The 57,671-nt window shown below is 57.7% G+C and carries 49 protein-coding genes and 1 tRNA gene (2 of these 50 only partly in view); 11 read left to right on the forward strand and 39 right to left on the reverse strand.

The genetic code is table 11. The features are described from left to right. The 5 genes from N1030_RS14425 to N1030_RS14445 form a co-directional block, all read right to left on the reverse strand. A protein-coding gene (locus tag N1030_RS14425) for a DMT family protein (protein WP_265826193.1) crosses the window boundary here: on the reverse strand, positions 1-21 show its 5' portion. The gene continues 324 nt to the left of window position 1, outside the view; the window shows 21 of its 345 coding nt (coding positions 1-21); it begins with the start codon at positions 19-21; its stop codon lies off the left edge, out of view. Positions 22-167: 146 nt separating this feature from the next. After that, on the reverse strand, positions 168-2,330 hold the full coding sequence (locus N1030_RS14430; protein WP_265826194.1) for an ATP-dependent helicase: 2,163 nt from the start codon (positions 2,328-2,330) through the stop codon (positions 168-170). A gap of 200 nt (positions 2,331-2,530) precedes the next feature. Then, positions 2,531-3,376, reverse strand: coding sequence for a putative beta-lysine N-acetyltransferase (gene ablB / locus N1030_RS14435; RefSeq protein WP_265826195.1), 846 nt, complete (start codon positions 3,374-3,376; stop codon positions 2,531-2,533). Continuing rightward, positions 3,366-4,679, reverse strand: coding sequence for a lysine 2,3-aminomutase (gene kamA, locus N1030_RS14440; RefSeq protein ID WP_265826196.1), 1,314 nt, complete (start codon positions 4,677-4,679; stop codon positions 3,366-3,368). The genes ablB and kamA overlap by 11 nt, the downstream gene beginning before the upstream one ends. A 361-nt stretch (positions 4,680-5,040) precedes the next feature. Then, positions 5,041-6,402 (reverse strand): alkaline phosphatase family protein, encoded by a 1,362-nt coding sequence (locus tag N1030_RS14445; RefSeq protein ID WP_265826198.1) that lies wholly within the window; start codon positions 6,400-6,402, stop codon positions 5,041-5,043. A gap of 275 nt (positions 6,403-6,677) precedes the next feature. Here N1030_RS14445 and N1030_RS14450 point away from each other — a divergent pair, with 275 nt between their 5' ends. Together N1030_RS14450 and N1030_RS14455 are read left to right on the forward strand one after the other, a co-directional pair. Then, complete coding sequence (locus N1030_RS14450; protein ID WP_265826200.1) at positions 6,678-7,109, forward strand: hypothetical protein; 432 nt, start codon at positions 6,678-6,680, stop codon at positions 7,107-7,109. 178 nt (positions 7,110-7,287) lie between these two features. After that, positions 7,288-7,374: transfer RNA gene (locus tag N1030_RS14455), tRNA-Leu, on the forward strand. A 220-nt stretch (positions 7,375-7,594) separates the two neighbouring features. On the opposite strand, the gene pseI is transcribed toward N1030_RS14455, so the two are convergent. The 12 genes from pseI to N1030_RS14515 form a co-directional block, all read right to left on the reverse strand. Further along, positions 7,595-8,626 (reverse strand): pseudaminic acid synthase, encoded by a 1,032-nt coding sequence (pseI, locus tag N1030_RS14460; RefSeq protein WP_265826201.1) that lies wholly within the window; start codon positions 8,624-8,626, stop codon positions 7,595-7,597. Beyond that, entirely contained in the window at positions 8,623-9,090 is a 468-nt protein-coding gene (locus N1030_RS14465) for a formyl transferase (protein WP_265826202.1), read from the reverse strand. Before N1030_RS14465 ends, pseI begins: the two co-directional genes overlap by 4 nt. A gap of 221 nt (positions 9,091-9,311) precedes the next feature. Continuing rightward, complete coding sequence (locus tag N1030_RS14470; protein WP_265826203.1) at positions 9,312-10,025, reverse strand: PIG-L deacetylase family protein; 714 nt, start codon at positions 10,023-10,025, stop codon at positions 9,312-9,314. 93 nt (positions 10,026-10,118) lie between these two features. After that, the gene (locus N1030_RS14475) at positions 10,119-10,703 is read right to left on the reverse strand and encodes a formyltransferase family protein (protein WP_265826204.1); all 585 of its coding nucleotides are present in this window, start codon (positions 10,701-10,703) and stop codon (positions 10,119-10,121) included. Continuing rightward, positions 10,700-11,704 (reverse strand): UDP-2,4-diacetamido-2,4,6-trideoxy-beta-L-altropyranose hydrolase, encoded by a 1,005-nt coding sequence (gene pseG, locus N1030_RS14480; RefSeq protein ID WP_265826205.1) that lies wholly within the window; start codon positions 11,702-11,704, stop codon positions 10,700-10,702. The genes N1030_RS14475 and pseG overlap by 4 nt, the downstream gene beginning before the upstream one ends. Beyond that, entirely contained in the window at positions 11,704-12,411 is a 708-nt protein-coding gene (pseF, locus tag N1030_RS14485; RefSeq protein ID WP_338033311.1) for a pseudaminic acid cytidylyltransferase, read from the reverse strand. The genes pseG and pseF overlap by 1 nt, the downstream gene beginning before the upstream one ends. A 3-nt stretch (positions 12,412-12,414) precedes the next feature. Continuing rightward, positions 12,415-13,527 (reverse strand): UDP-4-amino-4,6-dideoxy-N-acetyl-beta-L-altrosamine transaminase, encoded by a 1,113-nt coding sequence (pseC, locus tag N1030_RS14490; RefSeq protein ID WP_265826206.1) that lies wholly within the window; start codon positions 13,525-13,527, stop codon positions 12,415-12,417. 1 nt (position 13,528) lies between these two features. After that, positions 13,529-14,512 (reverse strand): UDP-N-acetylglucosamine 4,6-dehydratase (inverting), encoded by a 984-nt coding sequence (gene pseB, locus N1030_RS14495; protein WP_265826208.1) that lies wholly within the window; start codon positions 14,510-14,512, stop codon positions 13,529-13,531. 495 nt (positions 14,513-15,007) lie between these two features. Continuing rightward, complete coding sequence (locus tag N1030_RS14500) at positions 15,008-16,642, reverse strand: response regulator (RefSeq protein WP_265826209.1); 1,635 nt, start codon at positions 16,640-16,642, stop codon at positions 15,008-15,010. A 39-nt stretch (positions 16,643-16,681) separates the two neighbouring features. Further along, positions 16,682-17,146 (reverse strand): chemotaxis protein CheX, encoded by a 465-nt coding sequence (locus tag N1030_RS14505; RefSeq protein WP_265826210.1) that lies wholly within the window; start codon positions 17,144-17,146, stop codon positions 16,682-16,684. 157 nt (positions 17,147-17,303) lie between these two features. Then, the gene (locus N1030_RS14510; protein ID WP_265826211.1) at positions 17,304-17,636 is read right to left on the reverse strand and encodes a tetratricopeptide repeat protein; all 333 of its coding nucleotides are present in this window, start codon (positions 17,634-17,636) and stop codon (positions 17,304-17,306) included. Positions 17,637-17,649: 13 nt separating this feature from the next. Further along, a complete protein-coding gene (locus N1030_RS14515) occupies positions 17,650-17,934 on the reverse strand; it encodes a DUF2325 domain-containing protein (protein WP_265826212.1) in 285 nt (94 codons plus the stop codon). Between the two features lie 226 nt (positions 17,935-18,160). Between N1030_RS14515 and N1030_RS14520 the strand changes: the two genes are divergently transcribed. Beyond that, positions 18,161-18,763, forward strand: coding sequence for a DUF1007 family protein (locus N1030_RS14520; RefSeq protein WP_265826213.1), 603 nt, complete (start codon positions 18,161-18,163; stop codon positions 18,761-18,763). A 2-nt stretch (positions 18,764-18,765) separates the two neighbouring features. Continuing rightward, positions 18,766-19,896 carry a nickel/cobalt transporter gene (locus N1030_RS14525; RefSeq protein WP_265826214.1) on the forward strand — a complete coding sequence of 377 codons (1,131 nt, stop codon included), beginning with the start codon at positions 18,766-18,768 and terminating at the stop codon, positions 19,894-19,896. A gap of 52 nt (positions 19,897-19,948) precedes the next feature. Here N1030_RS14525 and N1030_RS14530 read toward each other — a convergent pair whose 3' ends face one another. Next, positions 19,949-20,143: a ferredoxin gene (locus tag N1030_RS14530; protein WP_265826215.1), complete on the reverse strand. Its 195-nt coding sequence runs from the start codon at positions 20,141-20,143 to the stop codon at positions 19,949-19,951. A 124-nt stretch (positions 20,144-20,267) separates the two neighbouring features. Here N1030_RS14530 and N1030_RS14535 point away from each other — a divergent pair, with 124 nt between their 5' ends. Further along, the gene (locus N1030_RS14535; protein ID WP_265826216.1) at positions 20,268-20,906 is read left to right on the forward strand and encodes a tetratricopeptide repeat protein; all 639 of its coding nucleotides are present in this window, start codon (positions 20,268-20,270) and stop codon (positions 20,904-20,906) included. A 58-nt stretch (positions 20,907-20,964) separates the two neighbouring features. On the opposite strand, the gene N1030_RS14540 is transcribed toward N1030_RS14535, so the two are convergent. Further along, complete coding sequence (locus N1030_RS14540) at positions 20,965-21,234, reverse strand: hypothetical protein (RefSeq protein WP_265826217.1); 270 nt, start codon at positions 21,232-21,234, stop codon at positions 20,965-20,967. Positions 21,235-21,597: 363 nt separating this feature from the next. Between N1030_RS14540 and N1030_RS14545 the strand changes: the two genes are divergently transcribed. After that, positions 21,598-22,116, forward strand: a complete 519-nt coding sequence (locus N1030_RS14545; protein WP_265826218.1) for a TRAP transporter small permease subunit — start codon at positions 21,598-21,600, stop codon at positions 22,114-22,116. A 2-nt stretch (positions 22,117-22,118) separates the two neighbouring features. Then, entirely contained in the window at positions 22,119-23,474 is a 1,356-nt protein-coding gene (locus N1030_RS14550; protein ID WP_265826219.1) for a TRAP transporter large permease, read from the forward strand. Positions 23,475-23,552: 78 nt separating this feature from the next. On the opposite strand, the gene N1030_RS14555 is transcribed toward N1030_RS14550, so the two are convergent. The 12 genes from N1030_RS14555 to N1030_RS14610 all read right to left on the reverse strand — a co-directional run bounded on the left by N1030_RS14555 (position 23,553) and on the right by N1030_RS14610 (position 46,795). Beyond that, positions 23,553-25,364, reverse strand: a complete 1,812-nt coding sequence (locus N1030_RS14555; protein WP_265826220.1) for a methyl-accepting chemotaxis protein — start codon at positions 25,362-25,364, stop codon at positions 23,553-23,555. A gap of 418 nt (positions 25,365-25,782) precedes the next feature. Further along, positions 25,783-27,597: a methyl-accepting chemotaxis protein gene (locus N1030_RS14560; protein WP_265826222.1), complete on the reverse strand. Its 1,815-nt coding sequence runs from the start codon at positions 27,595-27,597 to the stop codon at positions 25,783-25,785. Positions 27,598-27,755: 158 nt separating this feature from the next. Further along, a complete protein-coding gene (locus N1030_RS14565; protein WP_265826223.1) occupies positions 27,756-28,811 on the reverse strand; it encodes a phosphotransacetylase family protein in 1,056 nt (351 codons plus the stop codon). Between the two features lie 132 nt (positions 28,812-28,943). Further along, the gene (locus tag N1030_RS14570; RefSeq protein ID WP_265826225.1) at positions 28,944-30,149 is read right to left on the reverse strand and encodes an acetate kinase; all 1,206 of its coding nucleotides are present in this window, start codon (positions 30,147-30,149) and stop codon (positions 28,944-28,946) included. A 23-nt stretch (positions 30,150-30,172) separates the two neighbouring features. Next, positions 30,173-32,287: a phosphate acetyltransferase gene (gene pta / locus N1030_RS14575; protein ID WP_265826226.1), complete on the reverse strand. Its 2,115-nt coding sequence runs from the start codon at positions 32,285-32,287 to the stop codon at positions 30,173-30,175. A gap of 126 nt (positions 32,288-32,413) precedes the next feature. Continuing rightward, positions 32,414-33,703 carry a (Fe-S)-binding protein gene (locus tag N1030_RS14580; protein WP_265826227.1) on the reverse strand — a complete coding sequence of 430 codons (1,290 nt, stop codon included), beginning with the start codon at positions 33,701-33,703 and terminating at the stop codon, positions 32,414-32,416. A 3-nt stretch (positions 33,704-33,706) separates the two neighbouring features. Beyond that, a complete protein-coding gene (locus tag N1030_RS14585) occupies positions 33,707-35,095 on the reverse strand; it encodes an FAD-binding oxidoreductase (RefSeq protein ID WP_265826229.1) in 1,389 nt (462 codons plus the stop codon). Positions 35,096-35,296: 201 nt separating this feature from the next. Then, positions 35,297-36,985, reverse strand: a complete 1,689-nt coding sequence (locus tag N1030_RS14590; RefSeq protein ID WP_265826230.1) for an L-lactate permease — start codon at positions 36,983-36,985, stop codon at positions 35,297-35,299. 125 nt (positions 36,986-37,110) lie between these two features. Beyond that, positions 37,111-40,761, reverse strand: a complete 3,651-nt coding sequence (gene nifJ, locus N1030_RS14595; RefSeq protein WP_265826231.1) for a pyruvate:ferredoxin (flavodoxin) oxidoreductase — start codon at positions 40,759-40,761, stop codon at positions 37,111-37,113. A gap of 495 nt (positions 40,762-41,256) precedes the next feature. After that, on the reverse strand, positions 41,257-42,771 hold the full coding sequence (locus N1030_RS14600) for a sigma-54-dependent transcriptional regulator (protein ID WP_265826232.1): 1,515 nt from the start codon (positions 42,769-42,771) through the stop codon (positions 41,257-41,259). Between the two features lie 143 nt (positions 42,772-42,914). Then, complete coding sequence (locus N1030_RS14605; protein WP_265826233.1) at positions 42,915-46,352, reverse strand: PAS domain S-box protein; 3,438 nt, start codon at positions 46,350-46,352, stop codon at positions 42,915-42,917. A 125-nt stretch (positions 46,353-46,477) separates the two neighbouring features. Beyond that, positions 46,478-46,795 (reverse strand): hypothetical protein, encoded by a 318-nt coding sequence (locus N1030_RS14610; RefSeq protein WP_265826234.1) that lies wholly within the window; start codon positions 46,793-46,795, stop codon positions 46,478-46,480. A 234-nt stretch (positions 46,796-47,029) separates the two neighbouring features. Between N1030_RS14610 and N1030_RS14615 the strand changes: the two genes are divergently transcribed. The 3 genes from N1030_RS14615 (at position 47,030) to N1030_RS14625 (ending at position 49,208) form a co-directional block, all read left to right on the forward strand. After that, complete coding sequence (locus tag N1030_RS14615) at positions 47,030-47,503, forward strand: hypothetical protein (RefSeq protein WP_265826235.1); 474 nt, start codon at positions 47,030-47,032, stop codon at positions 47,501-47,503. 9 nt (positions 47,504-47,512) lie between these two features. Beyond that, positions 47,513-48,583, forward strand: a complete 1,071-nt coding sequence (locus N1030_RS14620; RefSeq protein ID WP_265826236.1) for an HDOD domain-containing protein — start codon at positions 47,513-47,515, stop codon at positions 48,581-48,583. Positions 48,584-48,857: 274 nt separating this feature from the next. Next, positions 48,858-49,208 carry a YbjQ family protein gene (locus N1030_RS14625; RefSeq protein WP_265826237.1) on the forward strand — a complete coding sequence of 117 codons (351 nt, stop codon included), beginning with the start codon at positions 48,858-48,860 and terminating at the stop codon, positions 49,206-49,208. Between the two features lie 373 nt (positions 49,209-49,581). Here N1030_RS14625 and N1030_RS14630 read toward each other — a convergent pair whose 3' ends face one another. From N1030_RS14630 to N1030_RS14665, 8 genes are all read right to left on the reverse strand, one after another. Next, on the reverse strand, positions 49,582-50,595 hold the full coding sequence (locus tag N1030_RS14630) for an FAD:protein FMN transferase (RefSeq protein ID WP_265826238.1): 1,014 nt from the start codon (positions 50,593-50,595) through the stop codon (positions 49,582-49,584). A gap of 13 nt (positions 50,596-50,608) precedes the next feature. Then, complete coding sequence (gene rnfB / locus N1030_RS14635) at positions 50,609-51,490, reverse strand: RnfABCDGE type electron transport complex subunit B (RefSeq protein WP_265826239.1); 882 nt, start codon at positions 51,488-51,490, stop codon at positions 50,609-50,611. Between the two features lie 73 nt (positions 51,491-51,563). Beyond that, positions 51,564-52,136 (reverse strand): electron transport complex protein RnfA, encoded by a 573-nt coding sequence (locus N1030_RS14640; RefSeq protein ID WP_265829077.1) that lies wholly within the window; start codon positions 52,134-52,136, stop codon positions 51,564-51,566. A 16-nt stretch (positions 52,137-52,152) separates the two neighbouring features. After that, positions 52,153-52,827, reverse strand: a complete 675-nt coding sequence (gene rsxE, locus N1030_RS14645) for an electron transport complex subunit RsxE (protein ID WP_265826240.1) — start codon at positions 52,825-52,827, stop codon at positions 52,153-52,155. A gap of 29 nt (positions 52,828-52,856) precedes the next feature. Next, complete coding sequence (gene rnfG / locus N1030_RS14650; RefSeq protein ID WP_265826241.1) at positions 52,857-53,435, reverse strand: RnfABCDGE type electron transport complex subunit G; 579 nt, start codon at positions 53,433-53,435, stop codon at positions 52,857-52,859. A 3-nt stretch (positions 53,436-53,438) separates the two neighbouring features. Next, entirely contained in the window at positions 53,439-54,398 is a 960-nt protein-coding gene (locus N1030_RS14655; protein WP_265826242.1) for an RnfABCDGE type electron transport complex subunit D, read from the reverse strand. Beyond that, positions 54,398-55,579, reverse strand: coding sequence for a 4Fe-4S dicluster domain-containing protein (locus tag N1030_RS14660; protein WP_265826243.1), 1,182 nt, complete (start codon positions 55,577-55,579; stop codon positions 54,398-54,400). The genes N1030_RS14655 and N1030_RS14660 overlap by 1 nt, the downstream gene beginning before the upstream one ends. Positions 55,580-55,588: 9 nt before the next feature. Further along, the gene (locus N1030_RS14665; protein WP_265826244.1) at positions 55,589-56,356 is read right to left on the reverse strand and encodes a cytochrome c3 family protein; all 768 of its coding nucleotides are present in this window, start codon (positions 56,354-56,356) and stop codon (positions 55,589-55,591) included. 376 nt (positions 56,357-56,732) lie between these two features. On the opposite strand from N1030_RS14665, the gene N1030_RS14670 reads away from it, so the two are divergent. Continuing rightward, positions 56,733-57,671, forward strand: partial view of an EAL domain-containing protein gene (locus N1030_RS14670; protein ID WP_265826245.1) — the beginning only. It continues 2,076 nt past the right edge of the window; only the first 939 of its 3,015 coding nucleotides appear in the window; its start codon is at positions 56,733-56,735; the stop codon falls past the right edge of the window.

The following is a 57,671-nucleotide window of genomic DNA, read 5'->3' on the forward strand; positions in this document are numbered from 1 at the left end:
GCGGAATGCAACGGAGACCATGACGGACCTCGTGGTGGGAAGGAATATGCGCCCGTCGTCCTGCCTTGGAAAAAGGCGTTCGGACAACGGGCGCATTCAAGCAATAGGGCGGTTTTTCGGTTCCTGCAAGAGGGGGGATTGCCTTGGGCTGCGAAGCCAGAAGCTCCCTAGTCCTCCATCTGCAGATAGGCTTCCATGATCACCTTCAGGCCGAAGCCGGGGAAGTTGACCCGGTATTTGTCCGGCGGCACGTGCTGCACCAGCTTGCCGCGTCCGAATATCTTGTGCGTGCAGTAGCCCAGCTTGCGCTGGCTGGTGCGCGATGCGGCTGGTGCGTCCGGGGCGGTGCGCTGGAATGCGTTCGGAGAATCGGGGGCGGGGGGCACGCTGTCGCCAAGGCGCATGGTGCGCTGCTGGTGGTATTCGCGCTGCATCAGGGCACCGGTGTAGTTCTCCTTCCACTCCTCGTACAGGTAGATAGGCAGGTCGCGCACAAAGGGGCTGGGCATGGCTGGCTCGTTGCCACCGCCTCCACGGCTGTAGATGGAAGAGGGCACAAAGAGCCCGAGGTATTCCCGTGCGCGGGTGCAGGCCACGTACATGAGGCGGCGCTCCTCTTCCAGATCGTCGGCTTTCTGCAGGGCTTGCTTGGAGGGGAAGCGTTCTTCCACCAGATCGATGACCAGCACGGCGTCCCACTCAAGCCCCTTGGCAGAATGCACCGTTGAGAGCGTGATGTGGTTCTCGGCTGCTGCGGCATCCGGATTGGGGTCTTCCAGCGAAAGGTCGGAGACGAAGAGGTCCAGCTCGCGGTAGGTGGCCGCAATCTGCACCAGTTGCTCAAGGCCGTGTTCGCGGCGGGGGTAGTCGTCGGGATAGAGCTGCATCAGTCTGGGTTTGTAGACCTCCAGCACCTCTTCCAGCACTTCCACGGGCTCAAGGCGCTGTCTGCGCAGGCTGTCTATCAGCTCAAGGTCCTTGGCAAAGTCGGGATACTTCTTCAGCAGCCTGTCCAGCGCGGAAGGATCGGCAAGGCGCGAAGCCTCGTAAATCTTCAGGGCCGTCTTGGGGCCCACGCCTTTCACGTTGGCGGCAAGGCGCTGGAATGCGGGCAGGTCCAGCGGGTTGATGAGCAGGCGCACGTAGCTCATCACGTCCTTCACGTGTGCGGCGTCGGAATACTTCACGCCGCCGTACTTTCTGAAGGGAATGCCCGCCTTGGAAAGCTGCATTTCAATATGGTAGGACTGGTAGCCCGCGCGGAAGAGCACGGCGATGTCCTTGGGCTCGTAGGTCCGGCGCAGTTCCGCGATCTTGTTCACCACCTGATTGGCCTGCGTGAGGTCCGACAGGGGCTTCACGAGCTGCGGCAGCGAGCCGCCCGTGCGGCTGGTGAACAGGTTCTTTTGGAAGGCTACGGGCGCTTCGGCCAGAATGGCGTTGGTCAGATCCAGCACGGGCTGTACGGAGCGGTAGTTCTCTTCCAGCTTCACGATGCGCGTGCCGGGGAACATGGCAGGAAATTCCAGAATATTCTGCACGTTGGCGCCGCGGAAGGCGTAGATGGACTGGGCGTCGTCGCCCACGGCCATGACGTTGCGGTGTCCGCCCGCCAGCAGCTGTACCAGTCGCGCCTGCACGAGGTTGGTGTCCTGATACTCGTCCACCATGATGTATTTGAAGCGGTGGCGGTAATAGTCCAGCAGGTCGTCGCGGCTGCGCAGCAGGTTTTCCATCTCGAAGAGCAGGTCGTCGTAGTCCAGCAGGCCGTGTTCGCGCTTGTAGTTGTTGTAGCCGCCAGCGATCTCCACGATGTCGTCGCGGTAGGCGGCAAGGTGGAAGGCCTCGCGCTGCAGAATGTCGCCGATCTCGCGTTCCTTGTTGCGCGCCTTGGAGAGCATGCCCATGACCGTGGCTGTCTTGGGGAACGACTTGTCGCCCTTGCCCAGCCCCAGCGTATCCTTGCAGTACTTGAGTGCCTCGGTGGCGTCTGCCGAATCCATGATGGAAAGGCCGCCTTCGTAGCCCTGCGGGGGGTGCTGGCGCAGCACGGAATAGGCGAAACCGTGGAAGGTGCCGCCGGATACCGCACCAATGCCGCGGCCGAGCAGCTCGCCCGCGCGGTGCAGCATTTCCTGCGAGGCCTTGCGGGTAAAGGTGAGCAGCAGAATATCGTGGGCGGCAATGCCCTGTTCGACCATGTTGGCCAGCCGGTACACTACCGTGCGCGTCTTGCCGGAGCCCGCGCCCGCAATGCAGAGCAGGGGGCCGTCCAGCGTCATGGCCGCTTCGTATTGGGCAGGATTCAGTTCTTTCTTGTAATCGATCATGGTGGCTCTATGTAATGCATGCCCCGGGCGGCCAAGGGGCATGATGCCCTTTGGAGTCCCCACCCGTGCGTTGGTTCAAGTCATGCCGCGTGCGGCTTGTCTGCACTACTACGGATCGGCTGTGACGGCAAATGCAGGGGCGGGGACGATAAAAAAGGGCGCATCCTCGCGGACACGCCCCATTGCGGCATGTGGAGCGCCTATTCAGCCAGCGATTTGCACCAGACGTTCATACTTTCCAACCCGCCGGAGATATTTGTGTTGTTGGGCAAGGTTCCGCCAAAGACATAGCCCGCGCGGGCAAAGACACTGTTCATGGCCGGACTGACGGCCCGCGCAATGGTGTAGGCCGAAACAAAGCCCTTTTCCCTCACCGCGTTTTCCATGGCTGTGAGCAGCCGAAGGGCAGCTCCGCGCTTGCGGTATTCCGGCAGTGTGGCAAAGTCCGTCATTTCGGCGCAGCCCCAGTCGGTGTCCAGCTCTGCGGAAGAGGCCGCCACCAGCCGTCCCCGGCGGAAGATTCCGAAGAACAGCACATGACTGCGCATGGTGTCGCGAAGATAGGCAGGGTCATCGACCGGAAAGGGGTAGGAGTCGAAGACCGTGTCATAGAGCGCGGCCAGTTCCTCTGCGTGCTCTGCATCAAGGGCAACGACAGAGGCGGTATCCACCTCGTCGGGGTCTATAACCGTTTTGGCATCCGCAATTTCCAGCACGTTGCGTATTGTTGCGGCATCACACTGTTCTGCGCGGGAAGGATTGAGATATTTGCCAAGAAAGACACCGGAGCGTTCGCCGCGGTACAAGCCCGGGGCGTTGGCTTCGGGGGCGAAGCCGCGATCCAGAAAGACCTTTGCCGCAAAGGCCGGAACCTTGGCAAAGAGCTTGGAATATCCATTCTCCCTGCCGAGGCTTTCCATTTCGTCCACGATATCCGGCAGGTCTGCCGTATCCAGCTTCATGAGATAGACGCGGTCGTTGAGCGGCCCGTGCTGGATGCATGTGTTACCGTTGTTTCCCACTTTGGTCACAATATCAGGCTGCATCATCCCTCCGCTCCATACGGTCGGTGTTCTCGGGGGTGAGGCAGGTGGTATCATCCCAGTCTGAAAGCAGTTTTTCTATGCCTATGGCCCGTTCTTCCGCGTCCTCTTCCTTCAGCTTGAGGTTGCAGGTGCCGCAATTGCGGTCGCAGTAGCTTGGCTCATAGGATGCGGGCTCGTTGTAGGTGGTGATGACACCCTCATAGTTCCGGAGAACAACCTTGTTGGTCCCCCACGAGACAATGTAGTTGGGCGAAACTGGAATCTTGCCGCCGCCACCGGGGGCGTCGACCACATAGGTAGGTACGGCGTAGCCGCTGGTATGCCCGCGCAGGCTTTCGATAATCTCAATGCCTTTGCTGATGGGGGTGCGGAAGTGGGTGAGGCCCTCTGAGAGGTCGCACTGGTAAAGGTAATAGGGGCGCACCCTGTTCTGCACCAGCTTCTGATTGAGTTTTTTGATCAGACGAGGGCAGTCGTTTACGCCAGCGAGCAGAACGCTCTGATTGCCGAGGGGAATCCCCGCATCGGCTAGTCGCCGCAAGGCCTGTCGCGAGGACTGGGTCAGCTCTCTCGGGTGGTTGAAATGCGTGTTGATCCATAGCGGGTGATGCTTTTTGAGTATCTCCACCAGCGAATCCGTGATGCGGTACGGCAGTACCACCGGCATTCTGGTGCCGATGCGGACAACTTCCACATGCTCGATTTCCCGCACCTTGGAGAGAATCCAGTCCAGCCGTTCGTCGGAGAGCATGAGGGGATCGCCGCCGGAGAGCAGAACGTCGCGTATCTGGGGGGTGTTTCTTATGTATTCCAGTCCTTCCTCAAGCACGTCCTTGGTGGGAATGGAGTCCTTGTCACCCACTTTGCGTTTGCGGGTGCAATGGCGGCAGTACATGGAGCAGAGGTTGCTGATGTGAAAGAGCACCCTGTCGGGATAACGGTGCGTGATGCCGGGGGCGGGGCTGTCAGCGTCTTCATGCAGCGGGTCCACCATGTCGGAGCGTTCGATGTTCAATTCCTCGGCAGAGGGAAAAGCCTGCATGAATGTGGGATCGTTGCGGAAGTCTTCTGCCTCGATCAACGAAAGATAGTATGGCGTAACAGCCATGGGAAATTTTTTGAGGGTCAGCTCATACAGGCGTTTCTCGGTGGAGGAAAAGGAGATGCCGAGCACTTTTTCCACATCTTCCACAGACCGGACAGTGTTGCGGATGTGCCACTTCCAGTCGGTCCAGTCGCTACGGGATGCCCCGTCCTGCAGAGATTGGGCAACATCGCGCTGGTGTTCGGTGAATATTTTCAAAACAACTCCTTGGTTAAAGGTCCGGCCGGATGCAACGGGAGACTCCCCCCATGCCGGCAGTTCCCCTCTGCCCCTCTGTCTCGTGGCCGCAAAAGCAGGGCTGACGCTGTCAGGCCTGAAAAATGATGGGAGTAAGGGGGCGCACGAGGTCGGGGGTATCGGTCTGGCTACAGTGGTCCTAGTGGTCTTGCAGCGCAGTTCCCGAAGGGGGCGAGATGCTTAGGATCTCGATCTTGCTGATTATGCGAGATAATGGGCAGCTGGAAAAGGGGAAGAATCAGGGGTGAATCGGGTATGTGACTCCCCGAATTCGCAGGCGGTTGGGATGGGCGAGGTGAAGCTACGAAGGCGTTCGGGATGGCTAGCCTATGAGAAGGTTTCCGATAGCTGTTGGTTCCGCAAGGCCGAACCAGCGCAGAATCTCTTTGCCGACATCCCGCACCCGAACGACGGGGCCATGGGCTTCTGCGGCGCTGTCGAAGAAAAAGACGTCGTGCACCGTATGCGTACCTGTTCTGCCGAAGGTGCCGAAGGCTTTGCGCCGGTTGAACTTGGCCTTGAGGTCGAAGCCGGGGTGCGTTTCGCAGACAAGGTCCGGCGCATAGGGGCGCATGGGGCCGTTGTACAGTGCATCAGCTGTGTGGATTTCCTTGAAAACGGGTTGCCCCTGATAGCGGATGTCCATGAGTGCGGTGCGGATGCGCTGCGTCAGGCCGGCGGCCTCTGCCGCATCCACACTGCCGCGCGCAAAGCGGTCGCGCCGGTGCAGGTAGATGCGTCCGGGGTCCAGCGCAAAGGCCTTGGTCGCGGGCGTTATGCCCGTGGCGTCCAGATCGTCGCAGGCTTCGGGGGGCAGGGCGGTGTGCAGTAGGCCCATGTCGCGCAGCAGGGCGTTCACATCCACTTCCGTGATCAGGCGGGTGAAACCGTGGTCCGCCAAGGCCAGCAGACGCTTGGGTTCCGGCAGTGCCTCGTAGCGGTCCAGCAGTTCGCCGATCAGCACATCCCATTCGGCCAGAAGCTCCATGCAGGGGCCATGCAGCGGGTGCAGGGCATCCTCCACGGCATCGAAGAGGAAATGGAAGAGCCGGTCTGTCTCCGTGAGCACGAATATGAAGCAGTTCCACGCAAGGTCCGGCCAGAGCATGTTCAGAGCGTTGCGGCGGGATTTGACGGTGCGTCGCAGTTCCGAAAGCAGGTGCAGCGGTTCCTGCGCGGCGTGGGCGGTGTCCGCTTCCAGCAGATAGCCCTTGTCGCGGAGCATGCCAGCCAGCATGGGCGGGAATACGGCACGCGACAGTTCTTCCGCCACGAAGCCGGAAATCAGCATGCCCTTGATGGGGCGCGCTGGATAGGTGTTCGGCAGATTGATGCTGCGCGAGGAGAATCCGGCCTGTCCCAGCTTGTCGAAGAGCGTGGGAACCTGCACGTGCGCGAAATTGGTCAGTCCCATCTCGTAGGTATGGGCGTGGATGCGGGTGAAGCCGAACACCCCGTGCTCCTCCGGTCCGGCGGCGGTCATGAAGCTGGTCCAGTTGACGGGCGAAAGCTCCGGCAGTTCCGCTGTAATGGCGCGGGCGTGCGTGACGAGTCTGCCGAGGTTGGGGCAGGTGCCTCCGGCCACCAGCCGATGCGCGAGGCTGAGCGGAAGGCCGTCCAGCCCCAGCACGACAAGTCGGGGGTGTGCCTGCAGGGAATCGGTCGCGGAACTGAATGCTGTCATGCCTGCGGGTGTAGCAAAAGGTTGATGGATGCGCCAGTTGCACTGGAGGCCCTTCTTTGGGGGCGCGCCATTGCGGACTTTGTGGCGGCAGGTCAATCCATTGAGATTGCAGATGAATTGACGCAGGGCTCCGGCGGGGTGTATATATGGGAGGACAGCCTTTCATTCCTTGCGAACAGGCAGCGGGAGGCGGTGTTCCGGCCTTGTGTCGCGGGGGCGACGACTGGCCGGAGACTTCGGCAGAAATCTTCGGGGGACGCCAAGGAGTATGATTGATGGCCAAGCATGACTGCGAAGTGTTCGGACACATGCTGTACAGCTCCGAGCTCAGTTACAATGAGCTCTATGCCATTGAAGCCGATCTGATTGATGAGTTGCAGGCCGCGCTTGAGCGCATCAACGCCGAGCATATTGACCTTGTGGGGCTGGGAGACGCGCTGCGGATGCAGTGCGTTCTGACCGACTACGACGAGATCGTGTTTCACGAACTCTGCGATGCCGTGGCTGCCTTCCTGCCCAAAAAGGTGCAGGGCCGCCTGCTCTTTGTACATAAGGATCTCTCCATCGTGCATCTCTACTGCTTCATGGATGGCGGCTGGAAGGAGGCTGCGGTGGATATTTCGATGAAGGCCTGCCGCATCGGCGAAGAGATTGAGCCTGCCATCATGCGCACCGACCTGAACGGCGAATTGCCCGACGGCGGTTAGCAGCGCGGCGAGGCAATCTGTTCGCCCTGTCTCCTGAACAGGGGCGACATGTGGGTTCTTTCCCGCTCCTCAGCTGCGATGCCCGAAAAATCACGCTTCCGAGTCGAAATAGGCCCTAAACAGGCCCGAAAAGGTTGACGCACTGACGCTCTCCATACTACGAAGCGTCACTTCCCACGCCCGGGTGGTGGAATTGGTAGACACAAGAGACTTAAAATCTCTCGGCCTTCGGGCTGTACGGGTTCAAGTCCCGTCCTGGGTACCAAGGAATAACATAGGCTTACGATCAAATTGATCGTAAGCCTTTAACTTTGACTCGGTGCAACGTCGCCAATATTTTTGTTTGAAAATGGAGGTCTGGTTAATTGCGCGATGGACTACTGACTTCGTAATCGCGACAAAGGTCAGTTTCTTTCGCAGTCTATGATTTGACTAATTCCTCTTTCAAGGCCACCGTCAGGCACGCTCCCCCCCCAAAGAAGACGCTACACCAACCCCCAACTCATGGGAGTTCCGGCTTTTATTGCGGATGTTGCAGCCTTGCCCAGTATCTGATCCAGATATCGCGGGGGCATGCCGTAGCCCGGCCTGATGGATCGTACGTTGTCAGGGGTAAAAACCTCGCCTGCCTTCATGTCTTTGACCACAAATAGCGAGCGACGAAATACGGTGCTTTCTTGCTGCTTTTCTGTCAGCTCGTAAGAGACTCGGCCGATCGCCTGCTCCACCGTCCGCACATCGTGCACCAGTTGCTTGAGTTCGTACGGTTCCATGCTGAAGGCTGCGTCCGGGCCGCCATCTGCACGGGCGAGCGTGAAGTGTTTTTCAATGACGGTTGCGCCAAGAGCCACTGCAGCTACCGCCACCGCGCTGCCCAGTGTATGATCCGAAAGGCCGACGGGGCATCCGAAGGCCTCGGCCATATGCGGAATGGTGAGCAGGTTCGCTTCATTTGCAGGGGCGGGATAGGCAGAGGTGCATTTGAGCAGGGTCAGGTCTGTCGTGCCGTTCTCCCGCAACGTCCGGACGGCTTCGTCTATTTCGGCGAGCGAAGCCATGCCCGTGGATAGAATGACCGGCTTGCCCGTGCCGGCAACCTTTTTGAGCAACGGGATGTCCACCGCCTCAAACGAGGCTATCTTGTGTCTGGACACGCCGTATTTTTCCAGAAAATCAACAGCCGTTGCATCGAACGGCGTAGAAAAGCAGTCCATGCCCAAATCTTTTGCGCAGGCCATGAGGCGTGGCGTCCATTCCCACGGGGTATGCGCCTCTTGATAGAGATCGTGCAGCGTGCGGCCGTCCCACAGGGTGCCCTTTATGCGAAAGTATTCATTGTCGCAGGGGATGGTCATGGTGTCTGCGGTATACGTCTGCAGCTTCACTGCGTCAGCGCCAGCCTCGGCAGCGGCGCGGATGATGGCCTCCGCGCGTTCAACAGAGCCTTTGTGGTTGGCGGATACTTCCGCGATGATACATGTGCGGAGGGGTGAATTGCCGGTTGCAGGGGTGCTCATGAATCATTCTCTTTTACAGTGATGGTGACATCCGCTTCAATTTTCCCATGCCGCAAGGAGGCCTTTCTGAATTCCATTCTAAAGCGATCCGTTTCGAGAAATGCTGCGGGATAGCCCTCTGCATCAAGCATGCGGATGTGGTCGAACAGAGCCTCAAGAGAAGGGAGCTTGCTGATATTGCTTTGCTCCGGTTTCCGCCTTTCAAAGAACGTTGGCTCTCCGCTTTGGGGTACGGGCTGGGGCGAGGTGTCGATGATCTCGACGATCATCTCCTCCATGATCGATGCCGCCCGTAAAAAAATCTCTTCCGCACTTCCATGTAATGACAGCGGGCGCTTCATGTAAACCGGCCCGGCATCCACCTCTTCCGTGCAGCGCAGGGCAGACAACTTTGTCTCCGTGAAGCCTCTTTGTATCAGGTTCTGCAAAGGGCTGCCGCCGCGCCCGAATGGCAGGTCGGTCATATGAAAAATGATGGTTTCATAGCGGGACCATATGGTTTCCGGAATGATCCATGACCAGTGGGGAACAAAAATGCTTCTGGGGTTTATGGCGTCAAAAGGGAACGCTCGCAGCTCCTCGGGGGTGGATACGGTGTAAAAGACATGCCCCGTCGCCTGTTGAAGGCGGTGCGCCATGGATGAAAGCCACGGCCTTGATGCTGCCAGAACAAAGTTGTGTGGCACTATACCATCCCCCTGCACAGCATGAATCCCTCTGCCGCGTTGCAACCGGACTGTGCTCCGCGCAGCTTTGCCAGATGGTGCACTCCCTCATGGCTTCTGGGGTGCGGAAACGGGCGCATCTCTGTTTCATAGGCGTGCAGCGCATTCATTTTTGCTTCCAGCGTGCCAGAGATATCAACAAACAGGTTGGGCACGAAGGGGGAATGTATGCTGCTTCCGGAGTATTCCGTGCTGGATGGAACCTCGAAGGCCATAATATTCTTCACATAGGCCCCCGGAAGAGGGCGGAACGCCGTCAGCACAGCATGGTGCGTCAGCCTGTGGTCAATGTTCAGATCGCCGAAATGGTGGGTGAATACTGTATCCGGTCTGATCTCATTACCTATTTCTTCAATGTATTTGACAAGTTCGATGAGGGGGAGGCTGTCAAAGCGATTGTCCGGAAATCCTGAAAAGCCTCTGTCGGCAGGGGTGATAACCTGAGAGATGCCAAGGATGTCTCCGGCGGTGCGGGCACTGGCAAAGGCGCGCTCTCTTTCACGGTCCGCCAATGGGCCTTGCTCGGATGCTATGCGGGCAAGCGGGCCTTCTCCCAACAGCAGCACGGAAACCCGCGTCCCTTGAGCCGCAAGGCGCGCCATGGTGCCCCCGCATCCGAGGATCTCGTCATCCGGATGGGCGGCAATTACCATCACATTCTGCCATGTCGTCATGAATCACCCACCTGCGTTTATCCTGTGCGTTACGTCTCTTATGCGCCTGAGAAGTCGAGTGGTCTTAATCGTATCGAGGTTCAACGACGCCAGCTAGCGTGTCTTTCTTGCACGTCCCAGCAGGGCTGATACGGGAGTATCCCAGCCCTTTTCCTTCAGCAACTCCATGAAGGGAGTCTTGTCCTTGGCGAGGTGGAAAGAGCCCGCTCCCCTCTGTGGCCTTGCCTCAATGCCGCCATCCAGCAAATCTCCGACATTCTCGATGAACAGGCGTTCCATCTCGCGCGAAAGCTTGTCGTAGGATGTTGCCAGCGTGTCTTTCGTGGTATCGATTTCGACCTGTTTCTGTAAAAGAATGTCGCCGGTATCAATGCCTTCATCAATTCGATGTATGGTAACGCCCCTTGGCGTTTCCTCAAGATATGACCATAGATTCGGATCGTATCCTCTGTTCCAGGGCAGGTACGAAATGTGAAGATTGATGAGCCTGCCTTGAAAAAAGTCTATCGCGTTTTTCTTGATAATCCGTTTGTATCGATAGCTTATTCCGAACTCAATAGCGTTGGCTTGCAGCCACGAAACAGTGAAGCCCCCTTCCGTTTGAAGGACTTCATGCTTCAGCTCTGCAAGTGCGTTCTCAATTGCAGGGCAAGGGGGGCCTAAGAAAAGGATTTTCACGTTCCCAACACCTCAAGAACTGCTTGCGCACCTGCGCAGCCTACCTGCGCAGCCATTGCCTTGCGTCTTTCATGATTGTTTGATTGCAGCATCCGGCCGAATGCCTCTCTGGAAAAGCGCGGAGCCAGAGTGCTTTCGGCCAGCTTTGCAACAATCCCCTTCTGGTTGTCGGCCACCTCGACAGTCAGAAAAGGCACCCGCAGGCAGCACAGCTCCCAACAGGTGCTGCCTCCTGCCGATATGCACAGGTCCGTATCCAGCAGCAGGGCGGGTATATCTTCCACATTCTGCAACAGCTCAATATCGGCAGGGCAGTCGCGCAGGCTGGCCCGAATGGTTTCTGCCGGCATGGCTCCGGTAATTACCCGTAATGTGCGCCCCTGCATCTCTGGTACACCTAAGCATGGCACCAGTTCACGCAAGTGTTCCGAAAAATCGCCGCCCCCAAGCGTGAGCAATATCTTCTGCGGGGTTTCCGGCAATTCTCTTGCGTCTGCCTTTGCACGGGCAGCGGCAAATTCGGGACGCAAGAGGAGGTAGCGTAGGCCGAGAAGTTTCTGCCCGATATTCCCCTTGTAGGCGTAGTCTTCTGCGCCAAGGTTCTGGTTCAGCAGTATGTCGCAATGGTATTCGGGCAAATGGTTGTAGTCGTCAATGACCAGCAGCTTGTATCCGGCATTGCAGACCGCCTGCTGACAGGCGTGGTCAAAGTGGTAGCCGTCCAGCACCACCCGGCAACGGCTCGCCTCCACGCCCTGTGCGGATAGTGCCAGATGCTGAAGGAGTGTTTCAGGATCTTCTTTTCCGTGAGGCTGTCCGTCCAGAAATACGACTTCGAGGTTTTCCTTTGAAAGCCGTTCCCGCAACCAGCGGATGTCGATGCGACAGGCCATGCAGACATCAAGGCCTTGGGCCTTGGCGGCCAGAGCCAGTGCCATGCACCGCATGACATGTCCGGCTCCCATGTGCGGGGGTGCGTCGGCGCGGATGATCAACCGCATCAGCACAGCCCTTGGGATCTTGCGACTAATTCGGCAAAGGCCCAATCCTCTTCCGTATCAATATCCACGGCAACGGATCGTGGCACAACGATGGCGCTCTTGCTCAAGGGAAGAAAGCTGGTGCCGCCTTCGCGCAGGAAGGCCTCCGTGGAGAACCAGTAGAAGAGTCCGAGATCATGGTATGACGGCTTGATGTCCTGTGTGCGGACAGAAACAAACTCGGGTTGGCGATAAAAGACTGTGCCGTCATCGCTGAATTGCAGCGAACGTTCTATGGGGTGGGCATACTCTGCAACAGCCATGACCAGTTCACAGCGTCTGGTTGACAGTTGCTCCAGCCCCTTCCGGAGAAACTGTGGCGTTACAAGCGCCGAAGTGCCGTACAGACAGCAGCAGTATTGCGGCAGCGTTCCGCTGCTCTGCCGCAGGCGCTGCAAGGCGTGAAGCAACACGTCTGCCGTTGTGGAAAAGTCATCGGCCAGGTGCGCCGGACGCAGAAAGGGGATTGAAGCGCCGCACGCTTCTGCCACCCTGGCGATCTCTGCATCCTCAGTGGACATGATCACAGAGGAAAAAACGCCTGACTCCAGAGCCGCCCTTATGGGCCATTCGACCATCGGGCGTCCGCAAAAGGGCCGGATGTTCTTGCGCGGCACACGCTTTGACCCGCCACGGGCCATAACAATGCAAAGGGCGTTCTGCGTCATCGTTTATTGTCTCTCAAGAAGCTGCACTACCCGTTCTATTTCGTCACGTTGCATTCCTGCCCACATGGGCAGGGTCAGAATCTCCGCATACGCAGCCTCCGCCACCGGGCAAAGGCCTTTCGCATAGCCCAGCTCCCGGTAGTACGGATGCAGGTAGACCGGGATGTAGTGGACGTTGACGCCAATCTGCGCGTCGCGCATCCGTTTGAAAACGGCATCCCGTTCAGGCGTGCGCACCACATACAGGTGATATGCATGCCGAACTCCATCGCGGCGGGCCAGAGGAGCAACTGCCGTGCCCGCAAAGGCTGCATCATACAGGGTGGCGAGAGCGTTTCGTATTTCTATCCAGCCATCAAGTTTCTTGAGCTGGCTGCTGCCAAGGGCGCATTGAAAGTCGGTGATCCGATAGTTGTACCCCAGCTCAACCATTTCATAATACCAGCCGCCCATCTTCTCGCGTTCTGCCGCCGTGGTGGTGATGCCGTGCCCTCTGAAGGCCCGCATGCGTGCAGCAAGGGCTGCATCGTTGGTGACAGCCATGCCGCCTTCGCCCGTGGTGATGTGCTTCACCGGATGGAAGCTGAAAACGGTCACATCTGCCAGCGTGCCCACCTTGCGGCCGTTGTATTCGCCGCCTATGGCGTGGCAGGCGTCCGCCACAAGCGCCAGTCCGTGCCTGTCAGCAATGCGGCGCAGCGCATCCCAGTTGCAGGGCTGACCGGCGTAATCCACGCCTATGATGGCCTTGGTGCGGGGGGTAATGGCTGCTTCCACTGCCTGCGGGTCAATGAGAAGGGTGTCTGCCTCCACATCTGCGAATACGGTATTTCCGCCGCAGTAGAGAACAGCATTGGACGTGGCGGCAAAGGTGATGGCGGGAACAATGACTTCATCCCCTTCCTTGATGCCCAAGGCATGCATGGCCGCGTGCAGAGCCGCGGTTCCGCTGGAGACGGCCAAGCCGTGAGCCGTGCCGGTGTATGCACATATGTCAGATTCAAAGAGTTCCACCGCCGGACCGGTGGTCAGAAAGTCAGAGCGCAGCGCCTGCACAACGGCTGCGATGTCCTCGTCGTCGATCATCTGGTGACCGTATGGCAGGAACGTATTCATATTATTGCACGTCAAAGCCTTGCTTGCGCAGGATTGTCCTGAGTTCCGGCGCTGAAAGCCATGTTTCGTTCGTGCTGGAATTGTACTCAAAGCCATCGGCAACGGGCGTACCTTCCGGTCCCCGGTAGCGGAACGTTTCCGGCTTGATGACGTAGTAATCGCCGATATCGATGGTATGTCTGCTGTCTTCGGCGGTAATCATGGTTTCATGCAGCTTTTCACCGGGGCGTATGCCCACTTGGACCGTTTCCATTCCGGGGGCGATGGCTTCGGCAAGGTCGGTAATGCGCATGCTGGGAATTTTGGGAACAAAGACTTCTCCGCCTCCGGCCTGTTCAAAGGCGTTCAGCACCATTCTGACGCTTTCTTCGAGGGTGATCCAGAAGCGCGTCATGCGGTTGTCCGTGATGGACAGGGGGCCGCCCTCATCACGTCTCTGTATGAAAAACGGAATGACCGAACCGCGTGACCCCATGACGTTTCCGTAACGCACGACAGAGTAGACGGTGTCGCATCCTGTGAAGGCGTTGGCAGCCACAAAGAGCTTGTCGGAACACAGCTTGGTGGCACCGTAGAGATTGACCGGCGCAACAGCCTTGTCTGTGGAAAGGGCCACAACCTTTTGCACGCCAAGGTCTGCGGCGGCGTTGACGATGTTCTCTGCACCGTAAATGTTGGTGCGTATGCATTCCGTGGGGTTGTATTCGGCTGCGGGCACCTGCTTGAGCGCGGCTGCGTGTATGACATAGTCAACACCGCGAAAGGCCCGGTATAAGCGTTCCTTGTCCCGTACGTCGCCAATGAAGTAGCGCATGCAACGATACGTTTCGGGAGAGAACCGCTGAGCCATCTCAAACTGCTTCAGCTCGTCGCGGCTGAACACAATCAGGCGGTTGGGCTTGTATGATTGCAAAACAAGCTCCACGCACTTCTTGCCGAAAGACCCGGTACCACCTGTAATGAGGATGGTTTTTCCATCAAACATGTAAACGTCCTCTTGTACGCCCTGTATCTTCAAAAAAACTCTGTGGTCTGACAGACGCTCGCTGCACGCCTCACGTGTCATACGCGCCCTTTGGGCCGCCGGTTCAGCAAGGATGGTGCGGGGATGGCGCAACGGTTCCTTGCCCTCAATCTGCGGAAACGTGCATTCCTCTGTCGTCATGTGCAGTATGGTTACCCTGAGGCAGGTTATCCAAAAAGTCCATAGCTGCCATAACTTGAGGGCATTCGAGTATTGCCGTTTTCTGCTCGTCAGGCGTTACGAGTGGAGGCAGGAGAGCAACCAATGCATCAGGAAGGTGAGCCCTGTGGCTCACGTGTCCGTCCATTTGGTTGGCTGAAGCCCGCTCTCTGCTTGATGGAAACAATGCTGGCGTACCGGTCTGCCTGAGGGCGGAGATTATTGCCCTGATGTTTATCCACGACAAAAGACGAGCCGCTCGGCCCGGCATGCGCATGGCGCGGTGAGGATGGTTGCCTATCGTTTGGCGCGTTCGAGCAGTTTGCCCAGCCTGTTCTGGAGCATCTCCGGCGTGAAGGGCTTTGGTAGGAAGGACGACACGCCGCTTTTGCGGGCAAGAGTTGCCTGTGATCTGCCGGATTCCGTGGTGGCCATCAGCACGGGGGTGGTGGCGTACAGGGGCATGGCGCGGAGTTTTTCCGTGAACTGAATACCGTCCATGACGGGCATGTTCATGTCCACGACGATAACGTCGAAGGTGCCATTAAGCGCCTCCACGATATCCAGCGCATCGCGTCCGTGTTCAGCGAGGGTGACGTCAAAGCCTATGATGGCACCATGGGTGCGGTAGAAGTTGCGCATGGCCGTGGAGTCGTCAATGGCGAGCAACTTTGGCCTGTCTGCTTCATCCCGGGGCATGCCCATGCGGATGGCGGCCTCGTCTTTACGGGCCAGTTCTCCTTGGCATTGTGCAAGGGCATCAAGAAAGACCTGCATGGTCTCCGTGTTTTTGCTTTTGAGAATAAGGCTGACGAGAATGCGGCCCGCTACGGGGTCTGCGTAGAGATGCGGGAAAAGTTTGACGGCATGCGCTTCCATGACGGCCTGCAGAATGCGTTGAGCCTGTTGATCTCGCGCGGCCATGCGGTCGGTGATGATTTCGAGAAAGCGTTTCCCCACGACTGCCGAGGTAAGGGATTCCAGTGCGTGCACCACGGCCAGCAGGGTGGTCGGTTCCTGTTCTATCGGCAGGGCATCGGTAAGTGCCACAAGGCTTTTTACGCCCGGGGTACGCCCCAGCGCTTCATAGATGGCAAAGCCCACGTTGGGGTCGGAGGCTGCGCCCTGTTCCAGCGCGTTGATGAGCGGTTCGGCCGAGGCCTTGTGCGCGATGTCGCGCAGGGCATTGGCCGCCATGATGCGGCAGTCCTTGTCGGAATCGAGCAACGCCGGGCTTACATGCGGAATGGCTGTTACACCGCACTGGACAAAGGTTTCCTGAACGATTCGTCTGGCTTCGGGGTTGCGGTGGTGTATGAACCGCGCCAGTTCGCTAAGGGCAGGCGCGTGCGCGGATGCGCCGATGCGTCCGAGACCTTCGATGGCGGCCCAGGTGGTGATGTCGCAAACGGCGTAGCGTTCTTCGGTTTCATTGGCCGCAACGATGTCCGAGAGTGCGGGAATGCTCCCCGTATCTCCGAGCATGCCCAGATACTGTATGCACAGGGATGAGACCACGGGGTCTGCGTTGCGCATGTGGTCGCGGAAGACGGGAATGGCTTCCAGAGCCCCGATGCGGCCGAGGGCGGTCAGGGTCTCGTGCAGTGAGGCCGAATCCGATGTCTTGGAGAGCTGGTTGACCAGCACCGGAGCTGCCTCATCCAGCTGCATCTCGCCTGCAAGGTCCCTGCATAGTGCGGCAAATGGGAGATGCGGGTGCTCCAGACCGCTGATTATGCTCTCTGGGGCCTTCTGCAGCAGGGTGCGGATGGAATTGCGCACCATGGTGTCAGCGGCCGTGTCGCCCGTGGGCTCCTGAAACAGGGGCATGAGGGCGGCAAGGGCTTCTCCGGAAGGTTCGGTCTGCAGCTTGTGCAGGGCCTGAGCCTGTTCCAGAAAATCGAGGGCGCGGAAAGATTCTGCAAAGGACATGCGGGCCTCCCTTGAGAGCAGCCTATCTCCGGCGACGGGTTATTCGAAGCAGAACTCTACGGTAAAGTCCCCGTTGGCAGTGGAGAAGGGGATGGCCATTATCGGGCTTTTGGTCACGTGTGTGATGGAATGGTTGTCACCCATGATGACGGAAGGAGTGGCCCCCTGAAAGACCATGCCCATTTCGGCAAGGCCGGCACGGGCCTGCCCGGAAATCATGTTGGTGACTTCGCCCACGGCATCCTTGGTGTCTTGAATAAGGTCCTGAATGTCGTCGCCGAGCATGGCTTTGACAAGGGCGATGGCGCACTTCTTGGTAAAGGTGACCGAGATGCTTCCGTTCTTGTAGCCTGTAATGCCGATAACGGCGGAAACATCGCCCTGAGCTACCGTATTCTTTTTCACATAGGGCTTTCCGGGGACGGGATTGATACCTGCCATGGTGGAAAGAACATTGACGGTGGCGCTGATAAAGGGCTTTGCGACCTCGATTCCGGTGCTCATCTGGAGGACTCCTTGCATTCCTGACAGTAGTAACTTGTTGCTGTATCTCGGCTAAATATCACGCAACATTCTTTCTGAGATAATACATAAATCGTACTGTAGATGCCTGAGCCCGTAAAGTGAATTATTGTTTGCCTGTGCCCGTTGCCGGGGACTCCTACGCGGCCAGGCGGGGTGATGCGGACGCGGCATCTCCTACCGCTTCGATATTATTCCGGATGGACTCGCAGAGCCGGTTGTTGCCGCCGGTTTTTCGTTCAAGCACATCCAGCGCCGCGCGGAACAGTCTGGCCGCTTCAGGGTGCTTGCCCTGTGCCGCAAGAATGAGGGCAAGATTGTTCTGTATCTTGGCGGTGTATCCCTCCGCTCCCAATGCCGTGGCCTTGCGAAGGGCCTGATGCAGCATGAATTCGGCATTCATGTAATCTCCACGGCCCATGGCCTGCATGCCTTGCGTGTTGAGAGCTCCAATCTCCTTGGCTGCGCACATAGTCTGTCTCCTTTTAGTGTTGTTGTTCCGGGTTGAGGCTGTTGCGTAATGTGGAAACCCCGCATGAGTGCACCATGCGCACGGGGATGTTCCGGGATTTCGCGTAGCTGAGCACTTCCTTGCGGGCGGCGTGCGACACCTTGCTGGTGAATACGATAACCAGATCGGGGTAGCCCATCTGACTGGATATCTGGTTCTCCTTGCCTGTGAACACCTTCAGGTCGATTCCGCGTGCCTTTGCGGCATTGATATAATCCCGCCTGAGTCTGTCCATGCCGCCTATGAGTGTCGCGCACATAGTGAATCCTGATGTTTTGAGGGTGAAAGGGGCAGATAGCTTTTCGCCTCCTCGTTATGAATGCTCTTACTTGATAATGAATTTCATTGTCAACCATAAAAGCCTGCTTTGCTCCGGAGCCGACTCCTGTTAGGTAGCGGAAGCGATCGGCGACGCCCCGGACACGTCTGTAAGGCGGTTTGGTCGCGTTGTGCGACATAATGCTTCGGTATACGGAGATATTTTGATGTTCAGACGGTTGAAACTGCATATGCGGTTCTGGTCCGTATTGCTTGCATGTGCCTGTCTTGTGTTGCCGGGCGTGGTGCCAAAGGCGGCTGCGCATCCCCATGTCTTTGTGGATGCGACCGTGGATTTTGTTTTTGGAGAAGACGGTCTTGCGGGGTTGAATGTTCGCTGGACCTTTGATGCCATGGCCAGCACGCAGTATCTGATGGATCTTGATGTAAACGGGGACGGCAAACTGACGGCGGAGGAATGGGCAACGCAGCGCGATGATATTGCCGTGTTTCTGGCCGAAGAGCGTTTCTTTACCCATGTGGCCGTGAACGGCCAGCCCGTGTTCATTCCGGCCATTCGCGATTTCGTGGCGACTTTCGAGAACGGCCAGTTGGAGTATTCATTCCACGCTCCTCTGAGTGTGCCGAATGGAGCCGATGTGTTGGTGGCCGTATTCGATCCTTCCTACTACACGGATTTTCAGGTCAGCGAAGAGAACATCCGCCTTTCCGGTCGTCCGGACGGGGCCTCCTTCTCGCTGGTCGACGCTCCTGATCTGGCCTTCTATGACGGTCAGATCATCCCGCTGGCGGCCAAGGTGCAGTTCTGATCATGCGTATACAGCGATTGACGTTTTATTGTGCAGCGGCCTGCGTGGCGCTGCTGATGCTGGTATTTCCGGTGGCCCCCGCTGTTGACGGCAGTACCGCCGGAGGTTTGGGCTTTGTGACTGCGGCTGAGGCGAACCCTTTCACCAAAGGTGCTCGCGCCAGAGGCGCTGAGGCGTCTGCGGAGCAAGGGGGCGTAGCGCGGGTGCATGCGAATGCCACGGCCATGCCGCCACAGGCCGGGAGCATACAGCCGGTTTCTCCTCATGGCGCAGTGCCTGCTGTGCCGTCATCGTCTGCGGAGTTGTCCGGGGGCGAGGCTCCTGCTCGTGATGCTGGGTTTTTCGCCATGCCGTACACCCGCATGTTGCGAACCATTACCGCCGTGCAGAAGGAATTGCGTCAGAAATTGTCCGAACTGGGCAGGGATATTGCCGACAATCCGGGCGGAGAATCCTTCTGGCTGTTCATGGGACTTTCCTTTTTTTACGGCGTGGTGCACGCCCTTGGTCCCGGGCACGGCAAGGCAGTGGTCTTTTCCTATTTTCTGGGGAAGCGCGGCAGCGTGGCCCGCGGCTTTGCCATGGGACACCTGCTTTCGTTCGTTCATGCGTTTTCGGCCGTGGTGCTTGTGTTCGTTTTGCAATGGCTCATGGGGCGTCCTGATTCGCAGGGATTCGATGAGGCCAGAGGCGTGCTGCAGCATGTGAGCTACGGCCTTGTGGCGGCAATCGGATTGATCATGCTGGTGCATGCAGTGTATGAAACCGTATCCGGCCGGCAGGCTGCGAGGGTTTGCTACGCTTCCGCACCGCAGGCGGGATACGGTGGCATTGCAGCCGTTTCGTTGCTGGCGGGGCTGGTGCCCTGTCCGGGGGCGGCACTGGTGCTGGCCTTCGCCCTGAGTCTTGGCCTGCCGTGGACCGGGCTGTTTGCCGTATTGGCTTTGGCCGTGGGAATGGGGCTGACAACATCGCTCTTTGGTGTGCTGAGCATTGTTTCGCGCAGCGCGCTTGTGCATGTGGCGGGCAGGGGGCCGAGGTTGCTTTCTGTTGCGTATAGCATGCTTGCCATTGCAGGAGCATTGGGAATAACCCTGCTCGGGACGATGCTGTTCCTTACCGTGAAGTGCTGACGCAAAAGGCCGCCCCTGAGGGCGGCCTTTTTATTGTCTGTGACATGGGCAGCTATGCATCTTCCCATTTGATGCACTGCACGGGGCACGTGTTGATGGCGTCTTCCACGCAATCTGCTTTGGATTCGGCGTCGATGACTTCTGCAAGCTCGTTGTCGCTGGACATCCTGAACGCTTCGGGGCAAAGTTCCACACACGATTCGCAGGCGATGCATTCATTGGGGTCAATTACCAGAATCTTGGCCATGGATTCCTCCAGTATTTGCCGGTACAGGGTGCAGAGGGGGTTATGATTCTGTACGGAGCTTATGCCTGTGTGGATTATGATGGCAAGGATTAATTACTGACGTTCGTACTGAAAGGTGAAGAGCATGGATTCCGGCGGAAAAATGGCAAAGGAGCATCTTGCGCGGGCGAAGGCGTATTTTCAGCGTCACGACGTGATGCGTGCGCTGGAAGCCGTGGTGAACGCCCTGCAGATCATGCAGCGCGGTATCACGGGGCCGGACAAGACTGCTGCGGATTCGGCCCTGCGGGAGATGGTTGCCCAGCTTAACAGGACAGAGGAGATTTCCTCCCGTTTTCCCAAGGGCATTCCCTATAAGCCGGGCGTGGAAAAGCAGTTGCATGCTGTGTTCAATCAGTTGCTGCAGTCCATACGCATGGAGCAGGAGCGCGAAAGCTATACGCAGACGCTGGAGCGCAAGCAGAAGCTCGACAGGTTGCTCAATTACGGACGCAAGCTGCTGGAAGCCGGCAAGGTGCAGGATGCGGAGGGAGCCTTTCAGGAAGCCGTCGAATGCTACGTGGATGAGCACGCGATGTTCCGCATGATGGGCGAGGCCTGTCTTGCGGTCAAACAGCCGCGTATGGCTGCGAAGTACCTGAAGCAGGCCGTAAAGGTCGACAAAGACCGCGTCCGTGTGGGGCAGTTGCTTGTCCGCGCGCTGGAAGAGAGCGGCAACATTCCGGCTGCCAGAAAGATGGAAGCCGAACTGAAGCTTTCCTGATCAACCAGATCATCCTACGGCAGCCATGAGCTGCCGTTTTTCATGGACGGGACGGCCGTTACATATCCAGCAGGGCGGCAACGCGTTCAGGATCGAGCGTGTGCTGGCTCAGGCCGCCTTCGTTTCCGCTGCCCAGCAGCGACATGGCTGCGCCGTAGGCCATGTCCACTTCGTCGGCTGCCTCGGGTGGCAGGGTGGCTGCGGGTGACATTTCCTGAGCGGTGCCGCTTTTCTTTTCAAGCTTTCTCTGGGCGACTTCATTGCCCTTGCGCAGCATTTCCTCGAGCTTATCGAAGGGATCGGTACGGGTAATTCCGGTAACCTGCATGATTGCCTCCATGAAATAGTTGCCGTTGGGATATCATTCCGAGACGTTAGTCTGCCGGGAAGATGTTTCCGTGCTTTGTGTAATAAGCAAGAAGCGGGCGAAATCGAACATATTCCATAAAATAAGTAGGTTGTGTGTAAGTGTGGCTGGGTGCGGTAATTGTTTCCCGGCAGCGGTCGGGTGCGGATGCCCATGCCTTATGCTGGAATCATTTATTGTTGCGGTATTATTGCTGAAATCTTCACAAAAAGAACATATTTGTAAAATCTGTTGTAAGTTTGCAGACGGCCTGCTATTGGGATAGCCCCGCCGGTGCGGCTTGGTGTCGCACCGTCATGACGTAAGGTATGGAGTTCGTTTCCGATGGTACAAGCGATTATCCGTAAAATAGATGCCTTCACGGAAGTGATTGGCAAGGCCACCATGGGACTGGCATTGCTGCTGGTTCTGCTGGTTATGGCAGACGTAGCCATGCGCTATGTGTTCAGCATCAGTTTTGCCGCTGTGCGCGAGCTGGAGTGGCATATGTATTCGATGCTGTTTCTTTTCGGCGGTGCCTACACCCTGCGCCACGACAGCCACGTGCGCGTGGATGTGGCCTACCAGCACTTCAGCCCGCGAAACCGCGCATTGATTAATGTGCTCGGCTGCCTCATCTTCCTGTTCCCCGGTTGCTTTCTGGTGATCAAGACCTCGGTCATGTTCACCAAATTCAGCTGGATGATGGCCGAGCAATCGCCCGATCCGGGCGGTCTGCCCTTCCGCTGGTTCCTTAAGGGGTGCCTGCCCGTGGCCTTTGGTCTGCTTGCCCTGCAGGGCGTTTCCTTTTTCCTGAAGAATCTGCTTGTCCTTCTCGGCAAGGCAGAGCCCGAGGAGGCGTAAGAATGGATCAGGCGCTTGCAGGCTGGCTTTTTGTCGGCATGACTTTCATGCTCATGCTTGGTTTTCCCGTGGCGTTCACACTGCTGGGCACGTCTCTGGTGTTTGGCGTCATCGGTTTCGGCTGGGATTTCTTCAACCTCATGCCCCTGCGCGTATGGGGCGTCATGAGCAACTTTACCTACACTGCCGTTCCCCTGTTCATCTTTATGGGGATGGCCATGGAGCGTTCCGGCATTGCCACCAAGCTCATCGAGTCCATGGGCACCATGCTCGGACGCGTGCGCGGTGGCATGGCCATTTCAGTCGTGCTGGTAGGTGCGTTGCTGGGGGCATCGACAGGCATCGTGGGCGCCACCGTGGTGACCATGGGGCTGCTTGCCCTGCCCACCATGATGCGCTGTGGCTATAAGAATACCCTTTCCACCGGTGTTATCGCCGCGTCCGGTACGCTTGGTCAGATCATTCCGCCTTCCATCATTCTCATTCTGCTGGGCGACATCATCGGCGTTCCGGTGGGTGATCTTTTTATCGGTGCGCTTGTCCCCGGCTTCATGCTGGTTCTGTTCTACATCATCTATATCATGATATATTCCAAGGTCTGGCCGGAAAATGTTCCTGCCGTGACCTGTGCCCCCAAATGCAAGCCCGGGGATCCCGGGTATGACGCCTGCGCCCTTGATCCCGACATGCCGAGCATGCGAGATCTCATGGCTGCCTTTCTGCCGCCTCTGTTCCTCATTCTGGCGGTGCTGGGTACCATTTTTGCGGGCATAGCCTCTCCCACGGAAGCCGCAGGGGTGGGCGCATTCGGTGCGCTTATTCTCAGCTACGTGAACGGCAAATTCAGCTGGCAGATGCTCAAGGAAGTCATGGAATCCACCATGCGCCTGACAAGCATGATCTTCATCATTCTTGTCGGCGCCACAGCGTTCGGTCTGGTTTTCCGCGGGCTCGGCGGCGACCACCTGGTGCGGGAATTCGTGCAGACGCTGCCCTTCGGCAAGTGGGGCGTGCTGGCGATCGTGATGTTCCTCATCTTCCTGATGGGATTCTTCCTCGACTTCATCGAGATCACCTTCATTCAGATTCCCGTTCTGGCGCCGATCATGATCGAGTCCGGCTTCGATCCCACCTGGCTCGCCCTGATTTTCGCCCTTAACCTGCAGACGTCCTTCCTTACGCCGCCTTTCGGGTTTTCGTTGTTCTACCTGAAGGGGGTCTGCCCGCCGCAGGTCTCCACACTGGATATCTACAAGGGGATTATTCCGTTCGTGCTCATCCAGTTGCTGGTGCTCGGCATCTGCGCCGCCTTCCCCGACTTGCTGCTGTGGCTGCCGCAGATGGCTGCCGCACGGTAGGCGCTGTTTTGTCTGAAAGATGAAGCCCCGCAACGGATGTTGCGGGGCTTTTGTTTTTCCAGAGGAGGCTGGTCGGGACTACTTCGCGTCTTCCTTCAGCGTGACGATGAGGCCGCTGAGCGCCTCTGCCTGCTGTGAAAGCTCGCGGATGTCTTCGTCAGATTCCACAACGCGCCGGGCGTTTTCCTGCGCGATGATGTTGATTTCATCAACACTGTGGGTGATCTCTTCGGAGGCTGCGGACTGCTCTTCGGAAGCTGTGGCAATGGACTGCACCTGACCGGCTGCTTCCTGTGCCATGCGCACAATCTCTTCAAGCAGCTTGCCGGATTCCAGCGAGAGCTCGGATGCCCCGTGTATGGCGTTCACGGCTTCGTCCATGCCCTGCACGTTGAGGCGGGCAAGGCCCTGAATCGAATTGATGTTGTCGCCCACTTCCTTGGTGGCGCCCATGGTCTTTTCAGCCAGCTTGCGCACCTCGTCGGCCACCACTGCGAAGCCACGGCCCGCTTCGCCGGCACGGGCTGCTTCAATGGCGGCGTTCAGGGCCAGCAGGTTGGTCTGGTCGGCAATGTCGTTGATCACGTTCATCACGTGGCCGATGGCATCCGACTGTTCACCCAGCTTGTGCATGTTGCTCTTGAGTTCGTTGGTCAGGGTCTGCAGGTTGTTCATGGCGGAAACGGTCTTGGTTACCATTTCTGCTCCCTGCAGTGCCTTTTCCCGCGACTTTTCGGTTTGTTCGGCTGCCTCGCTGGCGTTACGCGCCACTTCCAGCACGGTGGCGTTCATTTCTTCCATGGCGGTGGCGGTTTCACTGATGCGGGACATCTGGTTGTCCGTGCCGCCGCGGATTTCATCACTGCGGTTGGAAAGGTCCACAGTGGCCGTGTTGATGCGTTCCACTACACCTTCAAGGCGGCCTGCGGCGGTGAGCATACCTTCCTTGGTGGCCTGTTCGGCCTTGGCCATGGCTTCTTCCGCCTTGCGCAGGGCATCTCGGGCAATCTCTGTCTGTCTGTTGGCCTCTGCGCCCTTGACTTCCATGTCTTCAATGTTGGCCTTGAGCGTCTTCACCATGGTGCCCAGAGACAGTTGCAGTTGCGCCACTTCATCCTTGCCCTTGGGAGCGATCTGCACGTTGAGGTTGCCTTCAGCAACGGCATTGGCTGCTGCGGTAGCCTCGCGCAGGGGGCGCGTGATGGAAAGGTTCATCGCAATGCTCAGCGGCAGAATACCGAAGATCATGATGGCGGCGAGAATGGCGACAGTGGTGTAGGTCGACGTGGAGACAATGTCACCGATCTTGTTTGCAATGCGCTGCTTTTCCACTTCCACGTTGTCAACGTAGACGCCGGTACCTGCCCAGTAGTCCGTGCCGGGAATCATCATGGCGTAGCTGATCTTGGGTTGCGTGCCCATGTTCGGCTTGGGCCAGGTGTATTCGACAAAGCCGCCACCGTCATGGGCCGCCCGGGCCAGTTCGCGGATGACGAATACGCCGTTGGGATCCTTGGCTGCGCCCTTGTCCTGTCCGACAGTGTCAGGACTCGCGGCGTGGGCGACTACCGTAGTGTCGCGGTAGACGAAATAGTAGCCGGACTTATCTGCTTCGTACCGGATGGAGTTTGTGGCCTTGCGGATGAGGTCGTCCCGTTGGTCTTCCGGGGCGGCAGAGATCATTGTGTTTATGGTGCTCACAAACGTGAGGGTTGCCAGTTGCAATCTGGCCTTGTGGTCCTTGAGCATGACCGTTTGTGTTTCGGTCACGCCTATGTTTGCCACCTTGTCTGTGAGTTGTACGAATACAGCAACCGTTGCACTGATGAACAAAGCCATCAGGATGATCAGTGCAATGATTCTGCTGCCTATGGGAATATTTCTGAACATTGTCGCCTCCTTGGATAAATGTGTCTGCCAACGCCCCCCGTGGCATTTGGAACAGCTCTCCATCCGGCCCCCTATTCCTTTCCGAATGGTTATGTAGTCATATCGGCGGATTAAGGATTACCGTTATATCGTGTAAGGAAAAAATGTATCTACTTTTTAACAACAGGAGGAGGCAGTAGATGTTGCAGGTATGGAGTGTTTGCAAAGACACTGTTGGTGGAGTGGTTAATCATGCAGTTTATCCTTTCACGACTTATGGTCAGACCAATTTGTATGCCTGGCAGGGGTGCTAATGAGACTTACTATATTTATATGGCTTCGAGCTGGTCGTTTCAAGAGAAAATGCTGTGAGTATATGTATAAAAAACCCCCGCCTTCCTCTGGAGGGCGGGGTTTTTGGTGGTTCTTTGCAGTACTGCTATTTAGCGTCTGCCTTCAGGGAATGAATAAGGCTGCTCAATTCATTCGCTTCTTCAGCTAGTTGCTGGATGTCTCTGTCCGATTCGGCAACGCGATGGGCGTTCTCGTTCGCTATCTGGTTGATTTCGTCAACGCTGCTGGTGATCTGTTCAGATGCGGCGGATTGTTGTTCGGCTGCAGTGGCGATGGACTGTACCTGCATGGCTGCATCCTGCGCCATGGAAACGATTTCATACAGCATCTGGCCGGACTGGTTAGAAAGATCCGTGGCTCCGTTGATGGCATTCACGGCTTCGTCCATGCCGTCCACGTTGGCCTTGGCAAGGCCCTGGATGGACTTGATGCTTTCGCCCACTTCCTTGGTTGCGCCCATGGTCTTTTCAGCCAGTTTGCGCACTTCATCGGCAACCACGGCGAACCCGCGTCCTGCGTCACCGGCGCGCGCAGCTTCGATGGCAGCGTTCAGAGCCAGCAGGTTGGTCTGGTCTGCAATGTCGTTAATGACGTTCATGACCTGACCAATGGCTACGGACTGTTCGCCAAGCTTGTGCATGTTCCCTTTGAGGTTCGTCGTAAGGGTTTGCAGGTCGTTCATGGACTTTACGGTGTCCGATACCACGGTCGAGCCCTGCAGGGCTTTTTCACGTGATTTTTCAGTCTGGTCGGCGGCTTCGCCGGCATTGCGGGCCACTTCCAGCACTGTGGCATTCATTTCTTCCATGGCGGTGGCGGTTTCACTGATGCGGGACATCTGATTCTCGGTACCGCGTCTGATCTCATCACTGCGCGTGGCAAGGTCATTGGTGGCGTGCGAAATGCGGGAAACAACCCCCTCGAGTCGACCGGCGGCGGTGAGCATGCCTTCTCTCGTGGCTTTCTCGGCCTGCAGCATGGCGTCTTCAGCGCGCTTGGCCGCTTCGCGGGCGGATTGCGCCTGCCGGTTGGCTTCTTCCTCTTTGGCGGCCATGTCCTGAATGTTTCGTTTCAGGGTTGCCACCATTTCATTGAGGGACTGCTGAAGGTTGGAGACTTCGTCCCTGCCCTTGGTGTTCAGCTGTACATCCAGATTGCCGTGGGCCACGGCATCGGCAGCGGCGGTAGCTTCCCGCAACGGACGGACAATGGAGGCGATGAGGGTAAGGCTGAACGGCAGCACCAGAATCAGGAAGACAGCGGCCAGCGTGCCGAGGGTCCATGTGGTCTTGGTGGTGACGATGTCACTGATTTTGGACTCGATGCGGGCCTTTTCCATGTCCACGTTGTCGACATAGATGCCGGTTCCGATCCAGCTGTCAGTGCCGGGAATGAGATTGGCGTATCCCAGCTTGAGGGTCTGGCCTGCGCCGGGCTTATCCCAGAAGTAGGTGACGAACCCGCCGCCGTCATGCGCGGCCTTGTTCAGTTCGCGTACCAGATACACACCATTGGGGTCCTTGAGGTCCTTGAGATCCTTGCCTTCAAGTTCCTTCTTGGGAGGCAACACCTGAACTGTGGTATTTTCATACACGAAGTAGTAGCCGGAGTTGTCATCCTCGAAGCGGAATTTGTCGATTGACTTGCGGATGATCTCCAGTTGCTCTTCCTTTGTGGGCGCGTCTGCTATGAGTACGCCCAGCGCTTCGGCAATCGTGTCTGTAGCGAGCTTCAGGCGTCGCTTGTGATCCTCCAGCATTACGTTCTGGGTTTCCTGCAGCTCTGCCTGCGAAACTTCCGCCGTGAGGCGGATGAACGCAAAAATGCTGATCGCCATGAACAGCGTCATGAAGATGAGCAGGGATAATACACGTTTGCCAATGGTGATGCTGCGTAACATAGAACTCTCCTGCCGGGATTAGAAGGTTGTGCCGCATTATAACTATGCGGTAGCGATGCAAATAATGCAAGTGGTTGTGCTGCCTAGGGGCGCAAAAAAGGACCGCACACACGGTGCGTCCTGAATACATGCCGGTCCGGCTCAGCGTTAGGTAGGGTCTAGAGGGCCTGCGTAATGTGCTGCAGGTCGAGCACGCTGTTCACAAGCGCGGCCGCCCGTTCGATTTTCACCAACTCGCGCAATTTCTGACTGGCGAGAATGGTCTCCATCTGCTTGGCCACGGTGTAGGTGTCGTCCTTCACCTGAATGACGGGCACGCCCTTCTGCTCGGAGCGGGCTCTGACCAGTTCGTTGGGTGCGATGTTGCCTGTGAGAATGAGGCAGGGGCAATCGCCTTCGAGGGCGACCAGTTGCAGGTCGGTGCGGTCGCCGCCGACAATGGTGGCGGAGTTCCGCTGGCGGCGGAAATAGGTCATGAAGTTTTCCACCTGCATGGTGCCGATGAGAAAATCTTCTATGATGCGCTGGGACTGGGCGTTGCCGGAAATGATCTTGCCACCGAGACGCCATGCCAGTTCGGAAGCCTTGATGGCGTTGAGCAGCGGATCGCGCGGAATGATGCCCAGCACCTTGATGTCCTGCTCGCTCAGATAGGGCACCAGAATTTCGACCGCATCGCGCATGAAGAGTTCCGGTACGTCATTGAAGAGAACACCCAGCAGGGAGTCGCCAAGGCATTCTCGAATGCTGAGCACGGCGTCGTAATGCAGGGTGTTGTCGAAGCGGTCCACGAGGATGGTCTTGAGCCCGAGGGCACGGACGATGGAGACGCCATCCACCCCACGGTGCTTGCCGCGGTGCAGGAAGGAGCCGCTGCCGCAGACGAGCATGACGTCCTTGTCGCGGGAAAGCCGTTCATAGGCCGCACGGATGCGTTCCATGCAATTTTCCGGCTGGATGAGACGCGTTGCCCGCAGATTCTGGGGAATGATGACGGGAGTCAGTTCGTCCGGTGCGGCGTCCAGACCAAGGACTTCGCGAATGAGCATGGCGTCTTCATCGCCGATGATCTCATCCACGGTGACGGGCAGTGCGCCAACCGGCTTCATGTAACCGACGCGAAGGCCCTGCTTTTGCAGTGCCAGCCCAAGGGCAAGGGCGGTGATGTTCTTGCCTGCAAACGCGCTGGTGGAGCCTATGTAGATGCCTGTCATGGAGTTCCTCCCGTATGGACAAGGGGTTGCGCCGGAGTAATGCGGTTGATTGAGCGTTCTGTCAAGTCGGACGAAAACGGGGCAGGGTTGTGTTCAACCCCGCCCCGCAACATGTCTCAAACCCAGGTGATGTTAGCCCTTGAGGACTTCCATGGTCGCCTGAGCGATTTCGAGTTCTTCGTTGGTGGGGATGACCAGCACCTGCACCTTGCCGCCCTTGCTGATGGAGCGGGCAACACCGCGGCGGGTGTTGTTTTCTTCGATATCGATTTCGATGCCGAGGTGTTCCATGTCCTTGCAGACTTCTGCACGCATGAATTCGTCGTTTTCGCCGATACCGGCGGTGAAGATAACTGCGTCAACTTCGCCTACAACGGCCATGAAGGCACCGATGTACTTCTTGATGCGATAGGACATCATTTCAAATGCGAGCTGAGCCTTTTCGTTACCTTCCTGACGTGCGGAATGGATGTCACGCATGTCGTTCATGCCGCAGATGCCCTTGAGGCCGGACTGCTTGTTCATGACGTTGTCCATCTCGGCAGCGGAGATACCGGTCTTTTCCATGACGAAGGGCACGATGGCGGGATCGATGTCGCCGCAACGGGTACCCATCATCAGACCCTCGAGCGGGGTCAGACCCATGGTGGTGTCCACGCACTTGCCGTTCTTGACGGCGCACATGGAGCAGCCGTTGCCGAGGTGGCAGGTGATGATGTTCAGTTCGTCCAGGGGCTTACCGAGGAACTTTGCAGCCTGCTTGGTCACATAGCGGTGCGAGGTGCCGTGGAACCCGTAGCGACGTACCTGCAGGTCTTCGTACATGGAGTACGGAAGGGGGTAGAGGAACGCCTTCTTGGGCATGGTCTGATGGAATTCGGTGTCGAATACGCCAACAGAGGGCACGCCGGGGAAGAGTTCTTCAGCCACTTCGATGCCTGCAAGGTTTGCAGGGTTGTGCAGGGGGCCGAGGGGGAAGTATTCGCGGATAACGTCCTTGGCCCAGTCGTTGATCTTGAGAGACTTGGTGATCTTTTCGCCGCCGAGCAGAACGCGGTGGCCAATGGCGTAGATTTCGGACTTGTCCTTGATAACACCGTTTTCGCTGTCGGTGATCAGGTCAACTACGCGCTTCATGCCGGCAACGTGGTTTGCAAATTCTTCGTTGATGGCGATCTTCTTTTCAGCATCGGTGTCGGGATGGATCTTGTGGGTCAGTTTCCCGTTGGCTTCACCAATGCGCTCAACAAGGCCGGAGCACAGAGAGGTCTCAGTCTCCATGTTGATGAGCTGATATTTGATAGAAGAAGAGCCGGAGTTGATAACGAGTACGTTCATGGTGGTTTGGTTCCTTGCGGACTCTATACGAGTCCCTTTTCAGCCTGCGCCTGTATGGCGGTAATGGCTACGGTGTTCACGATATCGGGTACCGTGCAGCCGCGGGAGAGGTCGTTAACGGGCTTGTTAAGACCCTGCAGCACGGGGCCGATTGCCACTGCATTTGCCGCACGCTGAACAGCCTTGTAGGTGTTGTTGCCGGTGTTCAGGTCCGGGAAGATGAAGACGGTCGCCTTGCCTGCTACCTCGGAGTTGGGCAGCTTGGTGGCGGCTACGTCTGCATCGATGGCTGCGTCGTACTGGAGTGGGCCTTCCAGCAGCAGCTCGGGGGCACGTTCCTTGGCAATGCGGGTGGCTTCGATGACCTTTTCCACGTCAGCACCCTTGCCGGAAGAGCCGGTGGAATATGATAGCATGGCTATGCGCGGGTCAACCCCAAAAATGCGGGCCGTCTCACAAGAGCTGATGGCGATTTCCGCCAACTGCTCGGAAGTGGGATTGGGATTCACTGCGCAGTCGCCGAATACCAGCACGCGGTCCTTCAGGCACATCAGGAAGACCGAGGACACGATGGATGCGGTGGGCTTGGTCTTGATGAACTCGAATGCGGGACGAATGGTGTGGGCGGTGGTGTTGATAGCGCCGGAAACCATGCCGTCGGCGTCATCCTGCTTAACCATCATGGTGCCGTAGTAGGTGGGGTCGGACATGGCGTCGCGCGCCTGTTCCATGCTGATGCCCTTCTTCTTGCGGAACTCGAAGTAGGCTTCAACGTACTTCTCGAAATTGGGCGACAGCTCGGGCTGAATGATCTGGATATCGCCAAGGTCGAGACCAAGCTCGGAGATCTTCTTGCCGATTTCATCGGCATTACCCAGCAGGATGATTTTGGCAACGCCGCGGCGGTCGAGGATTTCGGCTGCACGCAGGATGCGTTCTTCAGCGCCTTCGGGCAGGACAATGCGCATCTTGTTGCGCTTGGCCTTTTCGATGAGGTTGAACTCGAACATCTTGGGCGTGACGCGGGTGGACTTGCGGCCGATGACGCGCTTGGCGATTTCGGCAGTGTCCACGCATTTTTCGAATACGCCGAGGGCGGTGTTGATCTTGCGTTCGTTTTCAGGGTCGATCTTGCCGTACAGGTCGTTGAGGATCTGCGTGGTAAGATAGGTGTGTTCCTTGACGGAAAGAACCGGAACCGGAACGCCGGTCCAGCCTTCGATCAGGCGGTGCACGTTGGGCGCGGGCTGCAGGCCACCGGTGAGCACGATGCCGGAAATGTCGGGGTAGGCGTTGGAAAGACGGGTGGCAAGCGTGGCAATGATGATGTCGCTGCGGTCACCGGGGGTGATGATCAGGCTGCCGGGGTTCACGTAGTCGAGGAAGTTGCCGATCTGCATGGCGGCGATGAGGTAGTCGTCCACCAGGGTGTCCAGACGGCCGTGACCGTAAAGAACGGTACCCTTCAGCCACTTCTTCACGTCGTTCATGGTGGGCTTGCCCAGAGTGGGCTCGTCCGGAATGACGTACACCGCAAGGGGGTTGGTGCAGCGGGTCTTGCATTCGAGAGAGTTGATGATCTGCTCGGCGCTGACGCTGTCCTTGTCCGCACGGTTGATGATGGCCGAAACGATGTCCAGCCCCTTTTCCTCGAGGGAATCAATGGTCAGCTGGGTGGAGCCGATGATTTCATCGGTGCTCTTGCCCTGACCGTTGGCGATGACCACCACGGGGCAGCCAAGGTTCGCGGCGATGTCGGCGTTCAGGTCGAACTCGAACGCGGCGTCCTTGCCCAGGAAGTCGGTGCCTTCACACAGTACGAAGTCGTAGTTGTCTGCGAGCTTCTTGTACTTGTTCAGGATGTTGTCGAGAAGGGTGGCGTGCTGGCCGTGATTAATGAGTTCACGGGCTTCGTTCAGCGAGTAGGCGTAGGTATCCTCGTAAGGAATATCCAGCCCGAAGTGGGTGAGGATCAGGTTGATGTCATGATCCCGAACGTCACGGTTGGGGTTGTTGATGATGGGCCTGAAGAAGGCGACTTTACGGATATCCCTGAGCAGTAGCTGCATCATGCCCAGTACGACGGCGGATTTGCCGCTCTTGGACTCCGTGGCTGTAATGTACAGGTTGTTGGACACTGTTAGGCTCCTTGCATATCCAGACACACAAAGCCGGACGCGATACCGGCTGTAACGAATCGGGACCCATTCCCGAAACGAAAAAGCGCCCGCCCCCTCTCAGAGGAACGGGCGCATTTTTACATATTAGAGCGTTTCCGCGTATATCTCAATGCTATGTTTCACTGCGACACTGTCATTGTTCTGGGACAGCATGTCAGTGATCTGCATCATGCACGCGGGGCAACCGGTGGAGAGCACCTTTGCGCCGGAGGCGACGATGTTCTCGCGCTTGCGTTCGCCGATCTTCTTGGACAGATCGTAGTGGTACAGGTTGAAGGTACCGCCGCAACCGCAGCAACGATCCGCTTCGCTCATTTCCACCAGTTCATAGTTGGGGTTCATGCGGATGAGATCGCGGGGCTGGGAAGCAACCTTCAGGCTCTTCTTCAGGTGGCAGGAGTCATGGAAGGTGACCTTGGTGCCGCCCTTGGGAGCCTCGGTGGGCTTCACGCCCAGCACGTCCACGACGAACTGGTTAATGTCCATGGCCTTCTTGGAGATCTTGGCGATCTTGTCCTGCACTTCCTTGGGATACTCGGCCGAGAACTGGGGCCAGAGTTCGTGAATGGTGGAGATGCAGGAGCCGCAGGGGGCCACGATATAGTCGTAGTTGCCGTCGCCGAAGATGTTCACGTTGAACTTGACCATCTTGTCGTAGGCAACGCGGTCACCGGCAGACAGGGCGGGAATGCCGCAGCACGCCTGAGCGGAGGGCATCCACACGCCTACGCCGTGGTGACGGAAGACCTTCAGGCAGGCTTCGCCGGCCTTGGTGTACATCTTGTCGGCCACGCAGCCGGGGTAGAACAGGACACGGATGCCGGACTTGCCGGCGGGGGTGTCGATGGTTCCGTACTTGCTGTGCAGGGACTGCTTGGCAAGCGGGGAGAAGTGGCGGTCGCCGATGACGGGCGACAGGAACTTCGAGCAGGAGGAACCGAGCAGTTCGTTGGCCTGGCTGGTGAACAGCCCCTGGAACTTGGAACCGAAGTCAAGAAGGGCGTTGAACAGCTTGGGGTTGCCCACCATGCCGCGCAGAATGGCCTTTTTGACCGGGGAAAGCCCCATATAGGTGTTCACGATGGTGCGGCCCTGGAGGAAGATGTCCATGATGCGCACGCCGGAAGGACAGTTGGCCGCACAGGAACCGCAGAGCAGGCAGCGGTTCAGACGTTCCTGAACGCCTTCGGCGTCCTTGATCATCTCGTGGGCGAGGTTTTCCAGCAGGGCGATCTTGCCGCGGGTAACGTCGGATTCGCGCATGGTTTCGGCGAATACAGGGCAGACAGCCTGACACATGCCGCACTTCATGCAGGCAACCATCAGGTCATCCAGTTCCTCGAGCATCTTTGCAAGTTTATTCAGATCGGCCATGATTTACCTCCCAGCGATGATCTTGCCGGGGTTCAGAATATTCTTCGGGTCAATGGCCTTCTTCATATTCAGGGAGTACTCGATGGTGGCGCGGGAAGTTTCCTTCTCCATCCACTTGGACTTTGCCATGCCGATGCCGTGTTCGCCGGACAGGGTGCCCTTCAGGGACAGAGCGGTGTCGAAGATTTCGTCAACGGCTTCTTCCACGCGGTGGTATTCCTTGGCATCACGCTTGTCGCAGAGAATGGTGGGGTGCAGGTTGCCGTCGCCAGCGTGGCCGAAGGTACCGATCTGAATGTCGTACTTCTTTGCGATGTTGTTGATGGCGGCAACCATGGCCGGGATCTGGGAACGCGGCACGGTGGCGTCTTCAAGCACGGTGGTGGGACGGGCGCGGGCAAGGGATGGCAGCGCGTTGCGGCGTGCTTCCCACAGCTTCAGCTTTTCAGCGGCGTCCTTGGCTACCACGATCTTGGTGGCACCGCTCTTTTCGAGCACCTTTACCACGGTAGCGGCTTCGTCTTCAACCTGTGCGGGGTGACCGTCAACTTCGATCAGCAGGATGGCTGCGGATTCAACGGGCAGACCGGCCTTGGTGTAGTCTTCAACGTAGCGCATGCAGGCCTGGTCCATGAATTCCAGGGTACAGGGCACAACATGTGCGGCGATGATGCCTGCAACTGCGGCAGAGGCCTTGTTCACGTCGTCGAACACGGCCATCATGGCCTTGGAGGCTGCCGGAGGAGGAGTAAGCTTGAGGATGATTTCGTTGAATACGCCGAGGGTGCCTTCGGAAGCAGCCATCAGACCGGCAAGGTTGTAGCCGGTGACGCACTTGACGGTGCGGGAGCCGGTCTTCACCAGTTCGCCGTTCACGTCGAAGAAGTCCAGACCCATGACGTAGTCCTTGGTCACGCCGTACTTCAGACCGCGCAGACCGCCGGCGTTTTCGGCAACGTTACCACCGATGGTGGAAACAGCCTGAGAGCCCGGATCCGGGGGGTAGAAGAGGCCGCGCTTGGCTACCTCTGCCGCGAACTTGGCGGTAACAACGCCGGGCTCAACAACGGCGTACAGGTCTTCTTCGTTGATTTCCAGAATCTTGTTCATCCCGTTGGTCAGGATGACGATGCCGTCGCGCTTGTCCGGGATGGTGCCACCGGAAAGGTTGGTGCCTGCGCCGCGAACGGTGATGGGGTTGTTGTTCTCGTTACACAGGGCAACAACCTTGCCGAGCTGCTCAGAATTGGTCGGGCGAACAACCAATGCAGGGACAACAGGTTCAAGCACGGCAGAGTCGTAAGAGTAAGACTGACGGTCGGCTTCGGAATTGAAGACGTTTTCGTCGCCTACGATGGACTTAAATTCTTTGACAAGAGATTCACTGAGCATGGAGAACTGCCTCCAAAAGGGCGGTTAAGGTCTGCGCTTGCCTGCCTCGACATCCGGCAACGGGAGACAGGGGCGGTGAGAAAAAACGGAGCAACTTACTTTCAGGTGAGCCGCTCCGTTTACCATGTGTCTGGATAGCAAAACCCTTTCAAGCGCCGGGAGCGGGTATCGCGCATCCCGCTCCCGGCAAGTGACGGGGGATTAGAACAGAGTCGGGAAGAACACGAAGCACATCAGGGAGGCGATGATGCCAACCACAGCGGCGTACAGCAGGAAGGGCCATACGGTGCGCTTCAGGATGGTGCCTTCCATGCCGGACAGACCGACAACGGCGCAGGCAGCCACGATGTTGTGGATACAAACCATGTTACCGGCGCCACCGCCAACAACCTGAGCTGCCACAATGATCTGGCGGGGCAGTTCGAGCTGCTGAGCTACGCCCCACTGGAATTCAGCGAAGAGCAGGTCGGATACGGTGTTGGAACCGGTGATGAAGGCGCCGAGGCCACCCACAACGGAGGCGAACATGGGCCATGCGTTACCAACCAGGCCGGAAACTGCCTTGGCAAGTTCCAGAGGCATGGAAGCCAGGCCATTGGGGTTGGTGCCGGACAGACGGAAGATGGACACCAGGGCAACAGCGAAGAGCAGTGCGATGGTGGGGTTCTTCATCTTGGCAAAGGATTCGGTCCATGCCTGCTTTGCCTTGGCGCCGCTCATGCCGTGCAGCGGAATGGTCAGCAGTGCTACGAGCATGAAGGGAATGGTGCCGGGCAGGTACAGGTAGGCGATGGAGTTGTTGATTTCGGGGTGACCCAGGAAGCCTGCGTCGAAGGTCAGCTTCACACCAGCGAGCATACCCTTGAGGCCCAGATCGGGAATACGGGTGATAACGAGGATGGCACCGATCAGAACGTAGGGCAGCCATGCCTTGAACTGGGACATGTGAGCCTTGAATTCCTTGGTGTCGGCAACGGAGATGTCGCCGGTCCACTCGGGATCCCAGTTCTTGTGGTCGCCGAAGGTCCAAACCTGCTCAGGTACGCAGAAGCCCTTCTGTGCACCGAGAACCACGATACCGAGGCCGACAAGACCACCGATAAGGGAGGGGAACTCGGGGCCTACCAGCCATGCGAAGGCGAAGTAGGGGATAACGAAGGCTACGGCTGCGAATACGCAGAACTTCCAAGCCTTGAAGCCGTCAGACCAGCTGCGGTTGGGGCCGAAGAAGCGGGTGATGAAGCCCAGCATGAAGATGGGCAGAATGAAGGCCATCACGCCGTGGAAGATGGTGGCCCACTGACCGATAATCATGTTGAACTGTTCGGGAGAAGCGAAGTTCAGGCCGGGTACGCCGGAAGCAACGGCTTCCTTTACCAGAGGCTGAACGTACTTCAGGCCGAGAATGATGGGGGTACCAACAGCACCGAAGGATACGGGGAAGGAGTTGAAAACAAGGCAGATAACGGCTGCTGCGAGGGGCGGGAAGCCCAGGGAGAGCAGCAGGGGAGCTGCAAGAGCAGCAGGAGTACCGAAACCTGCGGCACCTTCGATGAAGGCTGCGAACAGGTAGCCGATGATGATCGCCTGAACGCGATGGTCACCGGAAATCTGCTGCATGCCGTACTGAATGGTTTCCATGCCGCCGCTGTACTGCAGGGTGTACAGGATCAGGATGGCACCGAAAACAATGATGAGAACGCTTACTGCGGTGATCGCACCATGGAAGGACATGGCGGCGATGGTGCTTACATCGATGCCCCAGCCAACCATTGCACCGAGGACGGCACATGCCCAGGCAATGGGCATGGCTTTGGTAGCAGGCCAACGCAGGCCAACCATCAGGATCAGAGCTGCCAGAATGGGCAGCATGGCAAACAAAGCCAACATAAAACGCTCCTCTTTGAGGTTTTTCAGTGACGTCAAACCACCTAAAACGTCACCCCAGGTTAAGGGGCCCGGGGGAGGCTTCCGCTCCTCCCCCGGACTCCGGGCTTATCACTTAAGGTCGGGCGTTATTTCGCGCCGCGACCGTCGTCGCAGGGCTCACCGTTACCGGGCTTGGCGTGCTCGGGAGTTTCGGTGGCAGTGCAGAACTCGCCTGCATCCTTGCCTGCCTGTGCGGTGGCAGCCGCAGGGGCAACATTGATGCCGGGCAGTTCGGAGAGGGCCTTGAAGTGCAGGAAGCGCTCTTCGTATTCCTTCTCGATGAGGGTACGAAGACGCTTGGACTCTTCAGGAGCCATCTTTTCGAGCAGGGCGTAACGGTTTTCGCCGGACAGGAATTCCTGCAGCTTGCCGTTGGGAGCCTTGGACTCGAACTTGAAGGGATTTTCACCCTTGTCGGCCAGTTCGGGGTTGAAGCGGTACAGAGGCCAGTAACCGGTTTCAACGGCGAGCTTGCCTTCTTCCATGGACTTGCCCATGCCCTTGCGGATGCCCTGGTTGATGCAGGGTGCGTAGCAGATGACGAGGGACGGTCCCTTGTAAGCTTCAGCTTCCTTGAAGGCCTTGATGACCTGGTTCATGTTGGCGCCCATGGAAACGGAAGCCACGTACACGTAACCGTAGGTCATGGCCATCTGGCCCAGGTCCTTCTTGCCGGTCTTCTTGCCGGAAGCGGCGAACTTGGCGATGGAACCGAGCGGGGTAGCCTTGGAGGACTGACCACCGGTGTTGGAGTACACTTCGGTGTCCATAACGAGGATGTTGATGTCTTCGCCGGAGGCGAGAACGTGGTCAACACCGCCGAAGCCGATGTCGTATGCCCAACCGTCGCCACCGAAGATCCATACGGACTTCTTGGTGAGCAGGTCGGCCATGGAGTAGATCTCTTCGAGCAGGTCGCTGTGGTCGATGCCTGCTTCGATGAGGGTAAGAACTTCTTCACCGGTCTTCTTGGAGCCTTCGGCGTCATCCTTCTCGGTGAGCCATGCTTCAAGAGCGGCCTTCAGTTCAGCGTTTTCAACGGTGTCGATAGCCTGCTTCACCAGCATTGCGAGGCGCTCGCGACGCTGCTTCACAGCCATACCCATGCCGTAGCCGAATTCGGCGGCGTCTTCGAACAGGGAGTTACCCCAGGTCGGGCCGTGGCCTTCATCGTTAACGGTGTAGGGAGTGGTGGGAGCGGATGCACCCCAGATGGAGGAGCAGCCGGTGGCGTTGGAAACGATCATACGTTCGCCGAACATCTGGGTGAGCAGCTTCACATAGGGGGTTTCGCCGCAGCCTGCGCAGGCACCGGAGAATTCCATGAGGGGCTGCTGGAACTGGGAACCCTTGAGGGAGTCGCGTTCCATGAGATCGGTCTTGTAAGACACGTTCTCTTCGATGAAGGTCAGGTTCGGAACCTGATCGCCGAGCTGGGTTTCGATGGGCTGCATGACCAGCGCCTTTTCCTTGGCGGGGCAGACGTCGGCACAGGAACCGCAACCGAGGCAGTCCTGAGCGTAAACCTGCATGCGGTACTGCATGCCCTTCAGTTCCTTGCCCTTGGCTTCTACGAACTGCAGGGAAGCGGGTGCGTCTTCCAGTTCGTCAGCGGTGGCGAGGAAGGGACGGATGGTAGCGTGGGGGCAAACGTATGCACAACGGTTACACTGGATGCAGTTTTCAGCGATCCACTGGGGTACGTTGATGGCTACGCCGCGCTTTTCAAAGGCAGCGGTGCCCACGGGGAACAGACCGTCGGGTTCGAAGGAGGAAGCGGGCAGCTTGTCGCCCTGCTGAGCAAGAATGGGGCGAACAACGTTCTTGATGAAATCAGGAGCGTTGTCGTCCTTGGTGCAGCAGCATGCGGCGTCAGCCCAGGTGGCGGGGTACTTGACTTCGACGAGAGCGTCGACAGCCTTGTCCACTGCCTGGATGTTCATGTTGACGATCTTCTCGCCCTTCTTGCCGTAAGCCTTGTGGATGGACTTCTTCAGCAGTTCGATGGCCTTTTCGAAGGGCATTACGTTGGCGAGCTTGAAGAACGCGGTCTGCATGACCATGTTGATGCGGCCGCCAAGGCCCACTTCGCCGGCAATCTTAACGGCGTCGATGTTGTAGAACTTCAGGCCCTTCTTAGCGATGATACGCTTCATGGAAGCGGGCAGTTCCTTTTCCATGTCTTCAAGGGACCAGGGGGAGTTCAGCACGAAGGTGCCGCCATCCTTGATGCCTTCCAGAACTTCGTACTGGTTTACGTAAGCGGACTTGTGGCAGGCCACGTAGTCGGCGTTGTTAACCAGGTAGGTGGACTGGATGGGGGAGTTACCGAAACGCAGGTGGGATACAGTGAAGCCGCCGGACTTCTTGGAGTCGTAAGCGAAGTAACCCTGTGCGTACATGTCGGTGTTGTCACCGATGATCTTGATGGCTTCCTTGTTGGCGCCAACGGTACCGTCTGCGCCGAGGCCGAAGAACTTACACTGCACGGTGCCTGCGGGCACGGTGTCGAGCACGTTGCCGACTTCAAGGGAAGAACCGGAAACGTCGTCGATGATGCCGACGGTGAAGTGGTTCTTGGGACCGGCAACCTTCATGTTGTTGTACACGGCCAGAACGTCAGCGGGGGTGAATTCCTTGGAGCCCAGACCGTAGCGGCCGCCGATGATGGTGGGCATTTCGCCACGTTCCATGAAGGCGGTGCATACGTCGAGGTACAGGGGATCGCCCAGAGCGCCGGGTTCCTTGGTACGGTCGAGTACGGTGATGGTGGTTGCGGAGGCGGGCAGAACCTTCAGCAGATGCTCTGCGGAGAAGGGACGGTACAGACGAACCTTGATGAGGCCGACCTTTTCGCCCTTGGCGAGCAGGTAGTTGACCACTTCTTCAATGGTTTCGTTTGCGGAGCCCATACAAATAATGACGCGCTCGGCTTCCTCGTGACCTACGTATTCGAACAGACGATACTTACGGCCGGTGAGGTCGCCAACCTTCTTCATTGCAGCTTCTACGTAGCCGGGCACAGCATCGTAGAAGGGGTTGCAGGCTTCGCGGGCCTGGAAGTAGATGTCCGGGTTCTGGGCAGTACCACGGATATGGGGATGTTCGGGGTTCATGGCGTTCTGGCGGAACGCTTCAACCTTCTCCCAGTTAACCAGCTTTGCAATGTCTTCGTACTCGATGACTTCGATCTTCTGCAGTTCGTGAGAAGTACGGAAGCCGTCGAAGAAGTGACAGAAGGGGACGCTGGATTCAATGGCGGCAAGGTGGGCAACAAGCGCCATATCCATTGCTTCCTGAACAGAGTTGGATGCCAGGAAAGCAAAACCGGTCTGACGACAAGCCATCACGTCCTGGTGGTCACCGAAGATGGACAGTGCATGGGAAGCCAGAGCGCGTGCGGAAACGTGGAAAACGCCGGGAAGCAGTTCGCCGGCAATCTTGTACATGTTGGGAATCATGAGCAGCAGGCCCTGCGACGCAGTGAAGGTCGAGGTCAGGGCGCCTGCGGCGAGGGAGCCGTGTACGGCACCAGCGGCGCCGGCTTCAGACTGCAGCTGACGAACAGCAACGGTCTGACCCATGAGGTTTTTCTTTCCCTGCGCGGCCCAGTCATCGGCGGCTTCGCCCATGTTGGAGGAGGGAGTGATGGGATAGATGGCGGCGGTGTCGCTCAGTGCGTATGCGATGTACGCGGCGGCGGTGTTGCCGTCCATGGTCTTCATCGTCTTGGCCATTAGAATAACTCCTTTGTCTAACCTTGAAGCATGGTGTCATGCTGTCCCGGTTGCCATTTCCAGGCAGTGATCGTGTATGATCATCAGCATCGGGTGCGAGTTTTTTCCCCGTCTCGCCCCCAGCGGTTGGTTGGCTGTGAAACCGGATTTTGCCTTAACAAGAACTATGCCATTGTGCGCGATATAAAAATGGTTTGTTATTCCCCCGTGTTACCTCCTTTGCCAATAGAACGATCATTGGTGGGTCGTATGTGTTTGTCTGAAAAAAAAGACACCCTGCTTCTGGTAAGAGATAGTTGTCCCGAAAAACGGCTTTGCCTCAGGCCTAAACCGTGTGGGTGCTCAAACCGAGTCTGCTGAGAGTCTGAAAAAACAGACTTGTCACCGGTGAATGCTGTTTCATATAACAAAATGAGTGCACAAACAATAGCTAAACAAGCCCCGGTTGCCCAAGGCTGGCTGGCGTGCCGAATACTACACTATACTGCCCCAAAATTACAGGCTGATATTATTCTTTTTCAGCAGGGCATAGAAATGGGACCGTGAAAGGCCCGAAAGACGTACAATCTCCTGCACGTTCCCCTCTGTTTGCGCAATAATGGCCTCAATATACTTGCGTTCCATCAAATTCTTGAAGTCCTTCAACTCGGGAAGCGGGCCCTGAAGCAGGGTATCCGCGCAGGCCTCAATGTCCATTTTTTCAGACATGGCCGCTTCAGCTGCGTCACCCTGCAAGGCTCCTGCACGTATTGGGGCGGGAGTTTCCGGTTCTGAACGGTCACTCCGGGGCTGCACATCGGTGCGGCCGCCGCAAGGGGAACCGCCGCGGGCGAGGTTGGCTTTGGCAATCTTGATGCGCAGATCCTGCGGCAGATGCATGGCATAGAGCATGGACTCCATGCCCGAGGCCACAAAGGCGCGTTCCAGCACGTTGAACAATTCGCGCACGTTGCCGGGCCACTCGTAGTTTGAGAGCATGGTGAAGAAGTCGGACGAAAACCCCTTGTTGGGCACTCCGTACTGCTCGCACAGCCTGTTGACGTGGAACATGGCCAGCGGCTTTACGTCCTCGCAGCGCAGACGCAACGGGGGCAACTCTATGTGCATGGTCTTCAGGCGGAAAAGCAGGTCCTTTCGGAATTCGCCACGCTCCACCATTTCATCCAGATTCTTGTTGGTGGCCGAAATGAGGCGGAAATCACTTTTCACTTCCTGGGTACCGCCCACAGGGCGGAAGACGCGTTCCTGCAGGAAGCGGAGGAATGATTTCTGAATGGACAGCGGCATTTCCCCCACTTCGTCGAGGAACAGGGTGCCCTTGTCGGCCACTTTGACCAGCCCGTCCTGATCCTGCTGCGCGCCGGTAAAGGCGCCCTTCTTGTGCCCGAACAGCGTGGATTCCACGAGGGTTTCCGTCAATGAGGCACAGTCCACTACTACGAAGCGGTTGTTTCTGCGCAGGCTGTTGGCATGCACGGTGCGGGCAGTGAGTTCCTTGCCGGTACCGGTTTCGCCGGTGAGGAGCACGTTGGCGTCCGTCATGGCGGCCTGTGCAACCAGGTTGAAACAGTTGCGCATGGCGTCGCTGGAACCGATGACGTTTTCGAGGTTCAGTGCCACAGGCGCGGAGCCCTTGCTCTGCTTTTCTTCGCGGTACTGCAGGGCACGCTTGAGGGTCAGCGTCGTCTGCTTGATGGGGGTGGGTTTGACCAGAAAGTCCCATACGCCGCCCTGAATGGCGAGTTCGGCACCGTCGGGGTCGCCCTCGCCTGTGAGGATGATCACTTCTGGGGCATCCGGTGTGCTGCGTATCTGCGGCAGGGCGGTTAGTCCGTTGCCGTCGGGCAGACGGATATCCAGAAACACCACGTCAAAGGCTTCCTCTTGGATGGCTTTCAGGCCGTCGGCAATGGTGTGCGCGGCACGGCATTGAAAGTTCAGGCGGGCCAGAAGGCTCTGGATGGTCTCACAGATGTGTCTGTCGTCATCGATAACAAGGATGTTGGGCATGGTGTTCGGGCGGGTTACGAAATGTTGTGGCGCTGCAGGTACTCTTCGAGACTTTGGTGGTACTGTCACTCATCATCAACGGAAACGCTGTTTTTGTCCAGTGTCTGCAGCCCTCTGCGGGCGGAAGAGACGCGGACAACGGGTTACTGTGCTGTCTGTTTTCCCAGAATCCTGTGAATGGCATCCGCCAGCGTGACCTTGTTGTAAGGTTTGTTGATAATGCTGCGGATGGCCGGAATGGCACCTGCACCCTGGGATGCTACATCGCGTCCCGAGACGAGGATGATGGGAACACCGGTGGCAATTACGGCGGCTTCCTCCGCAAGTTCAAGTCCGTTGATGTCAGGCATGTCGAAGTCCGTGATGATCAGATCCCACGCCTGCGGTTCGCTGCGCAGCAGTGCAAGGGCGTCGCGCGGGTGTCCTGCGGCATGAACGGAGTAGCCCAGACTTTCCAGTACGCGCGGAATGGTGTCCAGCTGGTCTTCGTCGTCCTCCACGAACAGGATGCGGCCTGCACCGGCCACAGGCGTGCCATGGGGACCGTCGTCCGGGGCTTCCAGCTGCTCTATACCGGGGAGGTATATCTCAAAGGCGGTGCGCTGGTTCGGTTTGCTGTTGACCAAAATGCCACCCCGGTGCGCCTTGACTATGCCGTGGACCACGGCCAGTCCCAGACCGGTGCCTTCGGTCTTGCCCTTGGTGGTGAAGAAGGGGTCGAATATTTTGTCCAGTATTTCCGGAGGAATGCCGGGGCCATTGTCTGCAACGGTAATCATGAAATAGTTGCCTGCCATCACGTTGAGCAGCTTGGCATCTTCATCTTCCAGCCGGACGAGATCAAGGCTGAGCTCAAGGAATCCGCCCTGTTCCCGTAGCGCCTGAAAGGCGTTGGTGCACAGGTTCATCACCACCTGATGAATCTGGGTCGGGTCGGCATGGGTGATGGCCGGAAACATCGGCAGGCGTTCGCGGATTTCGATATTTCGCGGCATGGAGGCCTTGATGAGGCCCGAGGCTTCCGTAAGCACCTCGTTCAGGTTGGTGCTCATGAAGCCTTCCAGCGAAGGACGGCTGAAGGTGAGGATTTGCTTCACCAGTTGGCTGCCGCGCTGGGCTGCCTTGAGCGCCCGCACCATGTCGCTCCAGGTGAGCGAATCATCGTCAATGTCGGTCAACGCCAGCTCAACGGAGTTGATGATCGACGTGAGGATGTTGTTGAAGTCGTGGGAAATGCCGCCGGCCAGCGTGCCGATAGCTTCCATCTTCTGGGACTGCAGCAACTGGCGTTCCAGGTTGATGCGTTGCGTGATGTCTTCCGCCGCCGTAAGCAGGCCCACGACCTCGCCGTCATCGCCGTGCAGGGGCACGCGGTTGGTTTCCAGCCATACCTCGCCGCCGTTGGGGCCGGAGATGGAAAGCCGCGTCTGATACTGGGGGTTGTTGTCCGCCATAACCTTGGCTTCGGCATCGAACAGGGTCAGCGCCTCGTCGGGGTTGGGGAAGATGTCCTTGTTGGTTTTGCCGATGAGCGCATCGGTCTCTGTAACGCCGAAGAAGTTCATGAAGGACTTGTTGGCGCCCAGATAGCGTAGCGTTCTGTCTTTCCACGAAACCAGCTGGGGAATGTTGTCCAGCACCAGCTGGAGCATGCGCTCCGACTCGCGGCGGGCTTTTTCGGCCCGTTTGCGCTTGGTCACGTTTTCGGCAAAGCCTTCCAGCAGATCCACATTGCCTAACCTGTCGCGGATGATTCGGATGGAAATGTTGGCGATGAGCGGGGCTCCGTCGCGTGTGGTAAAGGCCTTTTCAAAGGTCCGGATTTCTTCGCTTGTGCCGGATTCGTCTGTCAGCTTCAATTCGCTGATGAACAGGCGGGGCACCTCGGGCACGCTTTGCAGCAGGGCTTGCGGCGAGTCGTAGCCTGCCATCTGGGCAAGGGCGGGGTTGATGTCCACAAGGTCGCCGTCCGGCTTGATACGGAAAATGCCGAGGGGGGAGTTTTCAAAGATGGAACGGTATTTCTCTTCCGCTGCGCGCAGGCTGTCTTCAGCCTTCTTGCGATCCGTGAAGTCGAAGATGATGCCCACGAGACCGGCAATTTCCTTTCTCGCGTTGATGTTGGTTGCCTTGTGCAGGATGATGTTGTGCGGCAGGCCGCCCAGTACCCCGCTGGCCGGAGTGATGGTCTGCTCGTAGATCTCCACCCCTGGTTCGCGCAGCAGTACGCTGTCCACCGAGTCATGCAGCTGCGACAGGCCCAGTCCCTGCAACTGCCATTCGTTCCGGTTGAGAATCTCTGCACGCGAGACGTTGAAGAAGCGTTCGAAGGCAACGTTGCATTCCTGATACCGTCCGTACTTGTCCTTGGAGTAGAGAGGGATGGGGATGGTATCCATGAGCAGCCGCAGAAAGGAGAGCTGGTCCTTGATCTTCTGTTCAACTGACCGTTTCTCCAGTACGTTCATAACCAGCAGCACCAGCGTGACGGTCAGGATGACGAGACTGACGATGATGGTCCAGAAGACCTGTTTGTTCAGTTCGTAGAAGCGGCTGGGCGCGTTGATGACGATGGAGCCTTCCGGCAGCTTGCGTTCGCTTACGTGCATACGTTTGAGCTCGTTGTAGTCGAACTCCCAGGGCTCGTCGCTGTGCTTGACCACGGGAATGTCCTGCGGGCGGGTGCCGGAAAGCACCTCAAGGGCCAGCCGTGCGGCAGCAGCGCCGTGCGCCTCGCCGGAAAGCAGCTTGCCGCCCACGATGCCGTAGCCGAGCAGAAAGGCCCAGTTGGAGTAGAGCGGTGCGTTGGTGTTGGCGCGTACCTTTTGCAGCAGTTCTTGTGCCGAATAGAATTGGCCGTCGATGTCGCGGTACATGGGGATGAAGTAGAAGAAGGTTTCCGGTCCGGCCTGTCGCACCCAATTGAGCATCTGGTCGAGATTGTATTCGTCCCAGAATTCGATCCGCAGCTGGTCCTTGAAGGCGGGCAGAGCCTGTTCAATCTGGGTGCGGATGGCCTTGCCGGTAACCGACTGGTCGCCGATGACCACCATGCGGTGCATGCCGGGATGCAGGCGCATGGCTGTTTCCAGATTGGCGGGAACGTCAAAGCTCTCGATGACGCCGGTGATGTTGCGTCCTTCTATGGTTTGGGGGGCGAAGTCGTTAACCCCGCAGAAGATAACCGGAACGCCGGGGAAGAGTTCCTCCCCATATTGCAGGATGAAGTCGTAGGCGATGTTGTCGGAAACGATAATGGCGTCAAAGCGTTTGTCCATGAACTTGTCACGGTAAAGACGGACAAGTGTTTGCACGGTTTCCTCGTAATGGAACTTCTTGGAGTCCATGTACTCGACCTGCAGCACGATGGCGTAGTCGCTTTGTTCCAGAGTATCCTTGATGCCCGTGAAAATGTTGTCAGACCATGAGTACCCGTTGTGGTACGAGTTCAGGAACAGAATGTTCTTGCGTATCTTCTGAGCGGCGGCCGGTGCCGGTGCGAGCACGGACAGAAAGAGCAGTATGACGGCCAGTGCTGCTGCGATGCCTGCGGGAACTCTCTGGGGGCGGACTCTTGTCACATGGGCCTCTGTACAACGGGGTTATAGTGGTGTCTGGGTGCTCAGACAGGCGATTCGGGCAAAAAAATATACCGTAGAGGTTCTGAGCGGGAACGCCTCTCCCTGTCGCCGGAGGGGCAGCCCTGTTATGACTTCTCGGTTTCTGCGGGGGATGATTCGTCTGCTTCGTCAAGCAGGCGTTCCGCTTCGGCGCAGGCTTCTTCCCATCCGCATCCGGTTATTCTATCGCAAATGCTTTCTCCGGCATAGCGGGCGGCGGCGCAAATCTGTGTGCGAATTTCGTGGGCATGATCCCGTATCCATTCCAGTCCGTGGCGGTTGTACCGCTCGGCAATGCCGTAGAGGATGGCGTTGTACAGGTGCAGCTTGGTTGCAGGAATCCTGTCCACGCCTATCAGCGTTATGACCTCCCACGGGAGATCAAGCTTTTCGAGTGTGCCCATGTGTCTATGTCGCGTGTGGTCGTGTGTTGCTTGATTGGCGGAAGTGACCGGCGCCCCCTGCCGGAGTCTTTCCGTACAAGGCATTATTGAAGCAGCACTATGGACTCGTCAAGTGACTTGCACGCGCGCGGTGCTGGTCTGTCGTGAGTCTGGGAGCTCGAAAGGGGGGCAGCGACAAGGCTACAAAATTGTAGCTACCTTGCCTTGCAGGGTATTTCCTGTAAATATGTGGGCATGAACAGCTCTATTGTAACAGAGAAGAACAGGGAAGAGTTTCGCTACATGCTCTCCGTGCTGGGCAGCGAGGCCGAGGTGTGGAAAAGCCTGCAGGCGCAGTTTGCCGTCTTGCACCAACGCACGCAGGCTGTGTTCGGCATCGGCGCGCTGGCCGTTTCCGTCACGGGCTTTTCCGGTCATCGCATAGTAGCGGCCGGACCCTGGAGCGGTTATCCGCTCATCATCGGACTGGTGTTCGTTCTTCTCAGCCTTGCTGTGGCCTTGTCCGGCGTTGTGCGGCTGCACTGGATTTCCGAGCTTCGCGGCGAGACCACTGCAGAGGGGCTGGCTCTGGTTATCGCCATGCGCAATCGCAAAACCCGCTTTTTTCTGCTGTCGTTGAAGATCGTGCTGTTCGGGCTGGTCTGGTACGTTTTTGCCGTGGCGGTGTATCTGATGCGGGCGTCGCTCGGGCAGATTCCGATCATATGAGGATGATGTATGGGGTTTTCCGATAAGCCGTTTCGAAATGCCGCGGAACATGGTGTCGATCAGGCGACCATGGACCGCGTCGTGAGCCTTTGTGACAGGCGGTTCCGCTATGCGGAGAGCGACCACCCTGTTTCCGGGGTTCTGTACGATATGGCTTTGCGCTGGTGCCTGCGCAATGTGTCCCAGTGTATCGCAATTCCTTCATCGCGCCCGGAGCAGGTAAAGGATACCGACCACGGTCCTGTTGACCCGCTGGATGTACTGCAGGGGGAGATGAAGCTTCCTTCGCTGCCGCAGATGGTCACTGAGCTTCAGAAGGTCATCAATGATCCGGAGAGTTCCGCCAGCGACGTGGCTGCCGTGGTCAGCCGGGACGCAGGATTGTCAGCTTTCCTGCTCCGGTTGGTGAACAGCGCCTACTACAGTTTTCCTTCCCAGATAGACACGATTTCTCGGGCCGTAACCGTGGTGGGTACCAAACAACTCAGCAACATGGCGCTGGGTGTTGCTGTCATGGATATGTTCGGCGATGCCGGGAAAGGACGTTTTGACATCAAGGCGTTCTGGAAGCACTCCATCGCCGTGGGTATCATCTCCCAGCGACTTGCGGAACGCGCAGGACTCCCGGAACCTGAGCGGTATTTCGTGTGCGGTCTGTTGCATGACCTTGGCCGCGCGGCCCTGTTTACGGCGCGGCCGGTAAAGGCTGCCGTCATCATGCAGTTGGCGTTGGAAAAGGGGATTCCCCTGTATGCCGCGGAAGCTGAGGTGGTCGGCTTTGACCATGCCAAGCTGGGTGGCATGATGCTGCGGAAATGGAACTTTCCCTTCTCCGTTACCATGGGCGTTCTGCATCACCATCTTCCCGAGAAATCGGAGAAGTTCATGGAACCCAACATCGTCCACGTAGCGGACATCATGGCCAAGGCCATAGGTCTTACCGCCACTGCCGAGCAACTGGTTCCTCCTCTCAGTGAGGTGGCATGGAAGCGGATGGGGCTTTCCGCCGCAGATTTGCTTGCCGTGGAGGAAGGACTGGATGCTCTGCTGAACGAGATGTTCAGCGTCCTTCTGCAGTAGCTGTCGTTGTTTTCCGACCCCTGTTGCAGGGGCTTGCCGCTTTTTCCTTTCGCTCTCTTCACGTGTCAAAACTTCCGTTTCATCTTCTGCCCCAGTTCTGCACTTGGCTTGGTTTGTTGTGTCCTTTGTGTCTTTTATTTTAGGTTGTTACAGGCAATTGCAGTCTTGCTTTCATGCGTGGGCAGAGCTGGCTTTCATTCTGGCAAGGGCTTTGCAGAGACAGGGGCATACGACAACAACATGGCGCTGCGGCGTCTGTGATAAGGAGGAAGCCATGCTGTTTTTACTCGGTGGTAACGACAAGAAGTCCCGCAAGGCGGAAGCCCCCCGCACGGAAAATATGGAAGTGGTGAAAGAGTTGTTTATGACGGGACGTTTTCCCGTGGTCACTACGGAATCTGTGGAAGGAAGGGCTCTGGGCAAGGTGCTGGGTCTGGTTGTCTGTCGCGGGTATGACTCGGACGAAGCCTTCTTCGGCATGGCTGCCCGCGCGGTGAACAAGGGCGCGCAGGCCATCATCGGCTACAAGGAAAACGTGGCCTTCCATCCTGACGGAAGTAAATATTTCTGCTGCTACGGCACTGCCGTGCAGTTCGAGAAGCCCAAGAAAGCCATCACGGTCTAATTGGTGCTATTCGGGTATCGTGCTGAATCAGGCAGAGCCGGAGACGTGAAGGAGCTGCACAACTTCTTCTGACGGGTACGCAAGGGTGTCATTAAGATGACATATGCCATCCGTTCCGGTTATCAAATTTGGGAGCTGGCCTCCTGATTCGCAATACGCCGTATGTGGTTTGAACCGTCCCCGCAAGGGGGCGGTTCTTTTGTATTGGCGGCCAGTGGGAGTTTGGGGGGGGCTTGCTGGTTCCGCTTGCTGTAGACGCGCAAGCCAGACCAACAGGTAACGCCAGGGAGATAAAACCTCTCTGAAAAGTCATATCAGGAAAGCAAAAAGGCCGCCCCGGGGGGCGGCCTTTCGTATTGCTATGCCGTTCAGTCTAGGCCCAGCGAGAGGTGGTGAACTGCTCACCGGTCTTGGACACGATGAGTGCTTCACGCCCGGGCAGGCTGTTGACGAACTGCAGGCCCTTGCGGGTCTGCATGATGCTGACTGCGGTAGCCAGCGCGTCTGCTTCCATGACGGTGGGAGCGGTAACGGACACGGATGCCACGTTGTTGGGGCTCTTGCCGGACACGGGGCTGACGAGGTGGGAGTACATACGCTTCTTGTCGTAGAAGACTTCGTACCCGCCGGAGGTGGCAATGGCACCGGTGTTCATGGTGATCACGGTGGGGTAGTTGCCGTTCTTGGCGGGGTCTTCAATGGCGATGGTCCAGGGGGTGCCCTTGGACTTTTCACCCATGGTGCGGATGTCGCCACCGGCGTTGATCATGTGGTTCACGGCACCGTGTGCTGCGAGCACGGCGGAAGCCTTGTCCACGATGTAGCCCTTGGCGATGCCGTCCAGCGTGATGCCCATGCCTTCGCGGTCCAGACGGACGCTGCGACCGGAAAGCTTCAGGTTCTGCTGGCCCACCAGAGACAGTGCATGTTCGAACTCGTCCTTGGTCAGGTCGAGCGCGCCGTTCAGGTTCTGTTTGGTGCGGAACAGGTCCACCACAGGCAGTACCGTCACGTCGAAGGCGTTGTCGGAAAGGCTGCCGAAACGCTTGGAACGATCCATGACCTCGGCGAGTTCGGCGGGAATGCCGGAAACCTTGCCGTCCCTGTTCAGCACGGACACGGGAGAGGAGGCGTCAAAGCGGGAGAACACGGCTTCAAGGCGTTTGATTTCCTCGAAGGCGCGACCCACGGCTTCCTCGCCCAGCTGCTTGGAGGGATGCAGGGCGGAGATGGTGACAATGGTACCCATCATCAGACGGGTCTGGTGCACCGAGTATTCCTTGCCGACGCGGGCAGCTTCGGAAACCACGGGGAGCACGCCGTTGACGGCGGCACCGAGGCCGAGCATGCCGCATGCCTTGAGGAACTGGCGACGATTGGTATTCATGCTCTTCGCTCCTTTAGGCGTTGGCTTGGGGTTGCTGTTCAGGGGCGGCAGCTGCAGCGGCGGCAGCGGCTTCAGCCTTGAGCGTCACGCTGTTGTGGCACATGAGGCGCAGGATGCTACGCGGACATGCGTCCACACAGGCTTCTTCACACTCGGGGCCGTAAGCGAGACAGGCCGCGTGGTCGATCCTGATGTTGCCTTCCGCATTGGAGATGGCCTGAGCAGGACACTTCTTCACGCACTTGCCGCAGTTGATGCAGCCAGCTTCACACACGTTCATGACGTCCTTCATCTTGTCCAGCGTGGAGCAGAAGACCTGAACGCGTGCGCGGCGGGGAATCATTTCCAGAATCTTGTTGGGGCAGACGCCTACGCATGCGCCACAGGCGACGCACTTGTCGGGATCAATCTGCACCAGCCCGTTTTCAAGGTACATGGCGTTGAAGTTACAAACCTTCACGCAGTCCCCGAAACCGAGACAGGAGTACTTACATGCATCGGGGCCGTCTTCCAGCTGTGCGGAAGCCGCACAGGAATCAAGGCCCTGATATTCATATTTTTTCTTAACCTTGCCCTCATCCTTCACGCAGCGGCGGAAGGAAATCTGGGGATCTGCGCTACCGGCAGCCTTTCCGGCAAGCTCGGCAACACGGGCGGATACTTCAGGACCGCCGGCGCAGCACAGGCCCGCGGAAACCGAGGGGTCCTGAATAACGGCTGCGGCGTAGGCATCACAGCCTGCGAATCCGCAACCGCCGCAGTTGGCGCCCGGCAGCGCTTCGGAAACGGCTTCCACTCTGGGGTCTTCTTCCACGTAGAACACGCGGGAAGCCACGGAAAGCACGACCGAGGCGATGAAGCCCAGTGCGAGCAGAGAAAGTACAGATGTCAGCATAATGCTTATCCTTCTGGGTTTGCCCCCTTGGCGGGGGTCAATTACCTCTGGTCCCTGTTTGCCAGTGGACCACCTAGATCATGCCTGCAAACGCCATAAACGACATGGACATAATGCCTGCCAGCACCAGAGCGGCGGGAACGCCTTTCATGGACAGGGGCAGACGGGATATTTCCAGTCGTTCGCGGATGGCTGCGAGCAGAATCAGCGCCAGCATGAAGCCGAGGCCGGTGGCAAAGGAATAGTAGGTGGACGTACCGAGGTCGAAGCCTTCACGCTGTACCACGATGGCCACGCCGAGCACGGCGCAGTTGGTCGTGATGAGCGGCAGGAAGATGCCGAGCGAGCTGTACAGGGGAGGAACGGCCTTCTTCAGGAACATTTCCACCAGCTGAACCAGCGCTGCAATGACCAGAATGAACATGATGGTCTGCAGGTAGTCCAGTCCCAGGGGCACAAGCACGTTGTACTGAATGAGCCAGGTAATGGGGGTGGCGATGATCATAACGAAGATAACCGCCGCGCCCATGCCGATGGACACGCCCTTTTCCTTGGAGCAGCCAAGGTAGGGACACTGACCCAGGTACTGAGCCAAAACGACGTTGTTGACGAAGACCGCGGATATGAGAAGCAGGAAGTATTCCATCATGACTTAGTACCTCCTAATCCCTGCCCATGGCGCAACCGCGACAGGATTCGCAGCCGGGCATGGGGTTTTCAGCGGGCTTTTCGCCACGGCGCATGGCCTTGCGGATGCTCATCAGGTTCATGCCGGCCAGAATCAGCCCCAGCGAAACGAAGGCGCCGGGTGCTTCCACCATGAAGTGGACGGGCTGGAAGCTCGGTCCGAACAGGGTGTGGCCGAACAGGGTGCCGTAGCCGAGCACTTCGCGCAGCGCGCCGAGGAAGGTCAGGGAGGCGGTGAAGCCGATACCCATGCCCAGACCGTCGGCAAGGGAGGGAAGAACGCTGTTCTTGCCTGCAAATGCTTCTGCGCGGCCGAGGATAAGACAGTTAACAACGATAAGGGGCACGAAGATGCCCAATTGCTGGTAGAGAGGATAGGTGTATGCCTGCATGAGCAATTCCACCGCAACAACGAGTGATGCAGCGATGGCGATGTAACAGGCGATACGCACCTTCTTGGGAATGATGTTACGAATCAGCGAAATAACGACGTTGGACAGGGCAAGAACGAAGATAACCGCAAGTCCCATCCCGAGGCCGTTGTTGGCAGATTTCGTAACGGCAAGCGTGGGGCACAGTCCCAGCATAAGCCGGAACGGGGGCAGTTCAGCCCACAGGCCCTTGGAAAACTCTTTCCACATGCTGGCCATTGTATTCTCCTTTATCGGTTCACGACCGGCTATTTCCAGGTGCCCGTAGCTTCGGACTTGATCGCCTGATACACCTTGGCAGCGTTCTGAACGGCAGTCACAACGCCGGTGGAGGAGATGGTCGCACCGGAAAGTGCGTCAATCTGTCCACCCTTGGACTTCAGTTCCACAACCATGGGCTGCTTCTTGAACTGCTTGGTGAATCGGGGGTCCGCAACCACGGTGCCGAGACCGGGAGTTTCCTTCATGGTCGTAACGCCGATACCGGTGAGGGTGTCGTTTTCCACGTTAAAACCAACGATAACGCCAATGTCACCACCAAAGCCGCCGCCGAAGTCTTCCAGGGCGATGGCAACGAGCTTTCCGTCCTTGAGGGCGGGAAACACGTTGATCTCTTTGCCGGTAACGGGGTTCGTGAACTTCTTGCGATCTGCAATGGGGTCGTTATCCGTACCGGTCAGTACCTGCTTGATGGCCGGACCCTGCACATAGGTGAGAACCTGGTTCTCAATGGCGGGGGCGGTCAGCTGCTTGAGGTAGGACAGGCCGAAGCCGGAAAGACCACAGATTGCGGAAAGCACAACGATCATCTTGATTATTTCACGCATGGCTTACCTCGCTCCGAACGGTTTGGGCTTGATGAGGTCCACCAGCGGGCTGACCATGTTGGCGAGGAGAACTGCAAACATGACGCCGTCGGGATATTTGCCGTAGGTCCGGATGAGGATGACCAGCACGCCGCCGATGAGGCCGTATACCAGACGGGATACGTTGCCGTTGGGCGAGGAGGAGGTGTCCGTCATCAGGAAGAAGGCTGCCAGCATGGTGGAGCCGGTCAGCAGGTGGAACACGGGGCTCGCGTATACGGTGGGGTCAATGGCGTAATACAGGCTGCCAAGGCCCAGCACACCGATGAGGAAGCCCGCGGGAATCTGCCAGCGGATGGTTCCGCGCACGATCAGGTAGATGCCGCCGATGAGCAGCGCGCCCACCTGCATTGCGCCAAGAGCGCCAAGCTGGTCGCCGGAGATCAGCGAAGGAATGCTGAAGGTGCTCACCTGTGCAGCGCCAAAGTACTTGAGCTGGGTGAGCGGGTTCACCATTTCGGTGTTCAGCATGGTCGCATCCGGGTCAACGAACAGCGGCCAGGAAACGCGGCAGAAAGCCCAGCCCACGGCGGGGCCGACAACCGGAGAACCGCCCAGTTCGCCGTACAGGGTCTTGCCCATGAGGATGGTCACGGCAGAACCGCACATGACGAGCCACCAGGGAGCACCTGCAGGAATGAGGAAGGCGAAGAGCAGGCCGTATACTACGGCGTGCAGGTCGTCTACCACCACTTCCCGGTTCATGGCGCGGAAGGAGAGGTATTCCACAACAACGGCGGTGGAGACGGACAGCGCCATGACGCGGGCCGCTTCCATGCCGTACCAGTACAGCGCGCCGACAACGGCAGGCGCCAGAGCGATGAGGATATTGCGCATCATGCCCTGAATGCTCGTGCCGCAATGATAATGGGGTGCGGCACCTACAGCCAGGAACGGCGCGGTAGGCAATGCTTCTTTAGACATTATGCAGCCCCCTCTGCACCCTGCAGGGAGCAGGCGCTGACCTGGGCTTCCTTGAGGGCGATCTGATGTTTGCCGAGTCTGATCAGCTGCAGCATGGGACGGCGTGCCGGACAGTAGTACGCACACAGGCCGCATTCCATACAGACGTCAATGCCCTGAGCGGCGCACTGATCATACTCACGGAACTCGATGTAACGGGTAATGAGGTTGGGCATTATCCGCGAGGGGCAGTGCAGAACACATTCGCCGCAGCTGATGCACTGCTTGTTGGTCACGGGAGCGAAGGTTCCTGCCTTGATGAGGAAGAGACCCTGCGTGTCCTTGCCGATGCCGCGCATCAGGTCGGAGGTGGCGGTGCCGCGCATGGGGCCGCCGAGGATGACCATGTCGCCGTCGGCGATGGTGTGTCCTGCGTGCTCCAGCACTGTGCTTACAGGGGTACCGATGGTAACCATGTAGTTCTCGCCCTGCACGCTGACCACGGTCTTGGTGAGGGGCAGGCCGCTCTGGGCGACCAGGCCGAGGTTGAACACGGTATGCAGGGGCAACACCCGCACGCCGGTGCTCTTTTCGCTGCCCGTGGCCTTGGCGATGATGAGCTCGTCAAGGCTGTTGGGATACATCGGCTTCACGGCAACATTGGTGAGGCCGGAGAGAGAAGCGGAGGAACCGTCAGCACAGGCCAGCATGAACCTGCTGGCGGGAGACAGCTTCTTCAGCACGGCGAGGCCTGCTTCGACAGTTGCCTTGTACTGGCCCAGCAGGGAATCAGCAAAGGTGATGCCGGGCTCGGGGTTCAGTCCGTTAATAATAAGGGTATCGCACTTCTTGATCAGGGGGCGGATGTCCACGCCCAGACCTTTGAGTGCGGCAGCAAGCGCATCGCCGGAAAGGGCGGATACGTCAACGGTTTCTACGGAAGCGGGTTCAGCGGGTTCCTGAGCGGCGATAACAATGCAGTCTGCGGTGATTTCAGTCACCACACCGGCGATGCCGGCATGCATGTTACCCGTCTTGGCATTCTTGTGGTCGGCCACAAGCGTACCGGGAGCCACCTCGGCCTTCTTCTTTACGGTCTTGGTTTCATGACCGGAAAGAGGAATGCGAAGTTCGGCGGGAACAGGGCCGTCCTGGAAGCTACCCTTGTCTCCGTAGTTCAGAGAGAAAACAGCATTACTCATATTGCTCTCCTAACGGAAGTGACACTGGTTGCACTCGCCCTTCTTGTAGGGACCGGCATCCTGTTTTTCATGACAACCCATGCAGCTTGCGTGAAGTGCGTTCATCCGGTTGGGGATGACTTCGGTCACGGCCTTGTCGGTATGGCAGGAGGTACACTTGGTGAACTCCTTGCTCATCTGGCCGGCCTTGAGCGCTTCCTTCTGGTCCACGGAACCGTGGCACTTGCTGCAGCCCTGGAGCTTTTCCGCAAACATGTCTTCGTGGCAGGACTGACACTTCACGTGCACGGCATCGCGCAGGGCAAGCATTTTGCCGTCTGCTTCGTCCTGATGGCAGTCCGCGCAGTTGGCGGGTTCAGGCTCGATGTTGGTGTCTTCGTGGTGGCAATCCGTGCAGGAGGCGATATCCTCATGCATCTTGTGACCCCAGTCGTAGTCCTTGTCGAACTCGACGTGGTGGCAGGTCGCGCACTGGAGGTCCTTGGTAAAGGAAGTCTGATGCTCCTTCACCCAGGCATCGGTGACGTTGGCCCCATGGCACTGACCGCAGGAGAGAGGTTCCATATCTCCGGCTACGGTCTCATGGTGACAGGTTTCACAGGCTGCGCCGTAATCCCTGGTGTGGACCACATGATTGAAGACCACCTTTCCGCCTGCGTTGTCGAGCAGGATACGGACGGGGGTCGCTTCCGACTGGGTCGGGGTCATGTAGCCGAAAAGGGCGACGGCTGCCAGAATACCGGTCAGCACGGCGATGGGAAAGTATCTCTTTGGCAAGGTACACCTTCCTCGAAACTTGGTGTTAAACCTAACTGTACGAAATGCGAAAGATATCTGTTGGCGTCGATTGCTTTAGACCATTTTGGGAATTTTGAAAAGATCGAAGGGTTTTTTGTGTGGTCACTCATTAACTCGGCAGTAATAGCCTTTTTTCAGAGGGTTAGCTCGTGAGTGAGTGCTCAAATCTTGGAAAATGTGCCATAAATTTTTATAATTTTGTGAAAATAAAGGATGTTGTTACGCAGGAAAAGGTCGTTTTGGCGCTCTGCGGCAGAGGGGGGAAGGTACATTCTGTTGCTTCGTTCGTGGCGTAACCCGCGAGGATCTGTTATCGTGTGGAAAAAAGCTGAACACAGGTGCCGGTGGAACAGACATGAACGTAACGAAACCTCCTAAGGGTTCCCGCCAGAAAGGGGCGGATGCCAGTCGTCAGGAGCGTAGCTCTGGAGCTGACGTGAACGTGTCGCGCAGCCTTTGCGAAACAGGGGACGAAGCGACTTGTTTCGGCAATTTCATGGATTATGCCCTGACGGACGCCATGCTCGACAACTCCCTGGCCATGATGTTCATCAAGGGCAGGGACAGGCGATATCTTTCCGTGAACAAGGCGTATGCATCACTCTTCGGCAAGGATAGGCAGGATCTGGTGGGGCTGACTGCGCGGGATCTGCTTCCTCCGGACGCTCTTGCAAGCAACGAAGCGGAAGATGACGAGATTTTTGCCACAGGTCGCCCCAGCTACCGCATGCAGGCATACCCGAACGAAGGTATGCTGCGGCATTTCGAAACCGCCAAGCTGCCGCTGCTTAATACAGACGGGGAAGTAGGGGCAATCTGCTTTTTCGGCGTCGAGGTGACTGACAGGCAACGAGCCTTTCAGGAGCTGCAGGAGCAGACGACGCGCCTTCAGGGAATACTCAACAACACGCAGTCCATTGTGCATATCGTGGATCGCGACGGACGCTTCATCCTTGCCAACAAACGTACGGCCAGTCTCTGGCATACCTCTGAAGAGCTCATTGCCGGAACAACCTACTACGACCACTTTGACAGCGAGACGGCCTGCTGGCTGGAAAGCGTGAACAGGCAGGTCATGGCTGATGGCTCCGTATGGGAAGGGGAGTTGGAGCTGTCCACCCCTGACGGCCGTTTGAATTTTGCCGTACACAAGTTTCCGGTGTTCTCTGCCGATGGTTCCATAACGTCGGTTGGAACCGTCGCGCACGACATAACCACTTTGAAGCATGCTGAAATCATTTTGAAGCAGCATGTGGAAGAGGTGGAGCGGCAGGTTGAGGCCAGAACGGCCGAG

The sequence above is a fragment of the Desulfovibrio mangrovi genome, assembly GCF_026230175.1.
Classification (GTDB): domain Bacteria; phylum Desulfobacterota; class Desulfovibrionia; order Desulfovibrionales; family Desulfovibrionaceae; genus Halodesulfovibrio; species Halodesulfovibrio mangrovi.

Excerpts from the sequence above, each read along its gene's own strand:
- N1030_RS14585 (WP_265826229.1), bottom strand. The coding sequence starts at position 35,095 with ATGCTCAGTGAATCTCTTGTCAAAGAATTTAAGTCCATCGTAGGCGAC.
- N1030_RS14540 (WP_265826217.1), bottom strand. The coding sequence starts at position 21,234 with ATGCAGGTTACCGGAATTACCCGTACCGATCCCTTCGATAAGCTCGAG.
- N1030_RS14530 (WP_265826215.1), bottom strand. The coding sequence starts at position 20,143 with ATGGCCAAGATTCTGGTAATTGACCCCAATGAATGCATCGCCTGCGAA.
- N1030_RS14470 (WP_265826203.1), bottom strand. The coding sequence starts at position 10,025 with ATGACGACATGGCAGAATGTGATGGTAATTGCCGCCCATCCGGATGAC.
- N1030_RS14570 (WP_265826225.1), bottom strand. The coding sequence starts at position 30,149 with ATGAACGTACTCGTTATCAACTCCGGCTCTTCTTCTATCAAATATCAG.
- pseI (WP_265826201.1), bottom strand. The coding sequence starts at position 8,626 with ATGAGCACCCCTGCAACCGGCAATTCACCCCTCCGCACATGTATCATC.
- N1030_RS14550 (WP_265826219.1), top strand. The coding sequence starts at position 22,119 with ATGGATCAGGCGCTTGCAGGCTGGCTTTTTGTCGGCATGACTTTCATG.
- N1030_RS14465 (WP_265826202.1), bottom strand. The coding sequence starts at position 9,090 with ATGACCGACCTGCCATTCGGGCGCGGCGGCAGCCCTTTGCAGAACCTG.
- N1030_RS14565 (WP_265826223.1), bottom strand. The coding sequence starts at position 28,811 with ATGACAGGCATCTACATAGGCTCCACCAGCGCGTTTGCAGGCAAGAAC.
- N1030_RS14615 (WP_265826235.1), top strand. The coding sequence starts at position 47,030 with ATGAACAGCTCTATTGTAACAGAGAAGAACAGGGAAGAGTTTCGCTAC.
- N1030_RS14510 (WP_265826211.1), bottom strand. The coding sequence starts at position 17,636 with ATGTGCGCAGCCAAGGAGATTGGAGCTCTCAACACGCAAGGCATGCAG.
- pseF (WP_338033311.1), bottom strand. The coding sequence starts at position 12,411 with ATGACGCAGAACGCCCTTTGCATTGTTATGGCCCGTGGCGGGTCAAAG.
- N1030_RS14545 (WP_265826218.1), top strand. The coding sequence starts at position 21,598 with ATGGTACAAGCGATTATCCGTAAAATAGATGCCTTCACGGAAGTGATT.
- pseB (WP_265826208.1), bottom strand. The coding sequence starts at position 14,512 with ATGTTTGATGGAAAAACCATCCTCATTACAGGTGGTACCGGGTCTTTC.
- N1030_RS14620 (WP_265826236.1), top strand. The coding sequence starts at position 47,513 with ATGGGGTTTTCCGATAAGCCGTTTCGAAATGCCGCGGAACATGGTGTC.
- N1030_RS14660 (WP_265826243.1), bottom strand. The coding sequence starts at position 55,579 with ATGAGTAATGCTGTTTTCTCTCTGAACTACGGAGACAAGGGTAGCTTC.
- N1030_RS14505 (WP_265826210.1), bottom strand. The coding sequence starts at position 17,146 with ATGAGCACCGGAATCGAGGTCGCAAAGCCCTTTATCAGCGCCACCGTC.
- N1030_RS14610 (WP_265826234.1), bottom strand. The coding sequence starts at position 46,795 with ATGGGCACACTCGAAAAGCTTGATCTCCCGTGGGAGGTCATAACGCTG.
- N1030_RS14630 (WP_265826238.1), bottom strand. The coding sequence starts at position 50,595 with ATGAATACCAATCGTCGCCAGTTCCTCAAGGCATGCGGCATGCTCGGC.
- N1030_RS14520 (WP_265826213.1), top strand. The coding sequence starts at position 18,161 with ATGTTCAGACGGTTGAAACTGCATATGCGGTTCTGGTCCGTATTGCTT.
- N1030_RS14445 (WP_265826198.1), bottom strand. The coding sequence starts at position 6,402 with ATGACAGCATTCAGTTCCGCGACCGATTCCCTGCAGGCACACCCCCGA.
- ablB (WP_265826195.1), bottom strand. The coding sequence starts at position 3,376 with ATGCAGCCTGATATTGTGACCAAAGTGGGAAACAACGGTAACACATGC.
- N1030_RS14590 (WP_265826230.1), bottom strand. The coding sequence starts at position 36,985 with ATGTTGGCTTTGTTTGCCATGCTGCCCATTCTGGCAGCTCTGATCCTG.
- N1030_RS14640 (WP_265829077.1), bottom strand. The coding sequence starts at position 52,136 with ATGGAATACTTCCTGCTTCTCATATCCGCGGTCTTCGTCAACAACGTC.
- N1030_RS14560 (WP_265826222.1), bottom strand. The coding sequence starts at position 27,597 with ATGTTACGCAGCATCACCATTGGCAAACGTGTATTATCCCTGCTCATC.
- N1030_RS14450 (WP_265826200.1), top strand. The coding sequence starts at position 6,678 with ATGGCCAAGCATGACTGCGAAGTGTTCGGACACATGCTGTACAGCTCC.
- nifJ (WP_265826231.1), bottom strand. The coding sequence starts at position 40,761 with ATGGCCAAGACGATGAAGACCATGGACGGCAACACCGCCGCCGCGTAC.
- N1030_RS14535 (WP_265826216.1), top strand. The coding sequence starts at position 20,268 with ATGGATTCCGGCGGAAAAATGGCAAAGGAGCATCTTGCGCGGGCGAAG.
- N1030_RS14655 (WP_265826242.1), bottom strand. The coding sequence starts at position 54,398 with ATGTCTAAAGAAGCATTGCCTACCGCGCCGTTCCTGGCTGTAGGTGCC.
- N1030_RS14430 (WP_265826194.1), bottom strand. The coding sequence starts at position 2,330 with ATGATCGATTACAAGAAAGAACTGAATCCTGCCCAATACGAAGCGGCC.
- N1030_RS14625 (WP_265826237.1), top strand. The coding sequence starts at position 48,858 with ATGCTGTTTTTACTCGGTGGTAACGACAAGAAGTCCCGCAAGGCGGAA.
- N1030_RS14600 (WP_265826232.1), bottom strand. The coding sequence starts at position 42,771 with ATGCCCAACATCCTTGTTATCGATGACGACAGACACATCTGTGAGACC.
- rsxE (WP_265826240.1), bottom strand. The coding sequence starts at position 52,827 with ATGGCCAGCATGTGGAAAGAGTTTTCCAAGGGCCTGTGGGCTGAACTG.
- rnfG (WP_265826241.1), bottom strand. The coding sequence starts at position 53,435 with ATGCGTGAAATAATCAAGATGATCGTTGTGCTTTCCGCAATCTGTGGT.
- N1030_RS14525 (WP_265826214.1), top strand. The coding sequence starts at position 18,766 with ATGCGTATACAGCGATTGACGTTTTATTGTGCAGCGGCCTGCGTGGCG.
- rnfB (WP_265826239.1), bottom strand. The coding sequence starts at position 51,490 with ATGCTGACATCTGTACTTTCTCTGCTCGCACTGGGCTTCATCGCCTCG.
- N1030_RS14555 (WP_265826220.1), bottom strand. The coding sequence starts at position 25,364 with ATGTTCAGAAATATTCCCATAGGCAGCAGAATCATTGCACTGATCATC.
- N1030_RS14515 (WP_265826212.1), bottom strand. The coding sequence starts at position 17,934 with ATGTGCGCGACACTCATAGGCGGCATGGACAGACTCAGGCGGGATTAT.
- N1030_RS14580 (WP_265826227.1), bottom strand. The coding sequence starts at position 33,703 with ATGGCCGATCTGAATAAACTTGCAAAGATGCTCGAGGAACTGGATGAC.
- pseC (WP_265826206.1), bottom strand. The coding sequence starts at position 13,527 with ATGAATACGTTCCTGCCATACGGTCACCAGATGATCGACGACGAGGAC.
- pseG (WP_265826205.1), bottom strand. The coding sequence starts at position 11,704 with ATGCGGTTGATCATCCGCGCCGACGCACCCCCGCACATGGGAGCCGGA.
- N1030_RS14500 (WP_265826209.1), bottom strand. The coding sequence starts at position 16,642 with ATGTCCTTTGCAGAATCTTTCCGCGCCCTCGATTTTCTGGAACAGGCT.